Source organism: Pseudotabrizicola alkalilacus (genome assembly GCF_003443995.1).
GTDB lineage: Bacteria > Pseudomonadota > Alphaproteobacteria > Rhodobacterales > Rhodobacteraceae > Pseudotabrizicola > Pseudotabrizicola alkalilacus.
In genome coordinates, this window is record NZ_QWEY01000003.1 from 227,392 (window position 1) to 283,126 (window position 55,735).

Annotated in this window: 57 protein-coding genes and 2 tRNA genes (2 of these 59 running past the window's edge); 19 read left to right on the top strand and 40 right to left on the bottom strand. The window is 63.8% G+C overall.

Going from position 1 to position 55,735, the window contains the following annotated elements; all coding sequences use genetic code 11:
- Positions 1–1,286: the 5' portion of an NAD(P)H-hydrate epimerase gene (locus D1012_RS07850; RefSeq protein ID WP_233517047.1), read on the bottom strand. 412 nt of this gene lie to the left of the window's left edge; 1,286 of the gene's 1,698 nt are visible here — the first part of the coding sequence; its start codon is at positions 1,284–1,286; its stop codon lies off the left edge, out of view.
- Positions 1,287–1,467: 181 nt separating this feature from the next.
- Between D1012_RS07850 and D1012_RS07855 the strand changes: the two genes are divergently transcribed.
- Together D1012_RS07855 and glnA are read left to right on the top strand one after the other, a co-directional pair.
- Entirely contained in the window at positions 1,468–1,806 is a 339-nt protein-coding gene (locus D1012_RS07855; RefSeq protein WP_100197995.1) for a P-II family nitrogen regulator, read from the top strand.
- A gap of 66 nt (positions 1,807–1,872) precedes the next feature.
- Complete coding sequence (glnA, locus tag D1012_RS07860) at positions 1,873–3,282, top strand: type I glutamate--ammonia ligase (protein ID WP_118151176.1); 1,410 nt, start codon at positions 1,873–1,875, stop codon at positions 3,280–3,282.
- 89 nt (positions 3,283–3,371) lie between these two features.
- On the opposite strand, the gene D1012_RS07865 is transcribed toward glnA, so the two are convergent.
- From D1012_RS07865 to D1012_RS07885, 5 genes are all read right to left on the bottom strand, one after another.
- Complete coding sequence (locus D1012_RS07865; protein WP_118150831.1) at positions 3,372–4,163, bottom strand: heme-dependent oxidative N-demethylase family protein; 792 nt, start codon at positions 4,161–4,163, stop codon at positions 3,372–3,374.
- Positions 4,164–4,349: 186 nt separating this feature from the next.
- Positions 4,350–4,426: transfer RNA gene (locus D1012_RS07870), tRNA-Asp, on the bottom strand.
- Positions 4,427–4,666: 240 nt separating this feature from the next.
- Positions 4,667–4,743, bottom strand: a tRNA-Asp gene (locus D1012_RS07875).
- A gap of 110 nt (positions 4,744–4,853) precedes the next feature.
- On the bottom strand, positions 4,854–5,792 hold the full coding sequence (locus tag D1012_RS07880; protein WP_118150833.1) for a pirin family protein: 939 nt from the start codon (positions 5,790–5,792) through the stop codon (positions 4,854–4,856).
- 85 nt (positions 5,793–5,877) lie between these two features.
- Complete coding sequence (locus D1012_RS07885) at positions 5,878–7,086, bottom strand: amidohydrolase (protein WP_354002030.1); 1,209 nt, start codon at positions 7,084–7,086, stop codon at positions 5,878–5,880.
- A 63-nt stretch (positions 7,087–7,149) separates the two neighbouring features.
- On the opposite strand from D1012_RS07885, the gene surE reads away from it, so the two are divergent.
- The 3 genes from surE (at position 7,150) to D1012_RS07900 (ending at position 9,888) form a co-directional block, all read left to right on the top strand.
- On the top strand, positions 7,150–7,935 hold the full coding sequence (surE, locus tag D1012_RS07890; RefSeq protein ID WP_118150835.1) for a 5'/3'-nucleotidase SurE: 786 nt from the start codon (positions 7,150–7,152) through the stop codon (positions 7,933–7,935).
- Positions 7,935–8,594 (top strand): protein-L-isoaspartate(D-aspartate) O-methyltransferase, encoded by a 660-nt coding sequence (locus tag D1012_RS07895; RefSeq protein WP_118151178.1) that lies wholly within the window; start codon positions 7,935–7,937, stop codon positions 8,592–8,594. The genes surE and D1012_RS07895 overlap by 1 nt, the downstream gene beginning before the upstream one ends.
- 88 nt (positions 8,595–8,682) lie before the next feature.
- Complete coding sequence (locus D1012_RS07900) at positions 8,683–9,888, top strand: M23 family metallopeptidase (RefSeq protein WP_118150837.1); 1,206 nt, start codon at positions 8,683–8,685, stop codon at positions 9,886–9,888.
- An 85-nt stretch (positions 9,889–9,973) separates the two neighbouring features.
- Here the strand turns inward: D1012_RS07900 and D1012_RS07905 are convergent, their stop codons facing one another.
- From D1012_RS07905 to tatA, 4 genes are read right to left on the bottom strand one after another with little or no spacing between them, the layout of a single operon-like run.
- Entirely contained in the window at positions 9,974–10,813 is an 840-nt protein-coding gene (locus D1012_RS07905) for an ATP-binding protein (RefSeq protein ID WP_118150839.1), read from the bottom strand.
- Positions 10,810–11,727 (bottom strand): twin-arginine translocase subunit TatC, encoded by a 918-nt coding sequence (gene tatC, locus D1012_RS07910; protein WP_118150841.1) that lies wholly within the window; start codon positions 11,725–11,727, stop codon positions 10,810–10,812. Before tatC ends, D1012_RS07905 begins: the two co-directional genes overlap by 4 nt.
- Positions 11,724–12,338, bottom strand: coding sequence for a Sec-independent protein translocase protein TatB (tatB, locus tag D1012_RS07915; protein ID WP_118150843.1), 615 nt, complete (start codon positions 12,336–12,338; stop codon positions 11,724–11,726). Before tatB ends, tatC begins: the two co-directional genes overlap by 4 nt.
- Positions 12,339–12,390: 52 nt before the next feature.
- Positions 12,391–12,606, bottom strand: a complete 216-nt coding sequence (tatA, locus tag D1012_RS07920; RefSeq protein ID WP_118150845.1) for a twin-arginine translocase TatA/TatE family subunit — start codon at positions 12,604–12,606, stop codon at positions 12,391–12,393.
- A 172-nt stretch (positions 12,607–12,778) separates the two neighbouring features.
- Here tatA and D1012_RS07925 point away from each other — a divergent pair, with 172 nt between their 5' ends.
- Positions 12,779–13,456 carry a helix-turn-helix transcriptional regulator gene (locus D1012_RS07925; RefSeq protein WP_118150847.1) on the top strand — a complete coding sequence of 226 codons (678 nt, stop codon included), beginning with the start codon at positions 12,779–12,781 and terminating at the stop codon, positions 13,454–13,456.
- Between the two features lie 6 nt (positions 13,457–13,462).
- Here the strand turns inward: D1012_RS07925 and D1012_RS07930 are convergent, their stop codons facing one another.
- Both D1012_RS07930 and D1012_RS07935 read right to left on the bottom strand, forming a co-directional pair.
- On the bottom strand, positions 13,463–14,560 hold the full coding sequence (locus D1012_RS07930; RefSeq protein WP_118150849.1) for an ABC transporter ATP-binding protein: 1,098 nt from the start codon (positions 14,558–14,560) through the stop codon (positions 13,463–13,465).
- Positions 14,561–14,753: 193 nt separating this feature from the next.
- Positions 14,754–15,533, bottom strand: coding sequence for an SDR family oxidoreductase (locus tag D1012_RS07935; protein WP_118150851.1), 780 nt, complete (start codon positions 15,531–15,533; stop codon positions 14,754–14,756).
- A gap of 130 nt (positions 15,534–15,663) precedes the next feature.
- Between D1012_RS07935 and D1012_RS07940 the strand changes: the two genes are divergently transcribed.
- Positions 15,664–16,683: a Hint domain-containing protein gene (locus D1012_RS07940; protein WP_118150853.1), complete on the top strand. Its 1,020-nt coding sequence runs from the start codon at positions 15,664–15,666 to the stop codon at positions 16,681–16,683.
- Positions 16,684–16,753: 70 nt separating this feature from the next.
- Positions 16,754–18,352, top strand: coding sequence for a peptide chain release factor 3 (locus tag D1012_RS07945; protein WP_118150855.1), 1,599 nt, complete (start codon positions 16,754–16,756; stop codon positions 18,350–18,352).
- A gap of 21 nt (positions 18,353–18,373) precedes the next feature.
- Here D1012_RS07945 and D1012_RS07950 read toward each other — a convergent pair whose 3' ends face one another.
- Entirely contained in the window at positions 18,374–19,225 is an 852-nt protein-coding gene (locus D1012_RS07950; RefSeq protein ID WP_118150857.1) for a transglutaminase-like domain-containing protein, read from the bottom strand.
- A 262-nt stretch (positions 19,226–19,487) separates the two neighbouring features.
- On the opposite strand from D1012_RS07950, the gene D1012_RS07955 reads away from it, so the two are divergent.
- On the top strand, positions 19,488–21,116 hold the full coding sequence (locus tag D1012_RS07955; protein WP_118150859.1) for a DEAD/DEAH box helicase: 1,629 nt from the start codon (positions 19,488–19,490) through the stop codon (positions 21,114–21,116).
- A 113-nt stretch (positions 21,117–21,229) separates the two neighbouring features.
- Here the strand turns inward: D1012_RS07955 and D1012_RS07960 are convergent, their stop codons facing one another.
- From D1012_RS07960 to D1012_RS08070, 23 genes are all read right to left on the bottom strand, one after another.
- The gene (locus D1012_RS07960; RefSeq protein WP_118150861.1) at positions 21,230–22,906 is read right to left on the bottom strand and encodes a ribonuclease J; all 1,677 of its coding nucleotides are present in this window, start codon (positions 22,904–22,906) and stop codon (positions 21,230–21,232) included.
- Complete coding sequence (locus D1012_RS07965; protein ID WP_118150863.1) at positions 22,903–23,676, bottom strand: type III pantothenate kinase; 774 nt, start codon at positions 23,674–23,676, stop codon at positions 22,903–22,905. Before D1012_RS07965 ends, D1012_RS07960 begins: the two co-directional genes overlap by 4 nt.
- A 104-nt stretch (positions 23,677–23,780) precedes the next feature.
- Positions 23,781–24,551: a biotin--[acetyl-CoA-carboxylase] ligase gene (locus D1012_RS07970; RefSeq protein ID WP_118150865.1), complete on the bottom strand. Its 771-nt coding sequence runs from the start codon at positions 24,549–24,551 to the stop codon at positions 23,781–23,783.
- On the bottom strand, positions 24,541–25,977 hold the full coding sequence (gene nuoN / locus D1012_RS07975; protein WP_118150867.1) for an NADH-quinone oxidoreductase subunit NuoN: 1,437 nt from the start codon (positions 25,975–25,977) through the stop codon (positions 24,541–24,543). Before nuoN ends, D1012_RS07970 begins: the two co-directional genes overlap by 11 nt.
- A 13-nt stretch (positions 25,978–25,990) precedes the next feature.
- Positions 25,991–27,529 carry an NADH-quinone oxidoreductase subunit M gene (locus D1012_RS07980; protein WP_118150869.1) on the bottom strand — a complete coding sequence of 513 codons (1,539 nt, stop codon included), beginning with the start codon at positions 27,527–27,529 and terminating at the stop codon, positions 25,991–25,993.
- A gap of 18 nt (positions 27,530–27,547) precedes the next feature.
- The gene (nuoL, locus tag D1012_RS07985; RefSeq protein ID WP_118150871.1) at positions 27,548–29,731 is read right to left on the bottom strand and encodes an NADH-quinone oxidoreductase subunit L; all 2,184 of its coding nucleotides are present in this window, start codon (positions 29,729–29,731) and stop codon (positions 27,548–27,550) included.
- Positions 29,732–29,735: 4 nt separating this feature from the next.
- Positions 29,736–30,041 (bottom strand): NADH-quinone oxidoreductase subunit NuoK, encoded by a 306-nt coding sequence (nuoK, locus tag D1012_RS07990; RefSeq protein WP_103333769.1) that lies wholly within the window; start codon positions 30,039–30,041, stop codon positions 29,736–29,738.
- A gap of 106 nt (positions 30,042–30,147) precedes the next feature.
- Positions 30,148–30,762 carry an NADH-quinone oxidoreductase subunit J gene (locus D1012_RS07995; RefSeq protein ID WP_118150873.1) on the bottom strand — a complete coding sequence of 205 codons (615 nt, stop codon included), beginning with the start codon at positions 30,760–30,762 and terminating at the stop codon, positions 30,148–30,150.
- Positions 30,759–31,169: a carboxymuconolactone decarboxylase family protein gene (locus D1012_RS08000; RefSeq protein ID WP_118151179.1), complete on the bottom strand. Its 411-nt coding sequence runs from the start codon at positions 31,167–31,169 to the stop codon at positions 30,759–30,761. The genes D1012_RS07995 and D1012_RS08000 overlap by 4 nt, the downstream gene beginning before the upstream one ends.
- A 5-nt stretch (positions 31,170–31,174) precedes the next feature.
- On the bottom strand, positions 31,175–31,669 hold the full coding sequence (nuoI, locus tag D1012_RS08005; protein WP_118151180.1) for an NADH-quinone oxidoreductase subunit NuoI: 495 nt from the start codon (positions 31,667–31,669) through the stop codon (positions 31,175–31,177).
- 2 nt (positions 31,670–31,671) lie between these two features.
- Complete coding sequence (nuoH, locus tag D1012_RS08010) at positions 31,672–32,709, bottom strand: NADH-quinone oxidoreductase subunit NuoH (RefSeq protein ID WP_118150875.1); 1,038 nt, start codon at positions 32,707–32,709, stop codon at positions 31,672–31,674.
- 16 nt (positions 32,710–32,725) lie between these two features.
- Positions 32,726–33,127, bottom strand: coding sequence for a YNQ4 family lipoprotein (locus D1012_RS08015; protein ID WP_118150877.1), 402 nt, complete (start codon positions 33,125–33,127; stop codon positions 32,726–32,728).
- A 3-nt stretch (positions 33,128–33,130) separates the two neighbouring features.
- Positions 33,131–35,140, bottom strand: coding sequence for an NADH-quinone oxidoreductase subunit NuoG (gene nuoG, locus D1012_RS08020; protein ID WP_118150879.1), 2,010 nt, complete (start codon positions 35,138–35,140; stop codon positions 33,131–33,133).
- A 102-nt stretch (positions 35,141–35,242) separates the two neighbouring features.
- Positions 35,243–35,644, bottom strand: coding sequence for a DUF5333 domain-containing protein (locus D1012_RS08025; RefSeq protein WP_147335638.1), 402 nt, complete (start codon positions 35,642–35,644; stop codon positions 35,243–35,245).
- 107 nt (positions 35,645–35,751) lie between these two features.
- Complete coding sequence (locus tag D1012_RS08030; RefSeq protein WP_147335639.1) at positions 35,752–36,006, bottom strand: hypothetical protein; 255 nt, start codon at positions 36,004–36,006, stop codon at positions 35,752–35,754.
- A gap of 5 nt (positions 36,007–36,011) precedes the next feature.
- Entirely contained in the window at positions 36,012–37,307 is a 1,296-nt protein-coding gene (gene nuoF, locus D1012_RS08035) for an NADH-quinone oxidoreductase subunit NuoF (protein ID WP_118150885.1), read from the bottom strand.
- Between the two features lie 15 nt (positions 37,308–37,322).
- On the bottom strand, positions 37,323–37,547 hold the full coding sequence (locus tag D1012_RS08040; protein ID WP_118150887.1) for a DUF5337 domain-containing protein: 225 nt from the start codon (positions 37,545–37,547) through the stop codon (positions 37,323–37,325).
- A gap of 9 nt (positions 37,548–37,556) precedes the next feature.
- Positions 37,557–38,807 carry an NADH-quinone oxidoreductase subunit E gene (locus tag D1012_RS08045; RefSeq protein ID WP_118150889.1) on the bottom strand — a complete coding sequence of 417 codons (1,251 nt, stop codon included), beginning with the start codon at positions 38,805–38,807 and terminating at the stop codon, positions 37,557–37,559.
- On the bottom strand, positions 38,807–40,042 hold the full coding sequence (locus D1012_RS08050) for an NADH-quinone oxidoreductase subunit D (RefSeq protein ID WP_118150891.1): 1,236 nt from the start codon (positions 40,040–40,042) through the stop codon (positions 38,807–38,809). The genes D1012_RS08045 and D1012_RS08050 overlap by 1 nt, the downstream gene beginning before the upstream one ends.
- Before the next feature lie 57 nt (positions 40,043–40,099).
- A complete protein-coding gene (locus D1012_RS08055; protein WP_118150893.1) occupies positions 40,100–40,720 on the bottom strand; it encodes an NADH-quinone oxidoreductase subunit C in 621 nt (206 codons plus the stop codon).
- Positions 40,721–40,730: 10 nt separating this feature from the next.
- Positions 40,731–41,255 carry a NuoB/complex I 20 kDa subunit family protein gene (locus D1012_RS08060; RefSeq protein WP_167852766.1) on the bottom strand — a complete coding sequence of 175 codons (525 nt, stop codon included), beginning with the start codon at positions 41,253–41,255 and terminating at the stop codon, positions 40,731–40,733.
- On the bottom strand, positions 41,255–41,620 hold the full coding sequence (locus D1012_RS08065) for an NADH-quinone oxidoreductase subunit A (protein ID WP_118150898.1): 366 nt from the start codon (positions 41,618–41,620) through the stop codon (positions 41,255–41,257). Before D1012_RS08065 ends, D1012_RS08060 begins: the two co-directional genes overlap by 1 nt.
- 259 nt (positions 41,621–41,879) lie before the next feature.
- Positions 41,880–43,109 (bottom strand): DegT/DnrJ/EryC1/StrS family aminotransferase, encoded by a 1,230-nt coding sequence (locus D1012_RS08070; protein WP_118150900.1) that lies wholly within the window; start codon positions 43,107–43,109, stop codon positions 41,880–41,882.
- A gap of 94 nt (positions 43,110–43,203) precedes the next feature.
- On the opposite strand from D1012_RS08070, the gene D1012_RS08075 reads away from it, so the two are divergent.
- Positions 43,204–43,548 carry a hypothetical protein gene (locus D1012_RS08075; RefSeq protein ID WP_158569268.1) on the top strand — a complete coding sequence of 115 codons (345 nt, stop codon included), beginning with the start codon at positions 43,204–43,206 and terminating at the stop codon, positions 43,546–43,548.
- A gap of 3 nt (positions 43,549–43,551) precedes the next feature.
- On the opposite strand, the gene D1012_RS08080 is transcribed toward D1012_RS08075, so the two are convergent.
- A complete protein-coding gene (locus D1012_RS08080) occupies positions 43,552–44,211 on the bottom strand; it encodes an HAD family hydrolase (RefSeq protein WP_118150904.1) in 660 nt (219 codons plus the stop codon).
- An 86-nt stretch (positions 44,212–44,297) separates the two neighbouring features.
- Between D1012_RS08080 and glmU the strand changes: the two genes are divergently transcribed.
- The 3 genes from glmU to D1012_RS08095 are packed head-to-tail and all read left to right on the top strand — an operon-like array spanning position 44,298 to position 48,194.
- A complete protein-coding gene (gene glmU / locus D1012_RS08085; RefSeq protein ID WP_118150906.1) occupies positions 44,298–45,647 on the top strand; it encodes a bifunctional UDP-N-acetylglucosamine diphosphorylase/glucosamine-1-phosphate N-acetyltransferase GlmU in 1,350 nt (449 codons plus the stop codon).
- 4 nt (positions 45,648–45,651) lie between these two features.
- Positions 45,652–47,487, top strand: a complete 1,836-nt coding sequence (glmS, locus tag D1012_RS08090) for a glutamine--fructose-6-phosphate transaminase (isomerizing) (protein ID WP_118150909.1) — start codon at positions 45,652–45,654, stop codon at positions 47,485–47,487.
- Entirely contained in the window at positions 47,484–48,194 is a 711-nt protein-coding gene (locus D1012_RS08095; protein WP_118150911.1) for a DNA alkylation repair protein, read from the top strand. The genes glmS and D1012_RS08095 overlap by 4 nt, the downstream gene beginning before the upstream one ends.
- A gap of 173 nt (positions 48,195–48,367) precedes the next feature.
- Here D1012_RS08095 and D1012_RS08100 read toward each other — a convergent pair whose 3' ends face one another.
- From D1012_RS08100 to dksA, 3 genes are all read right to left on the bottom strand, one after another.
- Positions 48,368–48,850: a DUF1203 domain-containing protein gene (locus tag D1012_RS08100; RefSeq protein ID WP_118151181.1), complete on the bottom strand. Its 483-nt coding sequence runs from the start codon at positions 48,848–48,850 to the stop codon at positions 48,368–48,370.
- A gap of 75 nt (positions 48,851–48,925) precedes the next feature.
- Complete coding sequence (locus D1012_RS08105) at positions 48,926–50,119, bottom strand: FAD-dependent monooxygenase (RefSeq protein ID WP_118150913.1); 1,194 nt, start codon at positions 50,117–50,119, stop codon at positions 48,926–48,928.
- Between the two features lie 96 nt (positions 50,120–50,215).
- Positions 50,216–50,638 carry an RNA polymerase-binding protein DksA gene (gene dksA, locus D1012_RS08110; RefSeq protein WP_118150915.1) on the bottom strand — a complete coding sequence of 141 codons (423 nt, stop codon included), beginning with the start codon at positions 50,636–50,638 and terminating at the stop codon, positions 50,216–50,218.
- Positions 50,639–50,808: 170 nt separating this feature from the next.
- Here dksA and D1012_RS08115 point away from each other — a divergent pair, with 170 nt between their 5' ends.
- The 6 genes from D1012_RS08115 to D1012_RS08140 all read left to right on the top strand — a co-directional run.
- A complete protein-coding gene (locus D1012_RS08115; protein ID WP_118150917.1) occupies positions 50,809–51,648 on the top strand; it encodes an AAA family ATPase in 840 nt (279 codons plus the stop codon).
- Positions 51,649–52,224: 576 nt separating this feature from the next.
- Entirely contained in the window at positions 52,225–53,598 is a 1,374-nt protein-coding gene (locus D1012_RS08120) for a DUF2927 domain-containing protein (protein ID WP_118150919.1), read from the top strand.
- Between the two features lie 57 nt (positions 53,599–53,655).
- A complete protein-coding gene (locus tag D1012_RS22795) occupies positions 53,656–53,823 on the top strand; it encodes a hypothetical protein (RefSeq protein ID WP_199489456.1) in 168 nt (55 codons plus the stop codon).
- 26 nt (positions 53,824–53,849) lie between these two features.
- Complete coding sequence (locus tag D1012_RS08130; protein WP_118150923.1) at positions 53,850–55,031, top strand: vWA domain-containing protein; 1,182 nt, start codon at positions 53,850–53,852, stop codon at positions 55,029–55,031.
- Positions 55,028–55,387, top strand: a complete 360-nt coding sequence (locus D1012_RS08135) for a hypothetical protein (RefSeq protein WP_118150925.1) — start codon at positions 55,028–55,030, stop codon at positions 55,385–55,387. The genes D1012_RS08130 and D1012_RS08135 overlap by 4 nt, the downstream gene beginning before the upstream one ends.
- Positions 55,384–55,735: the 5' portion of a DedA family protein gene (locus tag D1012_RS08140; RefSeq protein WP_118150927.1), read on the top strand. The gene runs 239 nt beyond the window's last position; 352 of the gene's 591 nt are visible here — the first part of the coding sequence; its start codon is at positions 55,384–55,386; the stop codon falls past the right edge of the window. The genes D1012_RS08135 and D1012_RS08140 overlap by 4 nt, the downstream gene beginning before the upstream one ends.

Consider the following 55,735-nt stretch of genomic DNA (forward strand, 5'->3'; position numbering starts at 1 on the left):
GGGGTCAGCACACAAGCCGCGTGCAGCGCACCAAACAGCGCCACATCGCCCGCGATCAGCGTCAGCGCATCGGCATCCAGCACCACCCGACGCGCCCCCCACCCCTGACCCCTCCCCACGAGGGGGAGGGGAAGCCCATCACCGTCAAGCGCACCACCCTGTCCCGATCGCCTCCCCTCCCCCTCGTGGGGAGGGGCCGGGGGTGGGGGGCGCGCAGCGGAAACACCAAGCGCCACCCCCACCAACCCCGCCGCCCGCGCATCAAGCCCCAGCCCCGGCCCCAGACACAGCGCATTGATCCGCCCATCCTCCAACACCGCCGCCAACCCGTCACCATCCGCCACCTCGCGCAGCATCACCGCATCAAGCCGCCCCGCATGCTCCGCCACCGCCTCCGCCGGGCACCCCACCGTCACCACCCCCGCCCCGATCCGCAGCGCCCCCCGCGCCGCCAACCGCGCCGCGCCACCGCGTCCCGCCGGGCCGGAAAGGATCAGCGCGTGGCCGTGGGAATACTTATGGCCGCTGTGCTTGCGCAGGCTCTCAAGCCGTGGCGTGACAAGACCGACCCGGCCACCAGCCGGTCCCGCCCCCGGCAGGCCAATATCCTTCACCACCAGCTTGCCCACCAGCTCGGGGCCATCCTCAAGAAAGTGCCCGATCTTCGCCCGGTGAAAGGTCACGGTCAGATCAGCCCGGAAATGCGCCAGCTTTGCGACCTCTGCGACAATCACCTTGCCACTGTCGGCACAAAGCCCGGTCGGCACATCGACAGCAACCAGATGTTCCGCCGACCGGAATGACCGCTCAACGGGCCAGATCGCCGTCCTTATATGCACAAGCACTTGTGCGGCGTCCCCGTCTGCGGGCCGGGCAAATCCGGTGCCGAACAGGGCATCAACGATCAGATCGGCGTGAACAGAGTGCAGCCGTGGAAAGCTCTCACTCTCCAGCGCGGTCACCACTCCCATCCCGCACCAACGCTCATAATTCACCCGCGCATCCGGCGGCAGCCTCTCTGCATCGCCGTACAGAAACACCTCCACCGCCCAGCCCCGCTCGCGCAACAGCCGCGCCACCACGAACCCGTCGCCGCCATTGTTCCCCGGCCCGCACAGCACCACCGCCCGGTGCGAGGTTGCGCGCAGCTCCGGCCATTCCTCAAACACCGCCTCCACCACGCCCCGCCCCGCGCGCTCCATCAGCTCCAGCCCGGTGACCGCGCCGCTGGCAATCGCGGCGGCCTCAATGGCGCGCATTTGGGCAGATGTCAGAAGTTCCGTCACAATCCCGCCCAATCCGTTCTCAAACCGCCCACAAAATCACCTCATCGCATATTTTTTAATCACAACCAGCAAATTCCCACCTGACCTGCCGTCGCTTAAACCTTAGTCAATTGTCCCCGCCCGCAGGAAATGGTCAGACAGCAACAGACAGATAAAAATCAAGGTGCGGGGGAGTCGGCCCATGAAGAAGATTGAGGCAATCATCAAGCCTTTCAAACTCGATGAGGTCAAGGAAGCCCTGCAAGAAGCGGGCATTCAGGGCCTGTCGGTCACCGAAGTCAAAGGCTTTGGCCGTCAGAAAGGCCATACCGAGCTCTACCGTGGCGCTGAATATGTGGTGGATTTCCTGCCCAAGGTGAAAATCGAGGTCATCCTCACCGATGATATGGTCGATCAGGCGGTCGCTGCGATCATCGCCGCCGCCCGCACCGACAAGATCGGCGATGGCAAGATCTTTGTCAGCTCCGTCGAACAGGCGATCCGCATCCGCACCGGGGAAACCGGCGACGACGCCGTCTGATCCCTGACCCCAACATCAGGCCCGCTTGGCCTGCACTGTAACACCCAAAAACCGAAAGGCAGCATGATGAGCGCGATCAAGAAAGCTCTGAAACTGATGAAGGATGAAGAGGTCGAATATGTCGACATCCGCTTCACCGACGTCAAGGGCAAGCTCCAGCACGTGACGCTGGTGAACGATCTGGTTGACGAAGACTTCTTTGAAGAAGGCTTCATGTTCGACGGATCGTCCATCGCCGGCTGGAAATCCATCGACCAGTCCGACATGAAACTGATCCCCGATGCGACCTCGGTCTATATCGACCCGTTTTATGCCGAAAAAACCATGTGCGTGCATTGCACCGTGGTCGAACCCGACACCGGCGAATCCTACTCGCGCGACCCGCGCGGTACCGCGCTGAAGGCCGAAGCCTATCTGAAATCGAGCGGAATCGGCGACGCGTTCTATTGCGGCCCCGAGGCGGAATTCTTCCTGTTCGACGACGTGCGCTACTGCGTCACGCCGCAGAAAGTGTCGTTCCAGATTGATGCCGAAGCGGCAGCCTGGAACACCGACACCGAGATGGAAGGCGGCAACCTCGCCCACCGCGCGGCCCACAAGGGCGGCTACTTCCCGGTCAACCCGATTGACGAAGCCCAGGACATCCGCGGCGAGATGCTCTCGACCATGAAGCGCATGGGCATCAAGGTTGACAAGCACCACCACGAGGTCGCGACCTGCCAGCACGAACTCGGCATGATCTTCGGTGGTCTGACCGAACAGGCCGACAACATCCAGAAATACAAATACGTCATCCACAACGTCGCGGCAGCTTACGGCAAGACCGTGACCTTCATGCCGAAACCGATGAAGGGTGACAACGGCTCGGGCATGCACGTGAACATGTCGATCTGGAAAGACGGCAAGCCGCTGTTCGCAGGCGACAAATATGCCGACCTGTCGCAAGAGGCGCTGTATTTCATCGGCGGCATCCTGAAACACGCCAAGGCGCTCAACGCCCTGACCAACCCGTCGACCAACAGCTACAAGCGTCTGATCCCGGGGTTTGAGGCACCGGTTCTGCGCGCGTATTCCGCCCGCAACCGCTCGGGCTGCGTTCGTATTCCGTGGACGGAATCGCCGAAAGCCAAACGTGTTGAGGCCCGCTTCCCCGATCCGGCAGCGAACCCGTACCTCGCCTTTGCAGCCCTGCTGATGGCTGGCCTTGACGGCATCAACAACAAGATTGATCCCGGCCCGGCCTCCGACAAAGACCTGTACGATCTGCCGCCCGAAGAACTGGCAGCGATCCCCACCGTCTGCGGCTCGCTCCGTGAGGCGCTGGAAGAGCTGGAAAAAGACATGGACTTCCTGATCGTTGGGGACGTGTTCACCAAAGACCAGCTCGAAGGTTACATGGCGCTGAAATGGGAAGAGGTTTATGCCTACGAGCATACCCCGCACCCGATCGAATACGCGATGTACTATTCCTGCTGATCGCAGCGACATCATTAGAAAAGGCCGCCCCTCGGGGCGGCCTTTTTCATGTCGGACAAGGGGTTGCAGCGTGAAGCTGATGCAGCACCTTAAAGCGCGCGGTGAATCGGAAACGCCTCCAGCGCCGCCGCCTGCTCGGCGCTCAGATCCCCCAGCCGCACCCGGTAGGTGTGGATCGAAAACAGCACCGCGCGGCTGACCGGCAGCCGGATCAGGCATTGCCGTTCCGACCGGATAAAGGGCATCGCGCCCTGCGCCACGGTGTCTTTTGGCGCATCCTCGCGCAGCGGATTGAACAGCGGCGCGCGTGAATGGTGCGCGTTGGCCCGCCACAGCGGCGTCTCCACCCGCACCGCATCCATCAACCGCTGCACCCTGCGGCCCAGATCCTCGGTATAGGCCGCCACCGGACTGTGCATCCGCATCAGCGGCCGCCCCAGCTTTTCCGAAAGCGTCCAGCCCGCCGGAAAGCACAGGACCGCTGCCGACAACTGGTGCTGCCCCGCGCCATCCTCCTGCATCAGGCACAGATCCTCCTGCACCAGCCGCCCCAAAGTCTGCAACGGGCGAGATGGGTCCAGCGCCACCGTCACCCCGTCCGGGCGCGTGACCGCATTGCCATTGCGCACAAAGCCCGCAGGCAGGCGCGCCAGAACAAATTCATACAATTCTTCAATGGCCTGCGCGGCAAGGCTCATCTGCCCCACCACCTCCGCTTCGCGCTCTGCGAGCAGGGAATCGCGCAGCGCCATCTGCCCGGCAAAGGCATCATCCACCTGCAACCAGTCCGCCATAGCCAGCGGCAGAATCCCCGGCAACCGCCGCGTGCGCGCATCAGCCCAGGGCGCAAACGGCAAAAAGGATTGCAGAACTTCGTCCATTCCCGATTCCTTCCAGACCGCACCAAACCGCCCCCAGAATGAACAATCCAACGTCCCTGCAGGGCGCCTCCCTCCCCCCTCGTGGGGTCGGGGCATGCCCCCGACGGTTGGGGTGGGGGGGCGCTACAGAAAAAACGTCCGCGCCCAACAGGTGCAGACGTTATCTGACGACGAATAAAAGGAAAGTGGCGCGGTTGACGGGGCTCGAACCCGCGACCCCCGGCGTGACAGGCCGGTACTCTAACCAACTGAGCTACAACCGCGCGATGGAGGGGGAATATAGCCGCAGGCGGGGGGCGTCAAGCGGGAAAGTGCGGCGAAAGTCACCTGCGCGTCAAAACAAAAAGCCAGAGCCAAGGGCCAAGGTCAAAGTCTTAACAAACCCCTAATCCCGCAGGACCAACCCTTTGATTCGCAATGATTCCTGATCCTGTAACACAGCGGGAACTGCCCCCGGAAAACCAAAAGGCCCCTGCTGACGCAGGGGCCTTTTAAGGCAGGAATGGCGCGGTTGACGGGGCTCGAACCCGCGACCCCCGGCGTGACAGGCCGGTACTCTAACCAACTGAGCTACAACCGCACATTCCGTCCGGCCCGTGGTTTCCCGCGCGCCGTAGGGGGGCTTTTAGGGGCATGCGCGGGGGGCGTCAAGCGGGACCGGAGCGAAAGTCGCGCTTTTTTCGCCCCCCCTCAATGGGCCGGCGCGGGGATGAATTCTCCGGCATCATCGGGCGGCAGCCGGAACCGCCCATGCGCCCAATCCCCCGCCCGCCACGCCTCACGCGCGGCATCAATGCGGTCCTTGGACGAGGCCACAAAATTCCACCAGATATGGCGGGGGCCGTCCATCGTGGCGCCCCCCAGCAGCATCACCCGCGCGCCCTGATCCCCCGTCTTTACCGACACCTTGTCGCCGGGCCGGAACACCAGCATGCGCCCGGTCTCGAATGTCTGGCCACCCACGCTGACCTCACCCGACAGGATATAGACCCCGCGATCCTCGTGATTATCGGGCAGCGGAATCGCGGCACCGGGGGCCAGACGGGCATCGGCATAGAACACCTCGATCCCGGTCGGCACCGGCGCGGTCTCCCCATAGGCTGTGCCAAGGATCAGTCGCACCTGCTTGCCCTCGCCCTCCAGCTCCGGCAGGTCCGACTGGGCAGCGTGAACAAAGGCGGCAGGGTCATCCTCCATCGCTTTTGGCAGCGCCAGCCAAGTCTGCAGGCCGAACAGATCGTGCGGCGTGTTGCGGATCTCTCCGTCCTGCCGTTCCGAATGGGTGATCCCCTGCCCCGCCAGCATCCAGTTCACCGCGCCGGGTTCGATCCAGGCATTGGTGCCCAGGCTGTCGCGGTGGTGCAGCTTGCCGCGCAAGAGATAGGTGACCGTGCCCAGCCCGATATGCGGATGCGGGCGCACGTCGATGCCTTTGCCGGTCAGAAACTCGGCCGGGCCCATCTGGTCGAAAAAGATGAACGGCCCGACCATCTGCCGCGCCGCCGAGGGCAGCGCGCGGCGCACCTCGAACCCGCCCAGATCACGGGCGCGGGGCACAATCACGGTTTCAATCGAATCCACGGCGTCGCCGATCGGGATCGAGGGGTCAAGCACGGGGTTCCAGCTCATGATGTTCTCCTTTGTCTTAAGGTAGAACCGAAACGGCGTTGCGTCTTCGCCTATGCCCGCGCGGGACTTGTGCGGAAAAGCACGACTACCCCAGAATCTGGCGTAAAACGGCTCTGAATGCAGAAACGCCGGGAGAGATCAGCACGTCGGGAAAATCGTAGCGCGGATCATGCAGGGCGGGGCTGTCCTCGCCCGCGCCCAACAGAAACATGGCCGCGCGGGTACCGTTGCCCGCGAACCGGCCAAAGTCTTCCGAGGCGCGCATCGGGCCATCGGTCGGGCCAAAGGGGATGGCGGCGGCGGTAAGGGCCGCCTCGATCTGCGCGGTGGCCTGCGGGTCATTGTGGCAGGCGGCAAAATCATCGTGCCAGGTGATCTGCAACCCCAACCCGTGCCGCGCCGCCGCCTGTTCCGCCAGATCCTGCGCCTGTGCTTTCAGAGCGACCATATCGGCATCGGACAGGCTGCGCAGGGTAAGCCACAGCTCGCCCTCACCCGGCGCGATGCCAAAGGTCGGCGCACCAAGTCGGGCGTGGGTCAGCGTCACCAGCCGGAAACCGGGGTCCAGCGCCCCGCCGGGGCCAAGCGCGCGCAGGGCCGGGATCAGCTCGAACATCGCCGCATCCGGCGACAGGCCGGTACCGGGCGTGGCGGCATGGGCGGTGCGGCCCGAAAACCGCAGACGCATCCCGCAAGACGCGCAGTTCATCGGGCCTGCCGAAACCTGCACGCCCCACAGCGGCAGGCCCGGCATATTGTGCAGCGCAAAGGCCCAGTCGGGGCGCAAGGCGGCAAAGGCGGGGTCCGCCAGCACCGCAGCCGCGCCCGAGCCATCCTCTTCGGCGGGCTGGAACATCAGCACCGCGCGGCCGCGTGCCGGCCTGTCGCGCGACAGCACCCGGCCAACGCCCAGCACAATCGCCATATGCCCGTCATGGCCGCACAGATGCGCCACGCCCTCCACCTCTGACCGATGCGCCGGCCCGGGGCGTTCGGGGATCGGCAGCGCGTCCAGTTCGGCGCGGATCATCACCGTCGGACCGGGGGCTGCGCCAGAAAACACCGCCGCCACCCCATGCCCGCCCAGACCCGTCACGATCTGATCGGGGCCAAGGGCGGCCAGCGCCGCCTGCACCCGCTGCGCCGTCTGCGCTTCATCGCCCGACACCTCGGGCTGGCGGTGCAGAGCGTGGCGGAACCGGGTCAGAGCAGAGATGTCTTGCGGGGTCAGAGTCATGACAATTGCCTTTGCTTTGTGGCCAGACGACAGCGCCACGGCGGCGAAGTCAAGCAAAGCTGGCTCTTGTGCTTGCCGGTTGGGCGGGTGTCGTCTAAGCAGGGGGAAAGGACGGATTTCATGCGCATTCTGATCACAAATGACGACGGTATCAACGCTCCGGGGCTGGAGGTTCTGACCGCCATCGCCCATGAGATCGCCGGACCCGAGGGCGAGGTCTGGACCGTGGCCCCGGCGTTCGAGCAGTCGGGCGTGGGTCATTGCATCAGCTATTCGCACCCGATGATGATCGCGCGCCTGTCGGATCGCCGCTATGCGGCAGAGGGCAGCCCGGCCGATTGTGTGTTGGCGGCGATTTATGATGTGCTGGACGGGGCCAAGCCCGATCTGGTGCTGTCCGGCGTCAACCGGGGCAACAACGCGGCGGAAAACACGCTCTATTCCGGCACCATCGGTGGCGCGATGGAGGCGGCGTTGCAGGGCATCCCTTCGGTTGCGCTGTCGCAATACATGGGGCGCGGCACCGACGATCTGGACACGCCGTTCGAAGCGGCGGTGGTGCATGGCGCGGCCGTGGTGCGCAGGCTGCTGGAAAAGGGCATCTGGACGCAGGACGATTACCGCGTGTTCTACAATGTGAACTTTCCGCCCGTCGCCGCCGACAAGGTGCTGGGCACCAAGGTCGCCGCCATCGGCTTTCGCCGCGACACCTCGTTTTCCTGCGAGCCGCAGATTTCGCCCACCGGGCGGCGCTATCTGTGGATCAAGGGCGGGCCGCAGCACACGCCAACCCTGCCCGGCACCGATGCCGCGGTGAACCTCGAAGGCTGGATCTCTGTCACGCCGATGCGCGCCGATCTGACCGCGCATGACCTGCTGGCGCGGCTGGAGGCGCAACTGGCATGATGGGACAAGGCGGCCCGGATGAATCGGACGCCGAACGCAAGATGCGCTTTTTGTTTGGACTGCGATCAAGAGGGGTGACCGAGGCCCGGGTGCTGACCGCGATGGAGCGGGTGGACCGGGGTCTGTTTGTGCGCGGCCATTTCGCCGACCGCGCCTATGATGACATGCCGCTGCCGATTGCCTGCGGCCAGACCATCAGCCAGCCCTCGGTTGTCGGGCTGATGACACAGGCGCTGAATGTGCAGCCGCGCGATACCGTGCTGGAGATCGGTACCGGCTCGGGCTATCAGGCCGCGATCCTGTCGCATCTGGCGCGGCGGATCTATACGGTGGACCGCCACAGGCGGCTGGTGCGCGAGGCGCAGGGCGTGTTTCAGGCGCTCGGGCTGGTCAATATCACCGCCTTTACCGCCGATGGCAGCCATGGCCTGCCCGATCAGGCCCCGTTTGACCGCATCATCGTGACCGCCGCCGCCGAAGACCCGCCCGGCCCCCTCTTGGCGCAACTCAAAGTTGGGGGTATCATGGTGCTGCCGGTGGGACAGTCCGATACCGTGCAAAGCCTGATCAAGGTGACCCGTGGCCAGAGCGGCTATGACTATGAAGAACTGCGCCCGGTGCGTTTCGTGCCGCTGATCGAAGGTCTGGGCGCAGAGTAAGGTAACGAGGCGGCCCGATGCGGGGCTTGCGATCAAATGGCGAAACAAAGGGCGGGAAACACCGTCCGACACACAAAAGAGGCAGAGCATGACCCGCGATTTCCCGGCCCGGACGGCCCCCCGCCTGCGACTTCTGTGGCTGGGAGGTGCTTTTGCAGCGCTGTCGGCCTGCACGCCCACCACTGGCGGCAGCCCGTTCACCGGGCTCGACTGGGATCTGCGCAACGGTCCCGGTGTGCTGGATACCTCCGAGGCCGCTCTGCGCGCGACCGAACGGCGGCCGTCGCCCGACGGGCGCGGCGTGATCTCTTATCCCGGCTATCAGGTCGCAGTGGCGCGGCGTGGCGATACCGTCGGCTCGGTCGCCGCCCGTGTCGGCATCGGCGCGGATGAGCTGGCGCGCTATAATGCTGTCATGCCGGGCGACACCCTGCGCGACGGCGAAGTCATCGCCCTGCCCCGCCGGATCGCCGATACCGGCCCGGTTCAGGGCAGCGGCATGATTCCGGCACCAACGGGCGCAGGCCCCGCCCCGGTGGATGTCTCCAGCATCGCCACCACCGCGCTGGACCGGGTGGGTACACCCACCCCGCCCGCCACCACCAAGCCCAGCACCGGGCGCGAACCCGTTCGGCATCAGGTGCGGCGGGGCGAGACGGCATTTTCAATCGCGCGCAGCTACAACATCTCGGCCAAGGCGCTGGGGGAATGGAACGGGCTTGGCGCCAACCTTGATGTCCGTGAAGGGCAGTATCTGATCATCCCGCTCGCCTCTGATGCGCCGCCGCCCGCCACGCAAACGGTCAGCCCGCCCGGTGCAGGATCGGCCACGCCAACCCCGCCTTCGGCCACCAAACCGCTGCCCGCAGAAAAGACCGCGCCCGCTGCGACCAAGCCAAAGGAAACCCCCGCCTCGCCCGATCTGGGGGCACAGCGCAGCACCTCGACAAAAATGCAGATGCCGGTGCAAGGCTCGATCATCCGCCCCTATGCCAAGGGTCGCAACGATGGCATCGACATTTCTGCTGCGGCGGGCACGCCGGTCAAGGCTGCCGCCGATGGTACGGTGGCTGCGATCACCACCGATACCGCGCAGACCCCGATCATTGTGGTGCGTCATGCCGACAACCTGCTGACGGTCTATGCCGGGGTGGACGGGATCACGGTGAAAAAGGGCGATACGGTCAGCCGGGGACAGAGCATCGCCAAGGTGCGCGCCGGCACACCATCGTTCCTGCATTTCGAAGTGCGGCGCGGGGTGGACAGCACCGATCCGGTCGCTTTCCTGCAATAGGCACGCTTATGATCCCCGTCGGATGCCTCCGGCGGGGATATTTAAGGACAGAAAATGAGCCAGAGTGCAGGTTTCTGTGTCGCGCTCAGAGCCGCACACCTTCGCGGGCGGCGAGATCGCAGAAGAACTGCCACGCCACCCGGCCCGAGCGGGCGCCGCGCGTGGCCTGCCATTCAATCGCCTCGGCCCGCAAGCGGCCTTCGGCGACGTTGACGCCATAGGCGGCGCAATAGCCCCGGATCATGTCGAGGTAATCGTCCTGACTGCAGGGATGAAACCCGAGCCAGAGGCCGAAACGGTCTGACAGCGAGACCTTTTCCTCGACCGCCTCGGACGGGCTGATCGCGGTGGAGCGTTCGTTTTCGATCATGTCGCGCGGCATCAAGTGGCGGCGGTTTGACGTAGCATAGAGCAGCACATTGTCGGGGCGGCCTTCGATACCGCCATCCAGCACCGCTTTGAGCGATTTGTAATGCTGGTCGTCATGGCTGAACGACAGGTCATCGCAAAACAGGATAAAGCGCGCGTCTGAGGTGCGCAGCAGCGCCAGCAGGCGTTGCACCGATGGCAGATCCTCGCGCGCGAGCTCGACGATCTTCAGGGCCAGCCCTTCGGCCAGCACCGCCGCATGGATCGCCTTGACCAGCGAGGATTTCCCCATGCCGCGCGCGCCCCACAAGAGCGCGTTGTTGGCCGGCAGGCCGCGCGCAAAATGGCGGGTGTTGTCCAGCAACGTATCCCGCGCGCGGTTCACCCCGATCAGCAGCGACAGATCCACGCGTGCGACCCGCGCCACCGGCTCCAGCCGGTCGGGGTCGGTGTGCCAGGCAAAGGCATCGGCGGCGGTGAAATCCGGGGCCGGACGTGGGCTGGGTGCCAGCCGCTCCAATGCGTCGGCGATGCGGGCCAAGGTGTCTTCGGTCATGCCGGGTGGTCTTCCTCATCGGATTCGGGGTCTTCCCACAGCCCTTGGGCGCGCAATTCGGCCTCGCGCTTTTTCTCGATCCGGCGGATCAGAAAGATCGAGACCTCATAGAGCGGATAGACCGCCAGAAACAGGATCAGCTGGCTCATGATATCGGGCGGCGTCACCAGTGCCGCCACCATCAGGATCAGCACCACCGCATATTTGCGCGTGCCCGCCAGACCCGCGGCCGAGACCAGTCCGGCCTTGCCCATCAGGGTCAAGAGCACCGGCAGCTGAAAACACAGGCCAAAGGCAATGATCAGCTTCAGCGAGATATCCAGCGTTTCGTTGACCTTGCCCTGAAACACGATCTCGATGCCCTGATTTTGCACCGCCTGCGTCAGAGGCGTCGCGACCGGAACATCGGTAATCGGCGCATCGGAGATCGCCGGCAACAGGGCCGACACCACCGAAGTTGCATCGGCAAAGCCGAGGAAAAAGCTCATCGCCAGCGGGGTCACGATATAATGCGAAAACACCGCACCCAGAATGAACAGCAGCGGCGAGGCGATCAGAAACGGCAGAAACGCATTCTTTTCATTGCGGTAAAGGCCCGGAGCCACGAAACGCCACATGTGATACGCAATGACCGGAAACGACAGCGCCAGCCCCGCCACCACCGAGATATGGATCAGGGTAAAGAAATACTCCTGCGGGGCTGTGTATTGCATGATCGGGTTGGGGTTGCCCAAGGCCCGCATCGCATCTTCGATCGGTTCCAACAGGAAAGCCAGGATCGGTTCGGCCACCAGAAAACACAGAACCATCGCCACGATAAAGGCCGAGACCGCCCAGATCAGGCGGTTGCGCAATTCGGCCAGATGCTCGATCAGGGGGGCCGAGCTGTCGTCGATCTCGTCTGACTTGGTCATGCGTCGGCCTTGGGGGTCTGATCGGATTTCGGTTTGCGCGGGGTGCGGGGCTTTTTCGGCTTGGCGGCGGTGTCAGCGGCCGTGGACGCGTCAGGGGTCGGGGTGGATTTCTTCAGCTTTGCCGCCGCCTCTTTGACAATCGCCTGACGCGCGGCCTTGGCCTCGGTCAGCGCCTGCGTGGCCGGGCCCATCGGCGGCTTGGGCGCGGCAACGGGCGCCGGATCGGCGGGCGGAGTGGCTTGCGGATCAGGCTGCAATTCGGGTGTGGGCGCGGGGGCAGCAACTGGGGCCGCATCCGGCTGAGCCTTGGCCGTCGGGCGCGCCGCGTTTTTCAGCGGATCCCATTTCTCGAATTTGGAGGTGGCTTCCCGCACCGCCTCCAGCCCCATCGACTTGGCCGAGGTCACGTTTTTCAGATCCTTGGCCACATCCTTGACACCGGCCTCATCTGCCGCCGCCTCCATCGCACGGGAAAATTCCCGGGCCATGCCGCGCATCTTGGCGGTAAAGCGGCCAAGGCTGCGGAACAGCTCGGGCAGGTCTTTGGGGCCGATCACGATCAGCGCAACGATCCCGATGACAAGCAATTCGGACATGCCGAAATCAAACATGGCGCGGGGCTTCCTTTCCGCTCAGACGGGTCCGCACAGGCGGGACGGCGGATCAGATCTTGTCTTTTTCCGGTTCAGGCGTGACATCGCGCACCGGGGTATTCGAGGCGTTTTCAATCTCTTCCGAGCTGTCCTTCACGCCTTTCTTGAAGGCGGTGATGCCCTTGCCGACTTCCCCCATCAAGGACGAGATCTTGCCGCGCCCGAACAGGACCAGCACCACCACCGCGATGAGAAGAAGGCCGGGAAGGCCGATGTTGTTCAGCATGTCTAATCCTCCTGATGACCGGGGCGGCATGTCGCCCAGCGTCGCCTGCCTCCTCACTACCCCCGCACAAGGCCGGTTCCTAGCCTGATTCAGTGCCCGCAAGGGGGCTTTTCCCCCAGATACCTGACAGCTATATGTCAGTTGCCTCCCCTTGAGCTGACCATAGGACATCATGCGCCGCACCGACCGCCTGTTCGACCTGATCCAGATCCTGCGCGACGGGCGGCTGCACCGTGCGGGCGAGATGGCCGAAAGCTTAGGCGTCTCGGTGCGCACGATCTGGCGCGACATGGCGACGCTGATGGCCTCTGGCCTGCCGGTCGAGGGGGAACGGGGGGTTGGCTATATCCTGCGCGCGCCGATCACCCTGCCGCCGATGATCCTGACCGGGGCCGAGCTGGACGCCTTGCGCGCCGGGGTGCGGCTGGTGGCCGACGGGCCCGATGCCGCCCTTGCCCGCGCGGCCCGGGTGCTGGCGACCAAAATCGCCAGCGTCACCCCCGCCCCGCCCGAGGCAGATGCCGATGATCTGTTTGTCTTTACCGGCAAGGAGACCAACCGCGCCACCGCGCATGTGCCGCTGCTGCGCCGCGCCATCAAGGCCCGGCAGCGGCTGACGCTGACCTATATCGACCCTGAGGGCCGCGAGACCCATCGCGACATCCGCCCGCTGGCGCTGGACCTGACCGGGCGGGTCTGGACCCTTGCGGCCTGGTGCGAACACCGCGGCGGGTTTCGCAGCTTTCGCGTTGACCGGATCATGGCGATTGCCGAAACGGAGGAGGTTTTTCCGACCGAGCCGGGCCGCACACTGGCCGATTACCGCGCGCTGATGGCAGGCGACAGCTGAGCCCGGCTATTTCGCCGGGAACACGAAACAGCGGTCGCGGCGGATCATCAGCCACAGCACGGTGCCGGGCTTGGGCAGGAACACCCCCGGTACACTCGCCGTCAGGGTCGATCCGTCAAAGGCCATGCGGAATTCAACCAGACTTTCGCGCCCCAGATAGCGCGCGCGGATCACCGAGCCGCTGGCGGGCGTGCCCTCTTGCGGTGTCGGATTGGGGCCGCGCCCGGCCCGGTCAAAGTCGATCTTCAGATGCTGGGGCCGGATCACGATATCCACCGCCGCCCCATCCTCTTGCCCCGGCGTCAGAAACGCCCCGAACGGCGTTTCGGTCAGCGCCCCGCGCGAGGTGCCACGGATCACATTGATATCGCTGAAAAACGCCGCCGCCGCCTTGTCCACCGGAGTATTATAGACGTTATAGGGCGCGCCGCTTTGCACGATCCGGCCACCGCGCATCAGCGCAATCTCGTCGGCCATCCGCATCGCCTCATCCGGCTCATGGGTGACCAGCACAACGGCGGTGCCCTCGTCCTTCAGAATATCCAGCGTGGTGTCGCGGATGCCGTCGCGCAAACGGTTGTCGAGGCCGGAAAACGGCTCGTCCATCAGCATGACCTTTGGCCGCGGGGCCAAGGCGCGGGCCAGAGCGACCCGCTGCTGCTCGCCGCCCGACAGCTGATGCGGATGCTTGGCACCAAAGCCGCTCAGCGTCACCCGCTCCAGCAACTCATCCACCCTGCGCATCCGCGCGGCCCGGTCGCCCTTCAGGCCAAAGGCCACATTCTCGGTCACCGTCAGATGCGGGAACAGTGCAAAATCCTGAAACATCAACCCGACCGAGCGATGCTCCGGCGGCACGTGCCGCCCCGGCCCCGCCACCTCGGCCCCGTCGATCAGGATGCGCCCGCCATCCGGCCGGTCCACCCCGGCGATCATCCGCAACGTGGTGGATTTGCCGCAGCCCGATGGCCCCAGAAGACAGGTCACCTGCCCCGCCGCCACCTCAAGACTGACATCATCCACCACGGCCCGCCCGCCAAAGGACCGGCTCAGGTGATCCACGATCAAACGGGGTTCTGGCAGGCGGGGCTGTGCGGCTTGCATGATTATCCTAGGCTTTCCGTCAACTTCCCCTAGCAGCCCACCCGCCGCAGGGCAAGAGCGCGGCAAGTTGCATTTTCCGTCCTTAAATATCCCCGCCGGAGGCTCTTCCCGAGGAGACGCGGCGCAGCCGCGCGACGAGATAAACAGCTTGCGCGCCTTGCGCGCTCAATAAGATCCCGCCGCATCAGCCCGCTCAGATGGTTGCGTTGGTGGCGCCGCCGTCCAGCAGAATGTTCTGCCCGACGATGAACCCCGCATGAACCGAGCACAAAAACGCGCAGGCCGCGCCGAACTCCGCTGCCGTGCCATAACGACGGGCGGGAATCGTGGCGGCACGGCGGCTGCGGGCCTCGTCTGCCGTGATCCCTTCGGCCTTCATCACGCCCGCATCGAGTGCTGTGGCGCGGTCGGTGTCGTGGATGCCGGGCAGCAGGTTGTTGATCGTCACGCCATGCGGGGCGACCTGCCGCGCGGTGCCTGCGACATAGCCGGTCAGCCCGGTGCGGGCGGCGTTGGACAGGCCCAGTTGTGCAATCGGCGCTTTCACCGACTGGCTGGTGATGTTGATCACCCGGCCCCAGCCCGCGTCGATCATCCCTGGCAACAGCGCCGTCATCAGCGCAATCGGCGTCAGCATATTGGCGTCCAGCGCCTTGATGAAATCGGCGCGGCCCCAGTCGCTCCACACGCCCGGCGGCGGGCCACCGGCGTTGGTCACCAGAATATCGACCGTCCCCGCAGCCGCCAGCACCTGCGCGCGGCCCTCATCACTGGTGATGTCGGCGGCAACGGTGGTGACGCTGACCCCATGTGCGGTGCGGATCGCGGCGGCAGTCGCCTCCAGCGCATCGGCCCCGCGCGCGTTCAGGATCAGATCGACCCCGGCGGCTGCCAGAGCCTCGGCACAGCCGCGCCCGAGCCCCTTTGATCCCGCACAGACAAGTGCGCGTTTGCCCCTGATCCCCAGATCCATATCCGCCCCTCCGCTTGGTTACTCTGCCTGCCTAGCAGCCGGTGCTGCGTTGACGCAAGAGGGGCTTCGGGCTAAGGCAGGGCGGTGGCCTGTGGGGCGGCCACGAGGTTACAAAACGGAAACAGACAGCATGACCCCTCCGCTTCCCGATCCCGCAGCGCTTCCCGGCCACGCCTGTCAGGTGTTTCCGGCAGAGTGTATTTACGTGATTCACGGGGTGAATGCCGGGGATGGCCTGTCCGGGCCACAGGATGTCTGCGAAGGCGATATTTACGCGCTGGAAGAAGAGGTGCAGCCGCTGCGGCTGATCCTGTCACATGCGCAAGAGGGTCAGCGGGTGGCCACCGGCAGCCAGATCGGCCAGCCCGGAGAGGCGATCCGGCTGGAGGCGCGCTATACGCTGATGGCCCCCGATGGCGACAAGATCGACCTGATGCTGATGCGGCTGGACTCTGGGGCGGGCGTGGTTCTGCCGCTGTCGCCAATGTCGGGGGCCGCCGATTACACGCTGGTCGCCATTGATGACGCGCCCGAGGCGGTGCGGCTGGCCGATCTGTTGTGCGTGTCTTTCGCGGGCGGCACCATGATCACCCTTGCCGATGGCCGTCAGCATCCGATCGAGGCGTTGCGCGCGGGCGACAAGGTGCTGACCCGCGACCATGGCCCGCAGCCGCTGCGTTGGCTGGGCAAGGCGACGTTGCGGGCACAAGGGGCGTTTGCGCCGGTGGTGATCACCGCAGGCACATTGGGCAATGCGGGCGATCTGATCGTCAGCCCGCATCACCGGATTTTCCTCTATCAACGCCAGCGTCGGGCCGGGCTGCAAACCTCGGAGCTGCTGGTGCAGGCCAAGCATCTGGTGGATGACGAGCGGGTGTTCCAGCGTGTCGGCGGTTTCGTCGATTACTACTCTCTGGTGTTTGACCAGCACGAGATCATCTATGCCGAAGGCGTGCCCGCAGAAAGCCTGATGGTGAATGATGCCACCCTGTCACGCCTGCCCGCTGACATGGCCGAAGATGTCAAAGCGCAGTTTCCCGGTCTGGCACAAGTGCAGCATTTCGGCACCGAAGCCAGCCGCCAGTTTCTGGATGAGGTGGGCCGGTCGGCGCTGTATTCCCCGCCGCGCCGGGGCGCTGAGGAAAAGTAGGCGCTTTCGCCCTGCCCTTTGCTGTCACGGACAATGGACGGGCGTTTCGCTTTGCGATAAACGCGCCGGTATGTTGAACAACCGCCCCTCCCTTCCGCCCGAGATCGCCCGCAGGCGCACCTTTGCCATCATCGCCCACCCCGATGCCGGCAAAACCACGCTGACCGAAAAATTCCTGCTGTTCGGCGGTGCGATCCAGATGGCCGGACAGGTCCGCGCCAAGGGTGAGGCACGGCGCACGCGGTCGGACTTCATCAAGATGGAGCAGGAGCGCGGGATTTCAGTCTCGGCCTCGGCCATGTCATTCGATTTCCGCGAGTTCCGCTTCAATCTGGTCGATACCCCCGGCCACTCGGATTTTTCCGAAGACACCTACCGCACCCTGACCGCTGTGGATGCCGCCGTGATGGTGATTGATGGCGCGAAAGGCGTGGAAAGCCAGACCCGCAAGCTGTTCGAGGTGTGCCGGTTGCGCGATCTGCCGATTCTGACGTTTTGCAACAAGATGGATCGCGAGGCGCGCGACACGTTCGAGATCATCGACGAGATTCAGGAAAATCTGGCGATTGACGTGTCGCCCGCGTCATGGCCCATCGGGTCGGGGCGCGACTTTCTGGGCTGCTATGACATTCTGAATGACCGGCTGGAATTGATGGACCGCGCCGACCGCAACCGGGTGGCCGAAACCATTCAGATCAACGGTCTGGACGACCCGCTGCTGGCCGAGCATGTCCCAGCAGACGCATTGGCCAAACTGCGCGAAGAGCTGGAGATGGCAAAAGCGCTGCTGCCCGCCTTTGACCGCGCCGCACTTCTGAACGGCTCGATGACCCCGATCTGGTTTGGCTCGGCGATCAATTCGTTCGGCGTCAAGGAGCTGATGGACGGCATCGGCAAATATGGGCCAGAGCCCCAACCGCAACCGACCGCCAGCCGCAAGGTGGCACCGGAAGAATCCGCCGTCACCGGCGTCGTCTTCAAGGTGCAGGCCAATATGGACCCAAAGCACCGTGACCGCGTGGCCTTTGTGCGGCTTGCGTCGGGGCATTTCGAGCGCGGCATGAAGCTGACCCATGTGCGCAGCAAAAAGCAGATGGCGATTGCCAACCCGGTGATGTTCCTTGCCGCCGACCGTGAGCTGGCGGAAGAGGCCTGGGCTGGGGACATCATCGGCATTCCGAACCACGGGCAATTGCGCATCGGTGATGCGCTGACCGAGGGTGAGGCGTTGCGCTTTACCGGCATCCCATCCTTTGCGCCCGAACTGTTGCAAGGCGTGCGCGCGGGCGACCCGATGAAGGCCAAGCATCTGGAAAAGGCGCTGATGCAGTTTGCTGAAGAAGGGGCTGCGAAAGTGTTCAAGCCGATGATCGGCTCTGGCTTTATTGTCGGCGTTGTTGGCGCGTTGCAATTTGACGTGCTGGCCAGCCGGATCGAGGCGGAATATTCGCTGCCAGTCCGGTTCGAGGGCAGCCAGTTTTCATCGGCCCGCTGGGTGCAGGGGCCAAAGGCCGAAGTTGAGCGGATGACCAATATCAACAAACAACACATGGCCACCGATCACGATGGCGACGTGGTGTTTCTGACCCGCCTGCAATGGGATATTGACCGCGTGGTGCGCGACTATCCCGAGTTGCGGCTGACGGCGACCAAGGAAATGATGGTCTAATAAAGGGGGCGAAAGCCCCCTTTATTGCGCCGCCTCCTGCGACATGCCCGATGCCGCACCGTCAGAGTCCGTCACATCATCGGTGATCACCCGGAACGACCGCAGCTCGTGCTGGCCGAAGGATGTGATCATCGGCACATCCACCGCGTCACGGCCATAGGCGATCACGATCCGCCCGATCCGTCGCTTGTTGTTGCGCGGGTCAAAGGTGTGCCAGGCCCCGCCCAGATACACCTGCATCCAGGCGGCATAATCCATCGGGTCAGTGGTGTAGGGGATGCCGAAATCACCCAGCTGCCCGTTCACATAGCGCGCCGGAATGTTCATGGCGCGGCACAGCGTGATCGCCAGATGGGCGAAATCGCGGCACACGCCCCGGCCCTCTTGCCAGGCGTCATAGGCAGTACGGGTGTTCCGGGCATCGCCATAGTTGAACCGGATATGGCCGTGAACATAATCGCAGATCGCCTGCACCTTGCTCCACCCCGGTGGCAGATGACCGAACAGATCCCAGGCGACCTGGCTCAGCTTGTCAACCTCGCAATAGCGCGAGGACAGCAGATACATCAGCGCCTCATCCGGCAGATCAGAGACCAGATGCTCCTGAGCGTCGGGCGTGACCGGGTCCAGCTCGCCACTGTGATGCATGAATCCTTCGCCCTGCAGACGGATCAGCCCGGCAGGGGCCGTGAAGCGGCGGCAGATGTTGCCAAAGCTGTCGGTGTAAATCTCTTCCGCCACATCGGGCGAGCGGGTGTGCACCTCGGGGCGGGCCATGTTGCCGCTCAGTTCGGGCCGGGCGCTGACCATGGTGACCACAGGGGTTTCTTGTGCGCAGAACAACGTGAAATCATAGCCGTAACGGATCAGCATAGGGTGCCCTTTCAAACGGCTTTATGCGCAGAGTGCGGACCAAGCGTAGCATGCGCGCGCGCCCATCCCTAATCGCCTGTGCAGTTCAAACGCTCAGAGCGCGATTTGGTTGCATGACTGCCCGAAAAGTCGCCACATTGACCTTTGCTGCAATTTGAGATAGGGCCTTGTGCAGTCCGCATACGGCGGGCACTGCCGGGGCGCCCAAGTGTTGCGTCCCTTTTCATGATTTGCGGGCCGATCCCGCATCCAAAGGACGCTGATGCTGAAATTCTCCGACCTCGCGCTGGACCCGCGCGTTCTGCAAGCCGTTATTGATACCGGCTATGAAACCCCGACCCCCATTCAGGAACAGGCGATTCCCTTCGCCCTGGAAGGCCGCGACGTGCTGGGCATCGCCCAGACCGGTACCGGGAAAACCGCCAGCTTTACGCTGCCGATGATCACCCGGCTGGGCCGTGGCCGGGCCCGCGCGCGGATGCCGCGCAGCCTTGTGCTGTGCCCCACGCGTGAATTGGCCGCCCAGGTGGCAGAAAACTTTGACACCTATGCCAAGCACACCAAGCTTACCAAAGCGCTGCTGATTGGCGGCGTGTCCTTTGGCGAGCAGGACAAGCTGATCGACCGGGGCGTTGACGTGCTGATCGCCACACCGGGCCGGCTGCTGGACCATTTCGAGCGCGGCAAGCTGTTGCTGACCGGGGTGGAAATCATGGTCGTCGATGAGGCCGACCGGATGCTGGACATGGGCTTTATCCCTGATATCGAACGCATTTTCCAGCTGACCCCGTTCAGCCGCCAGACCCTGTTCTTCAGCGCCACCATGGCGCCGGAAATCGAGCGGATCACCAATACCTTCCTGACCAATCCGGCCCGGGTGCAGGTGGAGCGTCAGAACTCTGCCTCGACCACCATCGAACAGGCACTGATCCAGTTCACGCCCACCCGCCGCGACCGCAGCTTTACCGAAAAGCGCGCCGTGCTGCGCAGCCTGATCAAGGGCGAAGGCGAGAGCTGCACCAACGCCATCATCTTCTGCAACCGCAAGATGGATGTGGATGTGGTCGCCAAATCGCTGAAAGCGCATGGCTTTAACGCAGCGCCAATCCATGGCGATCTGGAACAGTCGCAGCGGATGAAAACGCTCGATGCTTTCCGCGACGGATCCCTGCACCTGCTGGTGGCGTCCGACGTGGCGGCGCGGGGCCTCGACATTCCGGCGGTCAGCCATGTGTTCAACTTCGACGTGCCGTCGCACCCGGAAGATTACGTGCACCGCATCGGCCGCACCGGCCGGGCCGGTCGTCTGGGCAAGGCCTATACGATCGCGGTGCCGAATGACGACAAATACCTTTCGGCCATCGAATCGCTGCTCAAACAGCCGATCCCGCGCGGTGTGGTGCCAGAGAGTGCGCTGACCGGGCTGGACGAGTTGTCTTCGGACAAGCCGCGCGAAGCCCGCGGCGAGGGACGCGGCAAACCGCGCGAGCGCGACCGCAACCGCAAACCCAAGCGCGATGAAAGCGCCGTCCCCGCCAGCATGGAGCCGATTGCGGTTCCGGTCGCAGCCGTGGTCGAGGTTGTGGCCGAGGCCCCAGCACCGCGCCGCGAAGAGCGTCGTGATGACCGCCGCTCGGAACGCCGCGATGAGGCTCCGCGCGAAGAGCGCCGGACCGAACGCCGGGATGAGGTGGCGCCGCAGCGTGAACGCCGCGATGACCGGCGGGAAGACCGCAGGGATGATCGCCGTGACGACCGCCGCGACCGCCGCGAACATGCGGTGGTTGGCATGGGCGACCATGTGCCGGATTTCATCCTGCGCAGCTTCAAGATCTCTGCCGTGACGGCTGACGATGCCGAAGATGAACCAGCCACCGGCACCGACGGCTGACCGCCCCGATTTTTCTGCGAAAAATCAAAGGCCCTGCAGCAATGCAGGGCCTTTTTCTATTTGCACCAGCCCGATGCAGGGGCTGGTGATTTTTCGCAGAAAAATCGTTCCGGCTATTCGGCCTGCAGTCGGCTGACCACCACAGTCACCTCGGGCTTTTTGCCGATTTCTTCCATGGAAACCTGACGCACAATGCGGCGCAGGGCTTCATCAAGCTTGGCATCATCGCGCAGAACCTTGGCCCCGGCGGTTTCCAGATAGGCCGAGAGATCCCCCTCCAGCGTCTCCGCCAGATTGCGTTCCCCGCGCCCGACTTCCGGCAGGCCCGACAGTTCGACCCAGGCCTCGCCCAGTGGTTCGTCGGATTCGTCCAGAATGACCGTGACCATGGCATGGCCGTTCAGCGCCATCCGAATGCGGTCGCGCACCACGCCGTCCATCGCCCCGATCAGCACGTTGCCGTCGAGATAGAGCCGTCCGGTTTCGATATATTCGGCAACCTGCGGCATCTCTCCGGTCAGATCCATCATCATGCCGTTGGTGACGACCTCTGACGCGATACCGGACTCGGTGGCGATCCGGGCATGTTCGCGCAGGTGGCGGTGCTCGCCATGCATCGGGATCAGCATGTCGGGCAGCAACAGCCGGTGCACATGCTCCAGATCGGGGCGGTTGGCATGACCGGAGACGTGGTACAGACCGTTGCAATCATCGACAACATCAACGCCCAGCTCGGAAAATGCGTTCATGATCTTGAGAACGCCGCGCTCATTGCCGGGAATGACCTTGGAGGAGAACAGGAAGGTATCGCCCTCTTTCATCTGCAAGCCCAGGTACTTGCCCCGCGACAGCTGCGCCGAGGCCGCGCGGCGTTCGCCTTGGCTGCCGGTGACCAGCAGCATCAGATTGCCACGCGGAATATCCTGCGCCTCTTCGGGCGAGACCAGACGCGGGAAGCCGGTCAACACGCCGGTTTCCTCCGACGCCGACAGCATCCGCCGCATCGACCGGCCCAGCACGCAGATTGAGCGATCCGACGCGCGCGCCGCTTCGGCCAGGGTTTTCAGCCGTGCGACGTTGGAGCCAAAGGTGGTCGCCACCACCATGCCGCCACGCGACGAGATCAGCTCGCGCAGCGCGGTGCCGAGGGTGGATTCCGACCGGCCCGGATGGGTGGAAAACACATTGGTGGAATCGCACATCAGCGCCTTGATCGGGCGCTCTTCGGCAATGGCCTTGATGGCCTCGTCATCCCAGGGCTCGCCCACCACCGGGTTGTGGTCGATCTTGAAATCGGCGGAATGGAAGACCCGGCCCGCAGGCGTGTCGATCACCAGCGCACTGGCTTCGGGGATCGAATGGCTGACCGGCACGAACTGCACATCAAACGGCCCGGCCTGAATGATCGAAGGGCGCGGCTCGACCGTGGTGATGATGTCCAGCGGAAGGCCCATCTCATCCAGCTTCAACCGGCCAATGGTCGCAGTAAAGCGACGGGCATAGACCTTTGATTTCAGCTTGGGCCACAACAGGCCAAGCGCGCCGATGTGGTCCTCATGCGCGTGGGTGATGAAGATACCGTCAATCCGGTCGGCCCGCGCCTCCAGCCAGGACACATCGGCCATGATCAGATCGACACCGGGGCTGCCATCCATATCAGGGAACGTCACCCCGAGATCGACAACGATCAGACGCTCGCGCCCCTCGGGTCCATAGCCATAGACATAGCAATTCATCCCGATCTCACCCGCGCCACCGAGGGGAAGATAGATCAGACGGTTCACGCTCATGCGGTTTCCTTGTTGAAGTCGTGGATCAGGACGAGGCCATGCATGGTCAGATCATCCTCGATCTTGTGAAATAAATCTGTGCCTTGGGCAAACAAGGAGGCAAGCCCCCCGGTTGCGATAACTTTGGTGGGACGGTCGCGTTCGCGGCGCACTTCACGCACGATGCCTTCGACCAGCCCGATATACCCCCAATACACGCCTGATTGCATGCAGGCCACCGTATTCGTGCCGATGGCTTTGGCGGGTTTGGCCACGTCGATATGCGGCAGGGCTGCGGCAGCCATGTGCAGCGCCTCCAGGCTGAGGTTGACGCCGGGCGCGATCACGCCGCCGACATAGGCCCCGTCGGTGTCGACCACATCAAACGTGGTGGCGGTGCCGAAATCGACCACGATCAGATCGCCGCCATGCCGGTCATGCGCGCCAGCGGTATTGACCAGACGGTCGGGGCCGACCGTGGTGCCCTGATCGACCCGCGGGGCCACCGGCAGGCGACACTCCGGTTTGCCCACCACCAGCGGGCGGCAGCCGAAATAGCGGTCACACAGCACCCGCAGGTTGAACACCACGCGCGGCACGGTGGAGGAGATGATCGCCTCGGTGATCGTGGCCTCGGTCCCGGTCATCGCCATCAGCGACGACAGCCAGACGAAATACTCATCCGCCGTGCGGGTGTGATCGGTGGCGATGCGCCAGGTGGAGATGAACCGCGTGCCATCCCAGATGGAGAACACGGTATTGGTATTGCCGCAGTCGATGGCGAGAAGCATGGGGCAGATTTCCCGGCGTTTGGTCTGGAGGAGCGGACAGGACCGGGGGTTTCACACCCCCGGACCCCCGTGGGATACTTAAAGACAGAAAATGAGATCTAAGATCAAAAGAACACCTCGGCGGCGGGGATGGCAAGGGTGGCTTGCGCGGTGCGCAGGATCAGGTTGCCGCTGGCGTCGATGCTGTCAAAGATGCCGTGGCGGTCTTCGGTGCCGGTGCGGGCGCGGATAGGCTCGCCCAGACGGGCGGCATGGGCCAGCCAGGCGCTGCGGATCGGGGCAAAGCCCTGGGTGGTGAACACGCCCTCCCAGCGGGCATAGGCGGGGCCGAGCTGGTCGAGGAAGGCCTCGGGTGTCAGGCGCTGGCCCGTCTCGGTCAGGACAGAGGCCGGAGGGGTGGCCCCCGCTTCGACCAGCGCCGGATCGGGGTGGCCGATCAGATTGACGCCGATGCCGATGGCAAGGGTTTGCATGCCCTGCCCCGCCACCTGAGTCCCGGCGGTCTGGCATTCGAGCAGGATGCCCGCCACCTTTCCGCCCGACAGCAGCACATCATTGGGCCATTTCAGCGCGAGCGCCTGCGGCGTGCCGGTCACCGCTGTCAGCGCCTCGTGCAGAGCAAGGGCGGCGACAAAGCTGCGCAGCGCCAGTTGCTGCGGCGGCTCGGCGCTCTGCATCACATGGGTCGCATAGAAATTGCCGCGCGGGCTGGCCCAGGGCCGGGCGCGGCGGCCCCGGCCTGCGCTCTGCGATGCCGCCAGAATCCACGCAGGCCCCGCAAGCTGCGGGGCCTGGCGAAAGGCTTCGGCATTGGTGCTGTCAACCTCCGCCAAAAGGATGCGCCCGGTGCCCTCGGGCCAGAGCTTATCGGACAAGGGCTTCGGCGGCGAGGGCCGCGACAGGTTCAAGGCCGAACAGGTTGACGATGCCCAGCACCATGATTGCGGCCACGCCGACCATCATCATCCATTGCACCGGGGCCATGTTGCTGTCAGCGGGTTCGCCCTCTTTGCCGAAATAGATGTAGAACACGATGCGCAGGTAATAGAACGCCCCGATCACCGAGGCCACCGCCCCCGCAACCGCCAGCCAGACCATACCAGCATCGACCGCCGCTTTCAGCACGTAGAACTTGCCGAAAAAGCCCAGCATCGGCGGCACACCGGCAAGGCTGAACATCAGCACCAGCAGGGCCAGCGCCTTGAGCGGTTCCTTTTTCGAGAACATGTTCAGCGACTGGATGTCGGTGACCGGGCGACCGTCCCGCTCCATCGACAGGATGAAGGCAAAGGTGCCGACGTTCATGGTGACGTAGATCGCCATGTAGATCAGCATCGCCTGCACGCCCTCGGCCGTGCCGGAGGCAAGGCCGACCAGCGCATAACCCATATGGGCGATCGAGGAATAGGCCATCAGGCGCTTGATGTCGCGCTGCCCGATGGCGGCGATGCCGCCAAGGAACATCGACACCACGGCCAGCGCCGCCAGCACTTGCGACCATTCACCGGGGATGCCGCCAAAGGCGTCATGCACCAGACGCGCGATCAGGGCCATGGCCGCGACCTTGGGCGCGGTCGCAAAGAACGCGGTGATCGGGGTTGGCGAGCCCTCATACACATCCGGCGTCCACATGTGGAACGGGGCCGCCGAGACCTTGAAGGCAAGCGCCGCCAGCATGAACACCAGACCGATGGTCAGGCCGACAGGGGTTTCACCGCCCAGCGTCGACAGGATGCCCGCGAACTGGGTGGTGCCGGCAAAGCCATAGGCCAACGAGGCCCCATAGAGGAACAGGCCCGACGACAGCGCGCCCAGCACAAAGTACTTCAGCCCCGCTTCGGACGATTTGGTGCTGTCGCGGCGCATTGCGGCCACGACGTACAGCGACAGCGACTGCAGCTCCAGCCCCATGTACAGCGTCATCAGATCGCCCGCCGAGACCATGACCATCATGCCGATGGCAGCGAGGGTCACCAGAATAGGGAATTCGAAGCGCAGCAGGTCGCGGCGCTGCATATAGTCCTGCGACATCAGCATGACGCAGGCCGCCGAGACCAGAATGATCACCTTGGCAAAGCGGGCAAAGGGGTCATCGGTGAACAGCCCGTCAAAGGCCATCCGCTCGCCCGTCGTTCCCAGCCCGATGAACAGCGCCAGTGCCAGAAACAGGCCAGAGGTGGCCCAGACCAGCGTGGGTGCGGTCTTGTCCTTGCCGCCGTAGGCCCCGAACATCAGGGCCGCGAGGGCAAAGGCAGCCAGAATGAACTCTGGCAGGATGGTGTTGAAATCAACTGCGGTCATGGTTCCCGCTCCTTCAGTGCTGGGCAAGCTGCGCATCACCCGAAACGGGGATCGCGGCCTGATAATCGATCACAAGGGCGGTGACGCTGGGACCGATGATATCGGTCACCAGTGCCGGATAGACACCCAGCAGCAGGGTCATGAACACCAAGGGCGCAAAGATCGCCTTTTCGCGGCGGGTCATGTCGGTGATCGACTTGAGCGCCTCTTTGATCAGCTCGCCCATCACCACGCGGCGATAGAGCCACAGCGCATAGGCCGCCGACAGGATCACCCCGGTCGTGGCAACCGCCGCCACCCAGGTGTTGACCTGGAAGATGCCGACCAGCACCAGGAATTCACCGACAAAACCGCTGGTGCCCGGCAGGCCGACGTTGGCCATGGTGAAGAACATGAAGATCATCGCATAGGCTGGCATCTTGTTGACCAGACCACCATAGGCGTCAATCTCGCGGGTGTGCATCCGGTCGTAGATCACGCCGACACACAGGAACAGCGCGCCCGAGATAAAGCCGTGGCTGATCATCTGGAAAATCGCGCCGTCAATGCCCTGCTGGTTGGCGGCAAAGATCCCCATCGTCACATAGCCCATGTGAGCAACCGACGAATAGGCGATCAGCTTTTTCATGTCCGACTGCGCGAGAGCCACGAGGCTGGTGTAGACAATCGCAATCGCCGACATCCACAAAACCAAGGGCGCCATCACATCCGACCCCACCGGGAACATCGGCAAGGAGAAGCGCAGGAAGCCGTAGCCACCCATTTTCAGCAGGATAGCGGCCAGCACCACCGAGCCTGCGGTCGGGGCCTGCACGTGGGCATCGGGCAACCAGGTGTGGACCGGCCACATCGGCATCTTGACCGCAAAGCTGGCAAAGAACGCCAGAAACAGCATGGTCTGCAAGCCGCCGATGATCGGGATTCCGAACAAGCTGAACGTCTCGGACGTAAAGCTGTGGGTCAGCAACGTGGGAATGTCGGTGGTGCCCGCATCCCAATACATCGCGATCATCGCCACCAGCATCAGCACCGAGCCGAGGAAAGTATAGAGAAAGAACTTGAACGCCGCATAAATGCGTTCCTTGCCGCCCCAGATGCCAATGATCAGGAACATCGGGATCAGACCGGCCTCAAAGAACAGATAGAACAGCACCAGATCCAGCGCGCAGAACACGCCCAGCATCAGCGTTTCCAGCATCAGGAACGCGATCATGTATTCCTTGACCCGGGTTTTCACATCCCAGCACGAGGCGATGGTCAGCGGCATCAGGAACGTGGTCAGCATCACGAACAGCACCGAAATGCCGTCGACGCCCATCTTGTATTTCAGGCCCAGGATCCAGTCGTATTCCTCGACGAACTGCATCTCGGTATTGGCAGGCTGGAACCCGGCCAGAAGGAACAGCGACACCAGAAAGGTCGCGGTGGTGGCCAGCAGCGCCAGCCATTTGGCGTTCTTTTGCGCGGCAGCATCATCGCCACGCAGGAACAGCGCCATGATGACGGCGGCCACTGCGGGGATGAAGGTGATGATGGAAAGCAGGTTGTCCATGAGTACTCTTTCGCCCCCTTACTGCGCGCCAGACAGCGTGAGCCAGGTGATCAGGGCAACAACCCCGAGCACCATGGCGAAGGCATAGTGGAAGACATAGCCGGACTGCGCCCGACCGGCGAGGCGGGTCAGCATGGGGATAAGCCCCAAAGCCACGCCGTTGATGGTTCCGTCAATGACCGCACCATCGCCGCGCTTCCACAGGAAGCCCCCCAGCCACTTGGCGGGGCGGACAATGGTCCAGTCATACAGCTCGTCAAAGTACCATTTGTTCAGCAGGAACAGGTACAGCGGCCGCTGGTTCGCCGCGAGGCGGCCGGGCAGCGACGGGTTGCGGATGTAGAACAGCCAGGACAGCGCAAAGCCAAGCACCATCGCGACAAACGGGCTGACCTTGACCCAGGCCGGCACATAATGCGCGTCATGCAGCACGGTGTTGTCCGGCCCGATAAAGATCGCACCCTTGGGGGCCACCGCTGCCTGATGTGTAGCCTCTGCCACCGGAGCGGCTTCAGCGGTCTCGGCCGGAACGGCTTCGGTTGCGGTCACAGTCCCCTCGACAGGAGCGGTCTCGACCGGCGCAGCAGCCCCTTCGACCGGGGACGCCTCTGCATGGTCCGCGCCACCGGCTTCGTGATGCGCCGCTTCCATGCCGAACCAGTTGCGCACCTTGGTCTCGTCGCCAAAGAACACGCTGTACCAGATCATCCCGGCAAAGACCGACCCAAGCGCCAGCACTCCCAGCGGGATCAGCATGACCATCGGGCTTTCGTGCGGCTCGTGGTGGTGGTCATGGTCGTCATGCCCATGACCGTGACCATGGCCCACGGTTCCGGCGCGGTTCTCGCCATAAAAGGTCAGGAACATCAGACGCCAGGAATAGAAACTCGTCATGCCCGCCGCGACCACCAACAACCAGAAGGCATAGCTGGAGCCGACAAAGGCGCTCTCGATAACCGCGTCCTTGGACAGGAACCCGGCAAAGCCGTAATGGGTCAGCGGAATACCAACGCCGGTAATGGCCAGCGTGCCGATCATCATCGCCCAGAAGGTATAGGGGATCTTTTTGCGCAGACCGCCATAGTTGCGCATGTCCTGTTCATGATGCGTGGCGTGGATCACCGAGCCTGCGCCAAGGAACAGCATCGCCTTGAAAAACGCGTGGGTGAACAGGTGGAACATCGCCACCGAGTACACGCCAACCCCCGCCGCCACGAACATATAGCCCAGCTGCGACATGGTGGAATAGGCGATCACCCGCTTGATATCGTTCTGCACCAGACCGATCGTCGCCGCGACAAAGGCGGTCGTGGCGCCCAGAACGGTGATCATCGTCATGGCGCTCGGCGCGTATTCATACAGCGGCGACATGCGGCAGACCAGGAACACCCCCGCCGTCACCATGGTTGCCGCGTGGATCAGTGCCGACACCGGGGTCGGGCCTTCCATCGCGTCGGGCAACCAGGTGTGCAGGCCAAGCTGCGCCGATTTCCCCATAGCACCAATGAACAGTAACACGCCGATCAGGTTGGCGGCATTCCAGTCCGTCCACAGGAACCGGATTGAGGTTTCCGCCAGCGCCGGAGCCGCGGCAAAAATTTCGTCAAACCGGATCGAGTCGGTCAGGAAGAACAGCGCCATGATGCCAAGGGCAAAGCCGAAGTCACCGACCCGGTTGACCACAAATGCCTTGATCGCAGCGGCATTCGCGCTTGGCTTTTTGTAGTAGAACCCGATCAGCAGGTATGACGCAACGCCCACCCCTTCCCAGCCAAAGAACATCTGCACAAGGTTGTCAGAGGTCACCAGCATCAGCATGGCAAAGGTAAAGAACGACAGGTACGCAAAGAACCGGGCGCGGTAATGCTCTTGCGGCCCCCAGTTGTCGTCATGCGCCATGTAGCCGAACGAATACAGGTGAACCAAAGCGGACACCGAGTTCACCACCACGAGCATGATCGCGGTCAGCCGGTCGATGCGGATGCCCCATTCACTGCCCAGACTGCCGGATTCGATCCAGCGCAGCAGCACCACGCGGTACATCTCACCGTCAAAGCTCAGGAAAATGATCCAGGACAGGAACGCCGCCAGAAACACCAGCGAAGTGGTGATGATCTGGCCGGCCCGCTCGCCGATGATCCGCCAGCCAAAGCCGCAGATCAGCGCGCCAACCAGTGGCGCAAGAAGGATGATCGTTGCCATGGGGTCAGCCTTTCATCACGTTGACGTCTTCAACGTCGATCGTTCCACGGTTGCGGAAGAACACCACAAGGATCGCCAGACCAATCGCGGCCTCGGCTGCGGCGACGGTCAGGATGAACATGGTGAACACCTGCCCGACCAGATCGCCCAGATGGCTTGAAAACGCGACCATGTTGATATTCACCGCCAGCAGCATCAATTCGATCGACATCAGAATGACGATCACGTTCTTCCGGTTCAGGAAGATGCCGAAGATGCCGATGACGAACAAAGCCGCCGCGACTGTCAGGTAATGTTCCAGACCAACCATTTGTCGTTCCCTCGTAGGCGGCTTTGCGCCCGTTTATCGTTCCGTAGGGGGCGTGCTGGCGCGCATCATTTGCGTGCTCGCAGGCCCCCGTCTCAAGGCGCGGGGCTTACAGCCCCTGCCCCGGTTTCACATCTTTCAACTCCATCGCCTTCGCCGGATCGCGCCACATCTGATGCAGCACGTTCTGGCGCTTCACATCCTTGCGGTGACGCAGGGTCAGCAGGATCGCGCCGATCATGGCGACCAGCAGGATCAACCCCGACAGCTGGAACAGCAGCAGATACTTGTCATAGATCAGCAGACCCAGCGCGCGGGTGTTTTCCACCTGATCCATTGCGGGCGCAACCGCCTGCCGCAAACCCATCGCGCCCTCGGCCTGCACCCAGGCGCCGATGCCCAGCGACAGCTGCATCAACAGCACCACGCCAATCAGCAGACCCAGCGGCATATAGCGCGCAATTTCGCCCTTGAGCGCGGCAAAGTCGATGTCGAGCATCATCACCACGAACAGGAACAGCACCGCCACCGCACCGACATAGACGATGATCAGCAGCATCGCGACAAACTCGGCCCCCAGCAGCACAAAGAGCCCGGCCGAAGACAGGAACGCCAGAATCAGCCAGAGCACCGAATGAACCGGGTTGCGGCTGATGGTGACCATCAGCCCCGCCGCCACCACAACGATGGCAAAGGCGTAAAAGGCATAATCCGCGACGGTCATTTCTCGGTCTCCTCAGTCTCGGCAAAGACACTTTGCGCAATTTCCAGCGCCTTTTGCGTAGCGGGCAAGCCGCCGAACATGCTCATCTGCCAGATCACTTCCGCGATCTCACGTTGCGTGGCCCCGGCAGCCAGACCGTTCTTGATCGTGATGCGCAGCTGCGGCTCGCCCACCGGGCCAAGCACGGTTTGCGCGGCGATGGTCACCAGAAAGCGGGTGCGGGCGTCCAGACCTTCGGGGTTGAAGGTCTTGCCAAACCACATTTCCAGCAGTTCCTTTGGCATCGCCGGGAACATCTTTTCAAACGCCTTGGGGTCGATCGTCTCCATGCCGGGCATGAAGGTGCTGGCCATCTTCTGGCCCTGCTCGAACATCTGTTGCAGCATCTTGGTATAGGCTTCGGTCATGGCGCTCACCGGTACGGGGCGTCGAGTTCGAGATTGCGGGCAATCTCCGCCTCCCAACGCGCGCCATTGTCGAGCAGTTTTTCCTTGTCGTAGAAAAGCTCCTCGCGGGTTTCGGTGCTGAATTCGAAATTCGGGCCTTCGACAATCGCATCGACCGGACAGGCTTCCTGACAAAAGCCGCAATAGATGCATTTGGTCATGTCGATGTCATAGCGCGTGGTGCGGCGGCTGCCGTCTTCACGCGGCTCGGCGTCGATGGTGATGGCCTGCGCCGGGCAGATCGCCTCGCACAGTTTGCAGGCGATGCACCGCTCTTCGCCGTTCGGATAGCGGCGCAGCGCGTGTTCGCCGCGGAACCGGGGCGACAGCGGCCCCTTTTCATGCGGATAGTTCAGCGTGCTTTTCGGCGCGAAGAAGTATTTCATCCCCAGAGCAAAGCCCTTGAGGAAATCCTGCAACAGGAAATACCGGGTCGCGCGGTTCCAGTCGATGTTTGCCATCATCAGCCCCCAATCGTCCAGCGGGCCCAGGCGCCGCCCAATACTTCGAATTTCGCAAGGAATGCCACCAGAACCACCCAGCCCAGCGACAGCGGCAGGAAGACTTTCCAGCCGATCCGCATCAGCTGGTCGTAGCGATAGCGTGGCACGATTGCTTTCACCATGGCGAACAGGAAGAAGAAGAACGCCATCTTGATGAACATCCAGAAGAAGCCATCCGGCAGCCCCGGGATCGGTGACAGCCAGCCGCCAAAGAACAACAGGCTCATCAGCGCGCACATCAGGAAGATGGCGATGTATTCACCGGCCATGAACAACAGATACGGGGTCGAGGAATATTCCACCATGAACCCGGCCACCAGTTCCGACTCCGCCTCGGGCAGGTCGAACGGCGGGCGGTTGGTTTCAGCCAGCGCCGAGATGAAGAACAGAACCACCATCGGCAGATGCGGCAGCCAGTACCACGAGAACAACCCGTAAGCCCCATCCTGCGCCGCAACGATGGCGGAGAAGTTCATCGAGCCGGTGGAGATGATGATGCCGATGATGATCAGACCCAGCGACACCTCGTAGGAGATCATCTGCGCGGCCGAGCGCAAAGACCCGAGGAACGGGTATTTGGAGTTTGACGCCCAGCCCCCCATGATCACGCCGTACACCTCAAGGCTGGACACCGCGAAGACGAACAGGATCGCCACGTTGATGTCGGCCAGGATCCAGCCCGCGTTGAACGGGATCACCGCCCAGGCCAGCATGGCCAACACAAAGGACAGCATCGGCGCCATGAAGAACACCGCGCGGTCGGCCCCTGCGGGCACCACGATTTCCTTGACCACATATTTCAGCGCATCGGCCACCGATTGCAGCAGGCCAAAGACCCCCACCACGTTGGGCCCGCGCCGCATCTGGACAGCCGCCCAGACCTTGCGGTCGCCGTAGACCAGAAACAACAGGCTGATCATCACGAAGCCCACGATCAGCAGGCTTTGCGCCGCGACCAGAACCAACGTGCCCATTGGCGTTGCCAGAAAGTCAGACATTCTCAGCCTCTCATCTTCAAATCGTCGGTATCCCGAGCGCGCCACAATCGCGCACCGTCACTTCGGCGTCGATCGTTTTCAGCCCGGGTGGCAGCGCGGCCGAGATCAGATAGACCGCGTCCCCCCGCCATGTGTTTCCTGTCTGCGCCACCGTCGTCCGCACATGGCGGGCAAAGCCAAAGCCCCGGATCAGCGCGTATTGTGCCGCGGCACAGCGGCCATAAGCCTCGACATCGTCATTGCCGCGCGCGCCCTGCAGCGCCACGCGGAAGCTTACCATATCGTCCTGCAACAGCACGGTCTGGATGCCCTCATAGGACGGGGCGAAATCGCCCTGTGCCACGGGCCCGGTCCCGGCACAAGCCGACAGGGCCACGAACGCGGCTGTCAGGCTGGCAAGGATGGGCGCGTGCGGCATCGGTTACTCCGCCGCCAAGGGGGTGGCGCTGCGGGTTTTGGCAAGGGCGGACATTTCCGCCATCACCTGCGAGGCGCGGGCAATCGGATTGGTCAGGTAGAAATCCTGCACCGGCAGGCGGAAGCTGGCCCGGGCCGGGTCGCGCAGCGGAATGCGGGTCCAGCCATTGTCGGCCACCTGATCGACCTGCCCCAGATGCGGATGCGCCGCAACCAGCGCCCGGCGCAAGGCGGCGAGCGAATCCCACGGCAGGGTGGCACCCAATTCAGCCGACAGCGCCCGCAGGATCGCCCAGTTTTCCTTGGCCTCACCCGGCGCAAAACCGGCACGCAGCGCCAGTTGCGGGCGGCCTTCGGTGTTGACGAACAACCCGCCTTCTTCGGTATAGGCAGCACCCGGCAGGATCAGGTCGGCACGATGCGCGCCCCGGTCGCCATGGCTGCCCTGATAGATCACGAACGGACCGGCGGCGATTTCGACCTCATCCGCGCCCAGATTGTAGACCACCTGCGCGCCATCCATCGCCGCACTCATGCCGCCATCGGTGACAGCGCCGACATCCATCGCGCCGACACGGGCGGCGGCGCTGTGCAGCACCAGCAGCTTCGCGCCCATCACCTCGACCAGCTTCATGGCTTGCGACAGAACCGCCTCGCCATCGGCCTCGTTCAGGGCACCCTGCCCCACGATCACCACGGCCCCTGCGGTTTCCTTGGCATCCGCAGTCGCCTTGACCAGCGCCGCGCGGTCATCGCCCGCATGGGCGTAGTCATAGGTCAGATCCACCGCCGTACCGATCAGCGTCACATTAGCGCCTGCGCTCCACGCCTTGCGGATGCGCGCGTTCAGCACCGGCGCCTCGTCGCGCGGGTTGGTGCCGATCAGGATGATGGTTTTTGCGGTGTCGATATCTTCAATCGCTGCCGTGCCAACATAGGCCGAGCGGTTACCGGCAGGCAGTTTCGCGCCATCGGTGCGGCATTCGATCTTGCCACCCAGACCTTCGACCAGCTGTTTCAGGCTGAACACAGCCTCCACCGGGGCCAGATCGCCGACAATGGCGGTGACCTTGCGGCCCTTCATCGCGGCAGCAGCGGCGGCCAAAGCCTCACCCCAACCGGCTTTGCGCAGCCGGCCGTTTTCACGAATATAGGGCGTGTCCAGCCGCTGACGGCGCAAACCGTCCCAGATGAAGCGGGTCTTGTCGGAAATCCACTCTTCATTCACCCCGTCGTGGTTGCGCGGGATGATGCGCATCACCTCACGCCCCTTGGTGTCGATGCGGATGTTGCTGCCAAGCGCATCCATGACGTCGATGGATTCAGTCTTGGTCAGCTCCCAGGGGCGCGCGGTAAACGCATAGGGTTTGGAGGTCAGCGCGCCGACCGGGCACAGGTCGATGATATTGCCCTGCAGGTTGCTGTTCAGCGTCTCGTTCAGATAGCTGGTGATCTCGGCATCTTCGCCGCGCCCGGTCTGGCCCATCTGGGTGATCCCGGCGACTTCCGAGGTAAAACGCACGCAGCGGGTGCAGGAAATGCAGCGGGTCATGGTGGTGGCGACCAGCGGGCCGAGGTTCAGATCCTCGCTTGCCCGTTTCGGCTCGCGGTAGCGGCTGAAATCGACGCCGTAGGCCATGGCCTGATCCTGCAGATCGCACTCGCCGCCCTGATCGCAGATCGGGCAATCCAGCGGGTGGTTGATCAGCAGGAATTCCATCACGCCTTCGCGGGCCTTCTTGACCATCGGGCTGTTGGTCTTCACCAGCGGCGCTTCGCCATTCGGGCCGGGGCGCAGATCGCGCACCTGCATGGCACAGCTGGCCGCCGGTTTCGGCGGGCCGCCGACGACCTCGACCAGACACATGCGGCAGTTGCCCGCAATCGTCAGACGCTCATGATAGCAAAAGCGCGGGATTTCCACGCCTGCCACCTCAGCCGCCTGGATGATGGTCATCGCGCCATCCACCTCGACCTCGATGCCGTCAATGCTGATCTTTTTCAGGTTCGTCATCTGCTTACTCCGCAGTCCTCAAGGCATGAGGGTGGATCCCCCACCCCCGCGCCGTGTTCTGTGCCGGACGATACACCGCCCGGATGAATGTTTGTGCCGGGGTCATCGGGTCGACCTCAGCAGATATCCGACAATGCTGCCCCGCGCGATCTCGGCCTCACCGGCGGCGCAATAGGCCGCCACCTTGCCGGGAACCGCGCCCTTGCTGGCCAGCCAGGCCGCCGCCTCGGCCTTGCCCCGCGCTTTTTCCGCCGGGTTCTCGACAAAGGCCCGCACCTCAGCCGCGCTATAGCCCAGTCGCAGGGCATAGTCCCGCAGTTTCAGCAGCTCATTGAGCGCGCGCAGCTTGCGCGGCTGGAGCGTCGGGCAGGTGTCGGCAATCTGGTCGGCAATGAAGCCGCTGCGCAGGGTGTCGTTGATGGTCTTTTCCTGATTGATCGGCCCCAGCGCAAAGGCGGGCACGGCGAACATCAGGGCGGCAAGTGTCAGGGGGAACAGTTTCATCAGGGCCTCCTTGGCATTCCATGCCAAGGACCGTGGGGCAACGACCGCTGATAGGCCATGACAGCCGAGGCCGGTCACGCGGGTTTGAGGCGCTATCGCATAACACCTCATGCGCAGCCCTCCACATAGACCCAAGTGCCCGCCTCGAACCGGTCATAGATGCTGGGCCGCAACCGGCGGCCCTGTGACGCACAGGTGGCATCCGCCACCCGGCGCGCGGCGGCACCTTCATACATGCGGAAGGGTTGCCCCGCATTGGTCACCCGCACCGGTTCGCGCGCAGCCGTACCCTGACCCGCCCCTTGCGGGGCCGGTTGCACGCAGGCGCCAAGCGCCAGCGTCAGGGAAAGGGCTGCCGCCACCCGCATCACTCCGCCGCGACGGCGCTGATGCGCCCGGTTTTCTTGGCCTTGATCCGGTCTTCGATCTCGTCGCGGAACGCCCGCACCAGACCTTGAATCGGCCAAGCCGCCGCATCGCCGAGCGCACAGATCGTATGGCCCTCAACCTGTTTGGTCACGGAAATCAGCATGTCGATCTCCTCCACCTCGGCCTCGCCGCGCACCAGACGGTCCATCACCCGCATCATCCAGCCGGTGCCTTCGCGGCAGGGCGTGCACTGGCCGCAGCTCTCGTGCTTGTAGAACTTCGACAGCCGCCAGATCGCCTTGATCACATCCGTCGACTGATCCATCACGATCACTGCCGCCGTGCCGAGGCCCGAGCGCTGCTCGCGCAGCCAGTCGAAATCCATGATCGCATCATCACATTGCGCCGCGTTCAGCAGCGGCACTGACGACCCGCCGGGGATTACCGCTTTCAGGTTCTTCCAGCCGCCACGCACGCCACCGCAATGCCGCTCCAACAGCTCTTTCAGCGGGATCGACATCGACTCCTCAACAACGCAAGGCGCATTCACATGGCCCGAGATGCCGAACAGCTTGGTGCCCGCGTTGTTCGGGCGACCAAAGCTCGCAAACCACTCCGGCCCGCGCCGCAGGATGGTCGGCACCACCGCAATCGACTCGACGTTGTTCACCGTGGTCGGGCAACCATAAAGGCCCGCACCCGCCGGGAACGGCGGTTTCATCCGGGGCATGCCCTTTTTGCCTTCAAGGCTTTCCAGCAGCGCGGTTTCCTCGCCGCAGATATAGGCCCCGGCGCCGTGGTGCAGGTACAGATCGAAATCCCAGCCGGATTTCGCAGCATTGCGGCCCAGCATCCCGGCATCATAGCATTCGTCAATCGCCGCCTGCAGCGCCTCTTTCTCGCGGATGTATTCGCCACGAATGTAGATGTAGCAGGCGTTGGCGTTCATCGCAAAAGACGCGATCAGCGCGCCTTCGATCAGCGTGTGCGGATCATGGCGCATGATTTCGCGGTCTTTGCAGGTGCCCGGCTCCGACTCATCGGCGTTGATCACCAGATAGGCGGGGCGCCCGTCGGACTGCTTGGGCATGAACGACCATTTCAGACCCGTGGGGAACCCTGCCCCGCCGCGCCCGCGCAAACCGCTCGCCTTCATCTGCTCGATGATCTTGTCGCGACCGCGCGCGATGATCTCGGCGGTGCCATCCCAATGACCACGCTTCATTGCCCCGGCCAGGCTGCGGTCATGCATCCCGTAGAGGTTGGTAAAGATGCGGTCCTGATCCTTGAGCATTGCTTGCCCCTTCCTTCAACCCTGACGATTGCGCCAGATCTGATACGTCACAACCAGCGCCCAGAAGAACGCGGCAATTGCGGCAAAATCGAACAGAAAGACATAGCGGGGATCCCACCCCATCTGTCCGCCCAGATATTGCGCGCCCATCCACAGCAGCATGGTCCCGGCCAGAACAATAGCGACAAGCCGGGCCTGATTGGCCAGTTTGCGCGCCTGCTTTGGGTCTGGCCGGGTCATTCAAGCCCCTCAGTAGTCGTTGGTTCTGGCCCGGATGCGAAATGCCTCCAGCCCTTCGGTCACGATGATCTTGGCCTGCGCCACCCATTTGTCACGGGTCACACGGCCACGGAAGCCTTTCAGGTTATGGTCCATCCAGGCAATGTCAGCCTCAGACCAGCCTGCGATCTGGTCGAAGTGGAAGATCCCAAGCTCATGGCACAGCTTTTCCAGCGCCGGGCCGATGCCTTCGATCTCTTTCAGATCATCCGCCACCCCACCGCGCGCGGCGGCAATCCCCTGCGGTTTGGTGCCAGCGGTCAAAGGCGGGGCAAGACCCGGCTCGGGCGGCAGGGCAATGCCGTCTTCGGTGTCTTTGGTTGTGACGGTTCCGGGCGCAGCTGCAACCTCCGACGGCGTGCTTGCCGGCTCCCCCTTGGAGATCGGGCGGCCGGTGGATTTTGCCGGAGCCTCCTGCACGGTCACGCCGGTGGCATCCGCCGGGATGCCCGCGCCGGGCGTTGGTTCGCTGGGAACGTCATCGGCGGCGTCAGAGCCATGCGGGGCCTCTGGTCTGGCTATCCATGGCGTGGTCAGCGGCACTTCGGTCCCGTCGATCCGCTTGACGGTTTCGCCAATGTCTACAGCAAGTTGCGCGCTTGCGTTATACGGCTTGCGACCGGCCTCGTACTCTTTGAGCGTGGTCAGACCCGTCACCGGCTCCGACGCATAGCGCCCGTTCTGGGGCCCCGGCACCGGCACCTCACCCGCAGAGAACCGCGCGATCAGGTCGCGCAGCTTTTCGGGCGTCAGATCCTCGTAGTAGTCTTTGCCGATCTGAGCCATCGGCGCGTTGGAACACGCGCCCATGCACTCGACCTCTTCCCAGGAAAACTTGCCATCCGCCGACAGGGTATGCGGCTGTTTGGCGATCAGCTCCTGACAGACCGCGATCAGATCCTCGGCCCCGCAGATCATGCAGGACGTGGTGCCGCAGATCTGGATATTGGCAACAGAACCAACAGGTTGCAGCTGGAACATGAAGTAGAACGTCGCCACTTCCAGCGCGCGGATATAGGCCATGCCCAGCATAGAGGCCACATATTCAATCGCCGGACGGGTCAGCCAGCCATGCTGCTCCTGCGCGCGCCACAACAGCGGAATGATGGCGCTGGCCTGACGCCCCTCGGGGTATTTGGAAATCTGCCCTTGCGCCCAGGCCAGATTGGCCGGGGTGAATTCGAACGAGGCGGGCTGTTCTTTGTGAAGACGGCGGAGCATTAGCGGTCGATCTCCCCGAACACGACATCCATCGTGCCGATGATGGCAGAGACGTCAGCCAGCTGATGCCCCTTGCAGATATAATCCATGGATTGCAGGTGCAGGAACCCCGGCGCGCGGATCTTGGCGCGGTAGGGTTTGTTGGTGCCATCGGCCATCAGATAGACGCCGAACTCGCCTTTCGGCGCTTCAACCGCGGCGTAGACCTCACCGGCGGGCACGTGGAAGCCTTCGGTGTAGAGTTTGAAGTGATGGATCAGCGCCTCCATCGAGGTTTTCATCTCGCCGCGTTTGGGCGGCGTGATCTTGCCCCGGGCCAGCACATCGCCCTTTTCCACCCGCAGCTTGGCGCAGGCCTGACGGATGATCGATGTCGACTCGCGCATTTCCTGCATGCGGCACAGGTAGCGGTCGTAGCAGTCGCCGTTCTTGCCGATCGGGATCTGGAAGTCGAATTCGTCATAGCATTCATAGGGTTGCGAACGCCGCAAATCCCATGCCAGACCCGAGCCCCGGACCATCACACCGGAATAGCCCCATTTCAGGATATCATCCTCGGTGACAATCCCGATATCGGCATTGCGCTGTTTGAAGATGCGGTTCTCGGTCAACAGCGTGTCGATATCGTCCAGCGCACGCGGGAATTCCACCGCCCATTGGTCGATATCTTCGATCAATGCGTCGGTCAGGTCGACATGCACCCCACCGGGGCGGAAATAGGCGGCGTGCAGGCGCGCGCCGCAGGCCCGCTCATAGAACACCATCAGCTTTTCGCGTTCCTCAAAACCCCAGAGCGGCGGCGTCAGGGCGCCCACGTCCATGGCCTGCGTCGTCACGTTCAGCAGATGGTTCAGCACCCGGCCGATTTCCGAATACAGCACCCGGATCAGCGACGCGCGGCGCGGCACGATCGTACCGGTCAGCCGCTCGATCGCCAGACACCAGGCATGTTCCTGGTTCATCGGGGCCACATAGTCGAGCCGGTCGAAATATGGCAGGTTCTGCAGGTAAGTCCGCGATTCCATCAGCTTTTCGGTGCCACGGTGCAGCAGGCCGATATGCGGATCGCAGCGTTCGACAATCTCGCCGTCCAGCTCCAGCACCAGCCGCAAAACCCCGTGCGCCGCAGGGTGTTGCGGGCCGAAGTTGATGTTGAAGTTGCGGATGCGCTGCTCGCCGGTCTCGAAATCGGTCGAGCCGTCGTCATAGGTGTTTCTGCGGATATCGCCGTCCATCAATAGGCTCCCTTGTGGTCGCGGGCCATCAGACTGCTCCCTTTTGGTCGCTGTTCATCACTTTGCCCCCGCCTTGTCATCCCCGGGCAGCACGTATTGCGCGCCTTCCCATGGCGACATGAAATCAAATTGCCGGTATTCCTGCACCAGCTTCACTGGCTCATAGACCACGCGCTTTTGCGCCTCGTCGTAGCGCACTTCGGTATAGCCCGTCGTCGGGAAATCCTTGCGCAGCGGATGGCCGCGAAAGCCATAGTCGGTCAAAATGCGGCGCAGATCGGGGTGGTTGGAAAACAGGATCCCGAACATGTCGAACACTTCGCGTTCGAACCAGTTGGCGCTGGGGTGCACATCGACCAGCGACGGCACCATATCCTCTTCGCCGACCGCGATTTTCACGCGGATGCGGTGGTTCTGGTACATCGACAGGAAGTGATACACCACGTCAAAGCGCCGCTCGCGGGTCGGGTGATCGACGGCGGTGATATCCACCAGCGACGAAAACCGGCAGGCCCCGTCGACCCGCAGAAAATCGCTGAAATCGGCGATATGGCTGGCCACAACCTCCAGCGTCAGCTCGCCAAAGGCGATATGCGACGCCAGCACATCATTGGGCCGCTTCAGCTCGATATGGGCGGCCAGTTCTTGCAGGGCTTCCGAGACTTGGGCTTCGGACATGGTTTCCTCCTCAGCGGGTCAGGGTGCCGGTGCGGCGGATTTTCCGCTGCAACTGCAGGATGCCGTACAGCAGCGCCTCGGCGGTGGGGGGGCAGCCCGGCACGTAAATGTCGACCGGCACGATCCGGTCACAGCCGCGCACCACCGAATAGCTGTAGTGATAATAGCCGCCGCCATTGGCGCAGGAACCCATGCTGATCACATAGCGCGGCTCCGGCATCTGGTCATAGACCTTGCGCAGCGCCGGGGCCATCTTGTTGGTCAGCGTGCCCGCCACGATCATCACATCCGACTGGCGCGGGCTGGCGCGCGGGGCCACGCCAAAGCGTTCCACATCGTAGCGCGGCATCGAGGTGTGCATCATCTCGACCGCGCAGCAGGCCAGACCAAAGGTCATCCAGTGCAGCGACCCGGTCCGGGCCCAGTTGATGATATCCTCGGTCGAGGTCAGCAGGAACCCCTTGTCCTGCAGATCACGGTTCAGGGCCTGGGTGGCAACCTCCATGTCGCCGCCCGCCGTGTTGGCTCCTGCCATCACTCCCATTCCAAGGCCCCCTTCTTCCATTCATAGGCAAAGCCCACCGTCAGCACGCCGAGGAACACCATCATCGACCAGAACGCGGTCATGCTGATTTCCCCAAAGGCGACTGCCCAGGGAAACAGGAACGCGACCTCAAGATCAAAGATGATGAACAAGATTGACACGAGGTAAAACCGCACGTCAAATTTCATCCGTGCATCATCAAATGCGTTGAATCCGCATTCATAGGCCGACACCTTTTCCGGGTCGGGATTGCGCACGGCAAGCACCGCCGCAGCCAGAAGCAGAACAAGCCCCAGACCAATGGCAAGGGCAAGCAGAACGATGATGGGAAAATACTCTCGGAGAAGTGCGTCCACGAGATGCTCCTTCGGCTGGCGACTGCGAGCTGCGGATGCTGGCGATCCGCTTGCACTCTTGCGGACTCGTTTACTCTGCTCCCCCAGCGGGGTCAACGGACGGGGCAGCGAAAACTCATGACTAACTTGGGTGAATTTCGTCGCATCTGCAAAAGAATAGCCGCGCCGTGACAGATGCCCGATCAAGGTTGCTGCGCTGCGGCACTCGAATCGCGCGATCCTCCTGTGACATGCGCGGACCAGCCGTGCAGTTCACCCGTCAATCGCCCATCCGCAGGGCCGTGACCGGTGCCACCTCACCCTGCCCCACCGCCAGCACTTCGGCACGGATGATGCGGGCAATCAGCGCCACATCTTCGGTGCTGAAGGTCAGCGGCAGGCGCATGTCGATCAGCCCGGCCAGCACTGCATCGGTCTGGGGCAGCCGTGGCGACGCGGCATAGCGCCAGTGCTCATACCGGCTGGTAAAGCCCACAGGATCGGGCGCGCCAAACCATTTCAGCTCCACCCCGCGTGCCGCACAACGCGCGAGCAGCGCGGTCACCCGCGCAGGCTTCCACCCCGGCAAAGTGAACTGAAAGCTTGACGCCACGTAACTTTCCGCTGCCGGGCGCGGGATCAGGCGCAGACCGTTGGTCTGATCAAGCCCCGCCTCCATCACCGCATAAAGCGCGTTCCAGCGCATGCGGCGATCATCCAGCATCGCAATCTGTGGCCGCAGGATCGCCGCGCGCAGATTGTCCATCCGGCCGGAAATGTTCGGCACATCCAGCCGCATCGCCTCGAACACCTCGGGCGGCGGGGCGGCGCGGTGGCGCGAATACAGCATGTAGCTGCCCGACAGCAGCACCGACCGTGCCGCAAGCCCGGCATCATCGGTCACCAGCAACCCACCCTCACCCGAGTTCATGTGTTTGTAGGTCTGCGTCGAATAGCAGCCGATCACCCCGTGCCGGCCCGAGGGCACCCCGTTCCACGCGGCCCCCATGGTGTGGGCGCAATCCTCGACCACGCGCACACCAAGACTGTCGCACAGCGCCATCAGCCGGTCCATATCGCACAGATGCCCACGCATATGCGACAGCATCAGAACCCGCGCACCGGTTTCCCGCGCCATGTTTTCCAGATGGGTGAAATCTATGGTCAGATCCGGCGTCGTCTCGATGAACACCGGACGCGCGCCGATGCTGGCAATCGCCCCCGGCACCGGGGCCAGCGTAAAGGCATTGGTCAGCACCGGCGCATCGGGGCAGACCAGCAACGCCCGCAGCGCCGTGGCCATCGCATAGCCGCCCGAGGCCACCGCTAGGCAATAGCGCGCGCCGGTAAAGGCCGCGAATTCTTCTTCCAGCAAAGCCGTTTGCGCGATTTCATCGCCTGCCGTGTTATAGCGGTGCAGACGCCCGTTGCGTAAAACCTCGATCGCAGCCTCGACCCCGGCTTCGGGGATCGGCTCTTGTTGGGTAAAACTGCCGCTGAAATGCTCCATGCCGGTAAACATGCGGCGCAACACCCATGTCGTCAATGGCTTGGCGCGGGCAAAGCACTATGGCACGGTGCGTTTCAGTAAAAAGGAATCCCCCATGCGCCAGATCTGTGCCGCCGCCCTGCTGGCGCTGACCCTTGCCACCCCGGCCCGTGCGGATCTGCTGATCGAGGGCCGCGCCGCACAGGCATTGCACTGCGCGGCCATGCTGTTCATCGTCTCGACCGAGCTGTATGATCTGGGCGAAATCTCGCGCAACAGCCGTGATACTGCGCAACGCGCAGCGCTTGTGATCCTGGATCAGGTGCCGGGCACGGAGGATCAGCGCAGGCGCGCTATGGTGCAGCGGTTTGAGCGGATCATGACCAGCCGGACACCATCACAACTGGCCAAGGAATACACCGACACCGCGCGCTGGTGCCGCAGCACCTTTTTGCCGTGACGATCAGACCAGAAACCGCGCCGCAAGCTCTGGCAGATCGTCGAAATGATCCAGCAACGCCTCGGGTTGCAGCCGTTCCACCCCGCGCCCTTCGGGGCCAAAGGTGACCAGCGCCACCGGCACCCCTGCGGCCCGCCCGGTCATCCGGTCAGTCTCGGTGTCACCGATCAGCATGGACCGCGCCACGTTGCCCCCGGCTTGCCGCACCGCCGCCACATAGGGCGCGGCATCGGGCTTGCGGGTGGGCAGGGTATCGGCCCCGATCAGCGCGCCGAACAAGCCCCGGATGCCAAGGCGCAGGCACAGCTCTTCGGCCAGCCCTTCGGGCTTGTTGGTGCAGATCGAGACCGCAAATCCGTCACGGCGCAGGGTTTCCACCGCCTCGACCACCCCCGGATACAGCCGGGTGTGAACGGCAATCGCCTGACCGTAAGCGTCCAGCAGCACCGGATATTGCGCATCGATCATTGCGTCATCCACCGCCCCCAGCCGCGAAAATCCCAGCCGCAGCATCGCCCGTCCGCCGTGGAAGGCGGTCAGCGCATCCTCGGGCCCCAGCAGGTCACCATGGCCAAGCCCCCGAAAGCACACATTCGCCGCGGCCAATAAATCGGCGCTGGTGTCTGCAATGGTGCCGTCCAGATCGAAAACCACGGTGCGCATCAATTGTAACCTTGCGTGAGGAACACGGCCCTTGCGGCCAAGTGCCCCATGGGTAAAACGGGGGCACCAAGAAGGAAAGGGGCAGCATGCCGGTATCTTTGGTCATTCTGGCGGCGGGTCAGGGCACGCGGATGAACTCCGATCTGCCCAAGGTGCTGCACAAGGTGGCGGGCAGCCCTTTGCTCCACCATGCCATGCAGGCGGGCCGCAGTCTTGGGCCAGAGCGGGTGGTCGTCGTCACCGGCCACGGCGCCGATGCCGTCACACGCGCCACGCTGGAGTATGACGAAGACGCGCTGACGGTGGTTCAGGCCGAACAGAACGGCACCGCCCATGCGGTGGCGCAGGCCGCGCCCCTTCTGTCCGATGCCTCCGGCGATGTGATCGTGCTTTACGGCGACACCCCTTTTGTCAGCCCCGAGACGCTGGAGGCGATGCAGACCGCCCGCGCCCGTCATGCGGTTGTGGTGCTGGGTTTTCACGCCGCCGATCCGGGCCGCTACGGGCGGTTGGTGACCGAAGGCGACTCGCTGCTGCGCATCGTGGAATACAAGGATGCAACCGATGAAGAACGCAGCATAACCCTGTGCAATTCCGGCGTGATCTGCGCCGATGCCAAGCTGATGTTCAGCCTTGTGGCCGAGGTGGGCAAGGACAACGCGGCGGGCGAATACTACCTGACCGACCTGCCGGAACTGGCGCGCAAACGCGGGCTGTCGGCAGGCGTGGTGATCTGCCCCGAGTCCGAAACGCTGGGCGTCAACACCCGCGCGCAACTGGCGCAGGCCGAGGCCGCGTTTCAGGCCCGCGCCCGTACTGAGGCGCTGGAAAACGGCGTCACCCTGACCGCGCCGGAAACCGTGTTCTTCGCGCTCGATACCGTGGTGGGCCGCGATGCCATCATCGGCCCGAACGTGATCTTTGGCCCCGGCGTCACCATCGAATCCGGCGCCGAAATCGTCGGCTTTTGTCATCTGGAGGGCTGTCACATCAGCCGCGGCGCCACTGTCGGCCCCTTTGCCCGCCTGCGCCCCGGGGCCGAACTGGCCGAGGATGTGCATGTCGGCAATTTCGTCGAGATCAAGAACGCCATTCTGGATGAGGGCGTCAAGGTCGGGCACCTGACCTATATCGGCGATGCCGACATCGGCGAGCATACCAACATCGGCGCGGGCACCGTCACCTGCAATTATGATGGCGTGATGAAGCACCGCACCAAAGTGGGCCGGAATGCCTTTATCGGCTCTGACACCATGCTGGTGGCCCCGGTCACGGTGGGCGACAATGCGATGACCGCCTCCGGATCGGTGATCACCGAAGACGTGCCCGCCGAGGCAATGGCGGTGGCGCGCGCACGTCAGGTCAACAAACCCGGCCTTGCCACCCGGCTTTTCGCGCGCCTGCGCGCCATAAAGGCCGCAAAGGCCAAAGGATAATTTTATGTGTGGAATTGTTGGCGTTCTGGGCAATCACGAAGCTGCCCCCCTGTTGGTCGAAGCCCTGAAACGGCTGGAATATCGCGGCTATGACTCGGCGGGCATTGCCACGGTGAACAACGGGCAGCTGGACCGCCGGCGCGCGGTGGGCAAGCTGGTGAACCTGTCGGACCTGCTGGTGCATGAGCCGCTAGCGGGCAAGGCCGGGATCGGCCACACCCGCTGGGCCACCCATGGCGCGGCCACGGTGAGCAATGCGCATCCGCACAAGGCCGGTCCGGTGGCGGTCGTGCATAACGGCATCATCGAAAATTTCCGCGACCTGCGTGAACAGCTGGCTGCGGCGGGCTACGCGCAGGAAAGCCAGACCGACACCGAAACCGTGGCGCTTCTGGTCCGGCAGGCGATGGACGCCGGCGCAGGCCCGGTCGAGGCCGCGCGCCAGACCCTGAAACGCCTGCATGGGGCCTTTGCGCTGTGCTTTCTGTTCGATGGCCAGGAGGATCTGCTGATCGCCGCGCGCAAGGGCAGCCCCCTCGCCATTGGCCATGGCACGGGCGAGATGTTTGTCGGCTCCGACGCCATCGCCCTCGCCCCGATGACCGACCGCATCACCTATCTCGAAGAGGGAGATTGGGCGGTGATCACCCGCGCGGGGGCCGAGATCTTTGACGACCACGACCGCCGCGCCAACCGCGCCGAGACCCGGATCCAGATCGACGCGACCCGGATCGAAAAGGCCGGCTACAAGCATTTCATGGCCAAAGAGATCGCCGAACAGCCGGTGGTGCTGGCGGCGGGGCTGCAACATTATACCCAAGGCAGCGCGGATGGCGGGGTGAACCCCGCCCTGCACCTGCCCGAAGGCGTGGATTTCACCGGGGTGGACCGCATCGTTCTGGTCGCCTGCGGCACCGCGTCTTATGCCTGCCACGTCGCGAAATACTGGTTCGAGGCCTTGGCTGGCCTGCCCTGCGACATCGACATCGCGTCAGAGTTCCGCTACCGCGAGCCGCCGCTGTCGCCCACCCAATGGGCGGTGTTCGTCAGCCAGTCGGGCGAAACCGCCGACACCCTCGCCGCGCTGCGCTATGCCAAAGAAAAGGTGGCCCGCGTGGTGTCGGTGGTCAATGTGCCCACCTCCTCCATCGCGCGCGAATCCGACCTGACCCTGCCCATTCTGGCGGGGGTCGAGGTGGGGGTCGCCTCGACCAAGGCCTTCACCTCGCAATTGATGGTGCTGGCGCTGATGGCGCTCAAGGCGGGGGTGGACCGCGGGCGGCTGGATGCGGACGCGCTGGCCGGGCATCTTGCGGCGCTGCACGCGCTGCCGGGGCTGATGAACCACGCGCTGGGCCAGTCGGCCGAGATTGCCAAACTGGCCGAAGAGCTGGCCCGGGCACAGGACATCTTGTTCCTGGGGCGCGGCCCGATGTATCCGATGGCGCTCGAAGGGGCGCTGAAGCTCAAGGAAATCAGCTATATCCACGCCGAAGGCTATGCCTCGGGCGAGCTGAAACACGGCCCCATCGCGCTGATTGACGCCCAGGTGCCAGTGATCGTGCTGGCCCCGCGCGATGCCTTGTTCGACAAGACCGTGTCAAACATGCAAGAGGTGATGGCGCGCCATGGCAAGGTGCTCTTGATCTCGGACGCCGCCGGTCTGGCCGAGGCGGGCAGCGGCACCTGGGCCACGCTGACCATGCCCGCTGTCGATGCGATCTTTGCCCCGATCCTCTATGCCGTTCCAGCGCAACTGCTGGCCTATCACACCGCCATTGCGAAGGGGACCGATGTGGACCAGCCGCGCAATCTGGCCAAATCGGTGACTGTTGAATGACCCCCTATCAAGCCCTTGAAACGCTGGAGGCTTTGTCCGATCCGGCCAAAGCCGCCGAGGCCGCCGAGTATCACAAGGCCCCGCCAGAGGCCGAGCGGCGCTATCTGGGGCTAAGCACTGCGCAGATTGACGAACACGTGGCACAATGGCGCGCCGATCTGTCGGTCGAGGGCCGGGTCTCGCTGGCCGACGGGCTGTGGAACACACAGGTGCATGACGCCCGCGTCGCGGCAGCCAAGCTGCTGACGCAGGCCCGGCTGCGCCCCGATGACGCGGCATGGGCACTGATCTGCGACTGGGTGCCCCAGCTGGATGTCTGGGCGCTGGCCGATCTGGTCACCATTGCCGGGCAAAAGCGGCTGATGGCCGACCGCGACCGCATCGCCGATCTGGAAGACTGGGTGGAAAGCCCCAACCACTGGGTCCGGCGCGCCGCGCTGATGATGCTGCTGCCCTGGGCCAAGATGAACAACCTCAAGGATCTCGATTACGACATCCGCGAAACCGGCCTGATCTGGGCCGAGCATCTGGTGCCCGACCGCAACTGGTTCATCCAGAAGGCGATTGCCGACTGGCTGGGGGCGCTGTCCAAACACGACCCCGCCCGCACCGCCGAATTCATGGACGGCCCCGGTCTGGGGTTGAAGACCTTTGCCCGCAAAGAGGCGGCCCGCCACCTCCCCGACGTGCCGATGACCGACGACTGAGCGGGCCAGGGTCGGCACAGCCCCCCACCCCATCCCTCCCCACAAGGGGGAGGGGGTCGCGTGGGGCCTGCCGCGCCCTGCGCCGTCCAAGACCACCGCCTGCATCAGGCGCCTCCCTCCCCCCTCGTGGGGGAGGGCTGGGGTGGGGGGGCGCACCGACAGGTCAAAAGGCCTCAGCCCTCCTGCCTCCCCCGTCCGATCCGGCACAAAAAACAATTGTTGCGGGCCGAGCGCACATCCACAAAGGCGATCTCCGGCCGCGCGAGCAAGGCTGCGGCATAGGCCGCGACCTCGGCCTGCGCCACCACCTTGCCGGTGCCATAGCAAATGCGGAAATCTGCCGTGTAGCCTTTCAGCAGATAATCCACACTGCAGGTCAGGATCGGCGGCACCCCGTCTCCGGACCAGCGCGCACAGGCGTCGGCGCACAGGAACACCGGCCCGGTTTCGGCATAGGGCTGCAGCGCTGGAAACGGGCGATGCGCCAGAATGAGCATCCCCGCCCCTTCTGGCACATCGTCCAGACAATGCCGGCAGGGCGTGCCGCTGCCGGTGGAGACCGCCCGTTCGGGCGGCATCCCATAGGCATCCGCGCCACCCCCACGCAGGTGCTGTACCAACTCGGTTGGCAGGGCGTGAAAAGTGATCTCTGACATGATGTGCTCCTCAAGGGTCAGCGCCACCAAATCCCGATGCCCCAAAGAACACGACCCGAAAGCTGCGCAATGGCGTCAGCCAGCGGTCACGTCATGTTTGTATAGCCAGTCAAACCGCTTCAGCGCCGCCCCCGGTGCCACCACTGACCCCAGCCGCAGCCCCAGATGCGCCACCCCGCGCGCAAGCCCCGACAGGTGATAGACCCGCGCATTGGTGTTGGCCGCCGCCACGATCCGCCCGCAACGCGGCGCGCGCGCCGCCTGATAGGCGGCCAGCCCCGCCGCCAGCCCGTCATGCGTTGCCAGCGACTCCGTCAGAACCCAGGCATCCTCCAGCGCCATGCACGCACCTTGCGCCAGAAACGGCAGCGTCGGATGGGCCGCATCGCCCAAAATCACCGCAGCCCCCTGATCCTGCACCGCAAACCAGTGTTTTGCCACCGGATGCCGGAACAGGCCCCAGAGCCAGACATCGTCGACCTGCTCCAGCCAGCCCCGCACGCGCGGCGAAAACCCGGCAAAGGCCAGCTTCATATCCATGGTGTCGTCGCGCAGGCTCCAGCCTTCCTCGACCCAACTGCGCCGTTCTTCGACCGCTACGATATTGCGCATCGTGCCGCCGCGCAGCGGATAGCTGACCAGATGCCGCCCCGGAGCCATATGCACCTCGGCCACATTCTCCACACCCGGAACCTCGGGGATCAGCGCGCGCCAGGCCACCTGATGGGTGAAAAACGGCGCGACCTTGCCGGTCAGCGCCACCCGCACTTTGGAGTGCAAGCCGTCTGCCCCGATCAGCAGCGATGCCTCCCCCATGCCACCTTGCGCATTGCGCCAACCGGGCCACGCGCCCGACAGATCGACCGTCTCGATCTTTTGCAACAGCCGCAACTCCACCCCGGCCTCGCGCGCGCCGGCCAGCAGCAGCGCGATCAGGTCGGCGCGGTGTGCGAAATGGTAGCCGCCCCCCACCTGTTTCCCCGCTGCCCCCGCCACATCCAGCCGCGTCACCAGATCGCCCGACGGCCCGTCGCGCAGCTCTACCGCTACCGCACGGGTCGAGGCCGCCTCCAGCGCCTCGCCCAGCCCCAGCGCACGCAAGACCGCCGCCCCGTTCGGGCTGATCTGCAAGCCGGCCCCCACCTCGCGCACCGCATCGGCCTGTTCCAGCACCGTGACCTGCGCCCCGCGCAAGGCCAGGGCGCGCGCCACCGCCAGCCCCGCCACGCCTGCGCCCAGCACCGTAACGCTTTGCCCGATCAGGCTCATCTGACTTCCTCACCGCAAATGCAAAACGCCGGACCATCGGCCCGGCGTCATTCTTTCGGCCCGCCCGCAAAGGGCCGGGCAAAAACCCCGACGGGCCTATTCTTCGCGATGCACCTTTTCCCGGCGCTCGTGTTTTTCCTGCGCTTCCAGCGTCATCGTCGCAATCGGCCGCGCGTCCAGCCGTTTCAGGCTGATCGGCTCGCCGGTCATCTCGCAATAGCCGAATTCGCCATTGTCGATCCGGCGCAGCGCGGCTTCGATCTTGGAAATCAGCTTGCGCTGACGGTCGCGGGTGCGCAGTTCCAGCGCACGGTCGGTTTCCTCAGACGCGCGGTCTGCCAGATCCGGCACATTGCGCCCGCTTTCGGTCAGATTGCCAAGGGTTTCCGCGCTCTGATCCATCAGCTCCTGCTTCCAGTTGACCAGTTTGCGGCGGAAATATTCCAGCTGCCGGTCATTCATGAAAGGCTCACTCTCGGCGGGGCGGTAATCGTCCGGGAGGAAGGCTTCTGGCTTCATTGCAGCACTCTCCAATGTGTCGGATGGCACCGACAGGTTGGCTTCTGTCATGGCGCACTCCTGTTGGCGCTGCACCTAGCCCGTTTCAATCCGAATGTCACTAGCTGTTGCGCGTTTTTGTGTGGCTGGATAGCGTGCCCGCGACAGAACCAACAAAGGCCACAACCAGAATGACGTTTGTTTCAACCCAGAGTTATGTGGCCACCAAAGACCTCACCGTCGCCGTCAACGCCGCTGTCACGCTGCAGCGCCCGCTCTTGGTCAAGGGCGAGCCGGGCACCGGCAAGACCGAACTGGCGCGGCAGGTCGCGGCGTCGCTGGGGATGGATCTGATCGAATGGCACGTGAAATCAACGACAAAGGCGCAGCAGGGTCTGTATGAATATGATGCCGTCAGCCGGTTGCGCGACAGCCAGCTGGGCGAGGCGCGGGTGCATGATGTGTCAAACTACATCCGCCGGGGCAAGCTGTGGCAGGCCTTTACCGCGCCGCAACGCGTGGTCCTGCTGATCGACGAGGTGGACAAGGCCGATATCGAATTTCCGAACGATCTGTTGCAGGAACTCGACCGGATGGAGTTTCACGTCTACGAGACCGCCGAGACGGTACGCGCCCTGCACCGCCCGGTGGTCATCATCACCTCGAACAACGAAAAGGAACTGCCCGACGCGTTTCTGCGCCGCTGTTTTTTTCACTACATCCGCTTCCCCGACCCCGAGACCCTGCGCGCCATCGTGTCGCTGCACTTTCCGGGGATTAAAGAGGCTCTGCTTACCACCGCGCTCACCCAGTTCTATGAAATCCGCGAGACGCCGGGGCTGAAGAAAAAGCCCTCGACCTCCGAGGTACTCGACTGGCTCAAGCTGCTGCTCGCCGAAGATCTGGCACCCGAAGACTTGCGGCGCGACGCCAAATCGGCGCTGCCACGCCTGCATGGGGCGCTGCTGAAGACCGAACAGGATGTGCAGTTGTTCGAACGCCTCGCCTTTATGGCGCGCGGGAATCGGTAACGCGATTGGTGCCCGCATAGCGCGAATCGGGCATGTTTGCCGTGGTTTAGCCACAGTTCTGCCACAATGACTTCACGAAGCTGCCATTTTTGAAATATTTAGAAATAATATGTGTGGTCGTGCGGGTAGATGCGGTGTTTTCCCCGCATCCCGCCGCCATGGATAGACTCGCCCGACTGACTGAAGATTCACATCATTGACACAGAGCCGCCCCGATGCGGACATTCAAAACCAGTTCACTGGAATTTGTCCGATCCGAGAAAAGGCGCGCCCTGTGGTCACTTGCACCAGCTTCCTGACTGATCCCGCCATCGCCCTGCGCGATGCGGCTCTGTCCGGTTGCGCGCCTTTGAACCGGATCGACGGGGCTTTGCCTGCGGCCATTGCCGCACAGCGGACCCATGCCATCCCACCGCTGGCTGCGCGCGCAAGCGCCGCACCAGACGGAGGGCGGGAATCGGGGGATTCCCGTCACCAGCCGCGTGGCCCTGCTGTCCGGTTCTGCCCGGACAACGGCCACAGAATGAAACCGGGGGCGCGGGTCGCGCCGCCTCGTGCAAAAGAGCTGCCACTCTCATGCGCCTGTTCAAACTTCTCACCGCCCTGGTTCTCAGCACCGGCCTGACCGCCTGCGTTGCACCCCAGGCTGCCGATGTGTCAAAAAGCGTCTTTGACGATCCGGTGTCCCGTCCGGGCGCGCATGCCATGCACGCCTTTGCCTCTGGCCCCGCCATCGGCGTGATGCGCGGCAATGCCGAAATGGCCAATGATTTCCTCGATCTGCATTTCCGCATGGAAAGCGGTCGCGCCCTGCCGGTGATGACCCGGTTCGAGGGGCCGATCACCGTTGCCCTTACCGGTGCGGTTCCCCCCGCCGCGCGATCTGAACTGGCCCGACTGATCACCCGGTTCCGCACCGAGGCCGGGCTGGACATCAGCCAGACCTCTGGCCCCGCCGCGATCACCGTCGACTTCCAGCCCAAATCCGCGCTGCGCCGCGCCGTGCCTTCGGCCGCCTGTTTTGTGGTGCCCAATGTCACCGGCCTTGCCGATTATACCAAAAAGCGCAACACCGCCGCCGTGGACTGGGCCAAGCTGAACCGGCGTGAGCGTATCGCGATCATGGCCCCTGCCGATGCCTCGCCGCAAGAGGTGCGCGACTGCCTGCACGAAGAGCTGGCACAGGCCATGGGTCCGCTCAACGACCTGTTCCGCCTGCCGGATTCCGTTTTCAACGATGACAACTTTCATTCAGTGCTCACCGGCTTTGACATGCTGATGCTGCGCGCCACCTATGCGCCCGAGCTGCGCTCCGGCATGAACGAGGCCGAGGTGGCGGCCCGCCTGCCCGCCATCCTCGCCCGTCTCAACCCGCGCGGTCAGGGCATCGGCGGCAGTGCCAAACAGCTCAGCCCGCGGTCGTGGATTTCCGCAACCGAGGCGTCTTTCGGCGCACGCGGCGGCAACCGGACCGATGCGGCAGAGCGGATGATCAGCATTGCCAAGGCGCAGGGCTGGACCGGCAACCGCATGGCCTTCAGCCTGTTCGCCCGGGGCCGTGCCCTCACCGGCAACAACGCCCCCGCCGCGATCGAGGCCTATACCCAGGCCGCGCGGATCTGGCGCTCTATTCCCGGCGCGCAGATTCAGGCCGCGCATGTTGATATGCAGCTGGGGGCCTTTGCGCTGTCGGCAGGCCAGTTCGATCAGGTGCTGATGCTGACCGACCGTGCCATTCCGGTCGCCCGCAGCCATCAGAATGCGTCCCTGCTCGCCTCCCTGCTCGCCATGCGCGCCGAAGCGCTGGAGGCGACCGGCCGCAGTGCCGAGGCGCGGCCGGTGCGTCTCGACAGTCAGGGCTGGGCGCGCTATGCCTTCGGTTCGGATGCGCAGGTGCGGGCCCGGTTGTCGGATATCTCGACACTGGCCCGGCGCGGCGGGCGGGGATAGAGCGAACAGCTTCCCCACCGGGCGTGCGCGCCCGGCGTGACAGACAAGGGGAAGCTGATGATCGTTCTGGCAGGTTTGGTCTTTGGGGCCGCATTCGGGGCCTATACCGCCAAAAAACGCGGCGGCAACCGGCTCGACATGGCCCAATACGCCGCCGGCTACGCCATCGCCCTGATGCTGCTGGGCCTGTTCGTGACCATCTTCATCGAACGCGCGCTGACCTGATGGTCGCGCGCAGGAAAGCCTGACCGATGTTCCTGCCGTTCTTCGAATGCCTTCGAAAGACCGGCGTGCCGGTCAGTCTGCGCGAGTATCTGGCGTTTCTCGAAGGCATGGCCGCTGGGCTTGCGACCTATGATGTCGATGCGTTCTACTACCTCGCCCGCACGGCGATGGTAAAGGATGAGCGCCACATCGACCGCTTTGACCGTGCCTTTGCCGAGAGCTTCCGGGGGCTGGAACAGATCACCCCCGAACAGGTGCTCGACGCCATCGACCTGCCGCGCGACTGGCTGGAAAAACTGGCCGAAAAACACCTGACCGCCGAAGAACGCGCCGAAATTCAGGCGCTTGGCGGCTTTGATGCGCTGATGGAGACGCTGAAGGCGCGGCTGGCGGAGCAACAGGGCCGGCATCAGGGCGGCAACAAATGGATCGGCACCGCTGGCACCAGCCCGTTCGGCGCGTATGGTTACAACCCCGAAGGCGTGCGCATCGGGCAGGACCAGTCGCGCCACCAGCGGGCGGTCAAGGTCTGGGACAAACGTGAATTCCGCAACCTCGACGACCAGACCGAACTTGGCACCCGCAACATAAAGATCGCCCTGCGCGCCCTGCGCCGCTGGGCCCGTGATGGGGCGGCGCAGGAATTCGACCTCGACGGCACCATCCAGTCCACCGCCCGCACCGGCTGGCTGGATGTGCAGACCCGCCCCGAACGCCGCAACGCCGTCAAGGTGCTGCTCTTTTTCGACATCGGCGGCAGCATGGACCCCTATGTGCGGGTGATGGAGGAGCTGTTCTCTGCCGCCCGGTCCGAGTTCCGCCACCTTGTGCCGTTCTACTTTCACAACTGCCTGTATGAGGGCGTCTGGCGCGACAACGCCCGCCGCTGGGATGCGCAGACTCCGACATGGGACATCCTGCGCAGCTACGGCCCCGAATACCGCTGCCTGTTTGTCGGCGACGCCGCGATGTCTCCTTACGAAATCCTCCACCCCGGCGGCGCGAATGAGCACTGGAACCCGGAGGCAGGCCATGTCTGGCTGGAACGCGCCTGCGCCCAATGGCCGCATCACCTTTGGATCAACCCGGTGCCGGAACCACATTGGCACTACACCCACTCGACCCGCCTGATCGCTGACATCTTTGCCAACCGCATGGTGCCGATGACGGTTGAAGGCCTGACCCGTGGCATAAGGCTGATCCGATGACCCTGCTCCGCCGCCACCCCATCCTCACCATTGGCTTTGCCCTCGCGCTTGCGCTGACGCTGTTCTTTGCGGGCCGTTTTGTGGCACAGGTGGTCTACTGGTCCGACCCGGCACGGCAGGAGCAAGAGGTGCAGGGCTGGATGACCCTGCGCTATGTCGCCAAAAGCTGGCGGCTGCCCCCGCGGGATCTGTATGAGGCCGCAGGCCTGCCCGGCCCGGTCCGCGGCCAGCCGCAGACGTTGGAGCAACTGGCCGAAGACCGTGGTATCCCCCTGCCCCAACTGATCGCCGAGGTTGAGGCTGCCATCGACCGGCTGATCGCGGAGCGCGCCAGCGAAGGGACCGCCGCACCGTGACCGACTGGATGCTCTCTGCCGTGCCGACCTATGGGCCATGGCTGGTGGCGCTGGTCACCTTTTTGTCCTGTATCGGCATCCCGGTGCCGGCCTCGATGCTGATGCTGGCGGCGGGCGGCTTTGCCGCTTCCGACGATCTGGAGGTGTGGCAGGTGGCCCTCGCCGCGCTGTCAGGGGCCGCCATCGGCGACCAGAGCGCCTATTGGGCCGCGCGCAAGGGCGGCGCGCCCTTTGTCGACCGCTTTGCCAAAGGGGCCCGCGCCCAGTTGCTTGACCGCGCCCGCAATCTGGTCGCCAAGCGTGGCACCATCGCGGTGTTCCTCAGCCGCTGGCTGGTCAGCCCGCTCG

Excerpts from the sequence above, each read along its gene's own strand:
- D1012_RS07930 (WP_118150849.1), bottom strand. The coding sequence starts at position 14,560 with ATGCAAGCCGCACAGCCCCGCCTGCCAGAACCCCGTTTGATCGTGGAT.
- D1012_RS08080 (WP_118150904.1), bottom strand. The coding sequence starts at position 44,211 with ATGCGCACCGTGGTTTTCGATCTGGACGGCACCATTGCAGACACCAGC.
- D1012_RS07940 (WP_118150853.1), top strand. The coding sequence starts at position 15,664 with ATGACCCCTCCGCTTCCCGATCCCGCAGCGCTTCCCGGCCACGCCTGT.
- tatC (WP_118150841.1), bottom strand. The coding sequence starts at position 11,727 with ATGACCAAGTCAGACGAGATCGACGACAGCTCGGCCCCCCTGATCGAG.
- dksA (WP_118150915.1), bottom strand. The coding sequence starts at position 50,638 with ATGAAGCCAGAAGCCTTCCTCCCGGACGATTACCGCCCCGCCGAGAGT.
- tatA (WP_118150845.1), bottom strand. The coding sequence starts at position 12,606 with ATGCTGAACAACATCGGCCTTCCCGGCCTTCTTCTCATCGCGGTGGTG.
- D1012_RS07945 (WP_118150855.1), top strand. The coding sequence starts at position 16,754 with ATGTTGAACAACCGCCCCTCCCTTCCGCCCGAGATCGCCCGCAGGCGC.
- D1012_RS22795 (WP_199489456.1), top strand. The coding sequence starts at position 53,656 with ATGATCGTTCTGGCAGGTTTGGTCTTTGGGGCCGCATTCGGGGCCTAT.
- D1012_RS07855 (WP_100197995.1), top strand. The coding sequence starts at position 1,468 with ATGAAGAAGATTGAGGCAATCATCAAGCCTTTCAAACTCGATGAGGTC.
- nuoI (WP_118151180.1), bottom strand. The coding sequence starts at position 31,669 with ATGGCAAACATCGACTGGAACCGCGCGACCCGGTATTTCCTGTTGCAG.
- D1012_RS08060 (WP_167852766.1), bottom strand. The coding sequence starts at position 41,255 with ATGGCAGGAGCCAACACGGCGGGCGGCGACATGGAGGTTGCCACCCAG.
- D1012_RS07995 (WP_118150873.1), bottom strand. The coding sequence starts at position 30,762 with ATGACCGTCGCGGATTATGCCTTTTACGCCTTTGCCATCGTTGTGGTG.
- nuoK (WP_103333769.1), bottom strand. The coding sequence starts at position 30,041 with ATGGTTGGTCTGGAACATTACCTGACAGTCGCGGCGGCTTTGTTCGTC.
- D1012_RS07950 (WP_118150857.1), bottom strand. The coding sequence starts at position 19,225 with ATGCTGATCCGTTACGGCTATGATTTCACGTTGTTCTGCGCACAAGAA.
- D1012_RS07880 (WP_118150833.1), bottom strand. The coding sequence starts at position 5,792 with ATGAGCTGGAACCCCGTGCTTGACCCCTCGATCCCGATCGGCGACGCC.
- D1012_RS07955 (WP_118150859.1), top strand. The coding sequence starts at position 19,488 with ATGCTGAAATTCTCCGACCTCGCGCTGGACCCGCGCGTTCTGCAAGCC.
- D1012_RS08025 (WP_147335638.1), bottom strand. The coding sequence starts at position 35,644 with ATGAAACTGTTCCCCCTGACACTTGCCGCCCTGATGTTCGCCGTGCCC.
- D1012_RS08120 (WP_118150919.1), top strand. The coding sequence starts at position 52,225 with ATGCGCCTGTTCAAACTTCTCACCGCCCTGGTTCTCAGCACCGGCCTG.
- glmU (WP_118150906.1), top strand. The coding sequence starts at position 44,298 with ATGCCGGTATCTTTGGTCATTCTGGCGGCGGGTCAGGGCACGCGGATG.
- D1012_RS07900 (WP_118150837.1), top strand. The coding sequence starts at position 8,683 with ATGACCCGCGATTTCCCGGCCCGGACGGCCCCCCGCCTGCGACTTCTG.
- D1012_RS07925 (WP_118150847.1), top strand. The coding sequence starts at position 12,779 with ATGCGCCGCACCGACCGCCTGTTCGACCTGATCCAGATCCTGCGCGAC.
- D1012_RS07960 (WP_118150861.1), bottom strand. The coding sequence starts at position 22,906 with ATGAGCGTGAACCGTCTGATCTATCTTCCCCTCGGTGGCGCGGGTGAG.
- D1012_RS07980 (WP_118150869.1), bottom strand. The coding sequence starts at position 27,529 with ATGGACAACCTGCTTTCCATCATCACCTTCATCCCCGCAGTGGCCGCC.
- nuoH (WP_118150875.1), bottom strand. The coding sequence starts at position 32,709 with ATGTCTGACTTTCTGGCAACGCCAATGGGCACGTTGGTTCTGGTCGCG.
- D1012_RS07935 (WP_118150851.1), bottom strand. The coding sequence starts at position 15,533 with ATGGATCTGGGGATCAGGGGCAAACGCGCACTTGTCTGTGCGGGATCA.
- nuoG (WP_118150879.1), bottom strand. The coding sequence starts at position 35,140 with ATGACGAACCTGAAAAAGATCAGCATTGACGGCATCGAGGTCGAGGTG.
- nuoL (WP_118150871.1), bottom strand. The coding sequence starts at position 29,731 with ATGGCAACGATCATCCTTCTTGCGCCACTGGTTGGCGCGCTGATCTGC.
- D1012_RS08015 (WP_118150877.1), bottom strand. The coding sequence starts at position 33,127 with ATGCCGCACGCGCCCATCCTTGCCAGCCTGACAGCCGCGTTCGTGGCC.
- nuoN (WP_118150867.1), bottom strand. The coding sequence starts at position 25,977 with ATGACCGCAGTTGATTTCAACACCATCCTGCCAGAGTTCATTCTGGCT.
- D1012_RS08040 (WP_118150887.1), bottom strand. The coding sequence starts at position 37,547 with ATGACCCGGCCAGACCCAAAGCAGGCGCGCAAACTGGCCAATCAGGCC.
- D1012_RS07865 (WP_118150831.1), bottom strand. The coding sequence starts at position 4,163 with ATGGACGAAGTTCTGCAATCCTTTTTGCCGTTTGCGCCCTGGGCTGAT.
- D1012_RS08095 (WP_118150911.1), top strand. The coding sequence starts at position 47,484 with ATGACCCCCTATCAAGCCCTTGAAACGCTGGAGGCTTTGTCCGATCCG.
- D1012_RS08000 (WP_118151179.1), bottom strand. The coding sequence starts at position 31,169 with ATGACCGAAGCCTATACCAAGATGCTGCAACAGATGTTCGAGCAGGGC.
- D1012_RS07895 (WP_118151178.1), top strand. The coding sequence starts at position 7,935 with ATGGGACAAGGCGGCCCGGATGAATCGGACGCCGAACGCAAGATGCGC.
- surE (WP_118150835.1), top strand. The coding sequence starts at position 7,150 with ATGCGCATTCTGATCACAAATGACGACGGTATCAACGCTCCGGGGCTG.
- tatB (WP_118150843.1), bottom strand. The coding sequence starts at position 12,338 with ATGTTTGATTTCGGCATGTCCGAATTGCTTGTCATCGGGATCGTTGCG.
- D1012_RS08115 (WP_118150917.1), top strand. The coding sequence starts at position 50,809 with ATGACGTTTGTTTCAACCCAGAGTTATGTGGCCACCAAAGACCTCACC.
- D1012_RS07965 (WP_118150863.1), bottom strand. The coding sequence starts at position 23,676 with ATGCTTCTCGCCATCGACTGCGGCAATACCAATACCGTGTTCTCCATC.
- glnA (WP_118151176.1), top strand. The coding sequence starts at position 1,873 with ATGAGCGCGATCAAGAAAGCTCTGAAACTGATGAAGGATGAAGAGGTC.
- D1012_RS07905 (WP_118150839.1), bottom strand. The coding sequence starts at position 10,813 with ATGACCGAAGACACCTTGGCCCGCATCGCCGACGCATTGGAGCGGCTG.
- nuoF (WP_118150885.1), bottom strand. The coding sequence starts at position 37,307 with ATGCTCAAGGATCAGGACCGCATCTTTACCAACCTCTACGGGATGCAT.
- glmS (WP_118150909.1), top strand. The coding sequence starts at position 45,652 with ATGTGTGGAATTGTTGGCGTTCTGGGCAATCACGAAGCTGCCCCCCTG.
- D1012_RS08105 (WP_118150913.1), bottom strand. The coding sequence starts at position 50,119 with ATGAGCCTGATCGGGCAAAGCGTTACGGTGCTGGGCGCAGGCGTGGCG.
- D1012_RS08135 (WP_118150925.1), top strand. The coding sequence starts at position 55,028 with ATGACCCTGCTCCGCCGCCACCCCATCCTCACCATTGGCTTTGCCCTC.
- D1012_RS08130 (WP_118150923.1), top strand. The coding sequence starts at position 53,850 with ATGTTCCTGCCGTTCTTCGAATGCCTTCGAAAGACCGGCGTGCCGGTC.
- D1012_RS08070 (WP_118150900.1), bottom strand. The coding sequence starts at position 43,109 with ATGGAGCATTTCAGCGGCAGTTTTACCCAACAAGAGCCGATCCCCGAA.
- D1012_RS08050 (WP_118150891.1), bottom strand. The coding sequence starts at position 40,042 with ATGGACGGCGATATCCGCAGAAACACCTATGACGACGGCTCGACCGAT.
- D1012_RS08075 (WP_158569268.1), top strand. The coding sequence starts at position 43,204 with ATGCGCCAGATCTGTGCCGCCGCCCTGCTGGCGCTGACCCTTGCCACC.
- D1012_RS08045 (WP_118150889.1), bottom strand. The coding sequence starts at position 38,807 with ATGCTCCGCCGTCTTCACAAAGAACAGCCCGCCTCGTTCGAATTCACC.
- D1012_RS08055 (WP_118150893.1), bottom strand. The coding sequence starts at position 40,720 with ATGTCCGAAGCCCAAGTCTCGGAAGCCCTGCAAGAACTGGCCGCCCAT.
- D1012_RS08100 (WP_118151181.1), bottom strand. The coding sequence starts at position 48,850 with ATGTCAGAGATCACTTTTCACGCCCTGCCAACCGAGTTGGTACAGCAC.